This is a genomic window from Faecalicatena orotica, from assembly GCF_003149245.1.
GTDB classification, from domain to species: Bacteria; Bacillota; Clostridia; order Lachnospirales; family Lachnospiraceae; genus Faecalicatena_A; species Faecalicatena_A orotica.
On sequence record NZ_QGDL01000009.1, the window covers coordinates 173,015 to 230,685 of the forward strand.

General features: G+C 44.7%; 51 protein-coding genes, 1 other RNA gene, 2 pseudogenes and 1 other annotated feature (1 of these 55 cut by a window edge). Of the genes and pseudogenes, 41 read left to right on the forward strand and 13 right to left on the reverse strand.

Annotation, left to right across the window (positions count from 1 at the left end; all coding sequences use genetic code 11):
- Window positions 1-573: the 5' portion of a trehalose operon repressor gene (gene treR / locus A8806_RS15375; protein WP_109732088.1), read on the reverse strand. Its footprint begins 150 nt before the window's first position; 573 of the gene's 723 nt are visible here — the first part of the coding sequence; the start codon lies at window positions 571-573; the stop codon falls past the left edge of the window.
- Between the two features lie 282 nt (window positions 574-855).
- On the opposite strand from treR, the gene treP reads away from it, so the two are divergent.
- The 3 genes from treP to A8806_RS15390 all read left to right on the forward strand — a co-directional run bounded on the left by treP (window position 856) and on the right by A8806_RS15390 (window position 5,080).
- Window positions 856-2,766 (forward strand): PTS system trehalose-specific EIIBC component, encoded by a 1,911-nt coding sequence (gene treP, locus A8806_RS15380; RefSeq protein WP_109732089.1) that lies wholly within the window; start codon window positions 856-858, stop codon window positions 2,764-2,766.
- A gap of 16 nt (window positions 2,767-2,782) precedes the next feature.
- Window positions 2,783-4,435, forward strand: a complete 1,653-nt coding sequence (gene treC, locus A8806_RS15385; protein ID WP_109732090.1) for an alpha,alpha-phosphotrehalase — start codon at window positions 2,783-2,785, stop codon at window positions 4,433-4,435.
- Window positions 4,436-4,519: 84 nt separating this feature from the next.
- Window positions 4,520-5,080, forward strand: a complete 561-nt coding sequence (locus A8806_RS15390) for a glutathione peroxidase (protein WP_109732091.1) — start codon at window positions 4,520-4,522, stop codon at window positions 5,078-5,080.
- A 74-nt stretch (window positions 5,081-5,154) separates the two neighbouring features.
- Here the strand turns inward: A8806_RS15390 and A8806_RS15395 are convergent, their stop codons facing one another.
- From A8806_RS15395 to A8806_RS27045, 4 genes and pseudogenes are all read right to left on the reverse strand, one after another.
- The gene (locus A8806_RS15395) at window positions 5,155-6,591 is read right to left on the reverse strand and encodes a M20 family peptidase (RefSeq protein WP_109732092.1); all 1,437 of its coding nucleotides are present in this window, start codon (window positions 6,589-6,591) and stop codon (window positions 5,155-5,157) included.
- A gap of 34 nt (window positions 6,592-6,625) precedes the next feature.
- Window positions 6,626-7,288, reverse strand: coding sequence for a hypothetical protein (locus A8806_RS15400; protein WP_109732093.1), 663 nt, complete (start codon window positions 7,286-7,288; stop codon window positions 6,626-6,628).
- Window positions 7,289-7,293: 5 nt separating this feature from the next.
- Window positions 7,294-8,022, reverse strand: a complete 729-nt coding sequence (locus tag A8806_RS15405; protein ID WP_109732094.1) for a DUF5058 family protein — start codon at window positions 8,020-8,022, stop codon at window positions 7,294-7,296.
- Window positions 8,023-8,278: 256 nt separating this feature from the next.
- Window positions 8,279-8,395, reverse strand: a pseudogene (locus tag A8806_RS27045) (ABC transporter permease); the annotation flags it as partial.
- A gap of 91 nt (window positions 8,396-8,486) precedes the next feature.
- Between A8806_RS27045 and A8806_RS15415 the strand changes: the two are divergent.
- The 4 genes from A8806_RS15415 to A8806_RS15430 all read left to right on the forward strand — a co-directional run bounded on the left by A8806_RS15415 (window position 8,487) and on the right by A8806_RS15430 (window position 12,582).
- Window positions 8,487-8,966 (forward strand): MarR family winged helix-turn-helix transcriptional regulator, encoded by a 480-nt coding sequence (locus A8806_RS15415; RefSeq protein WP_109732095.1) that lies wholly within the window; start codon window positions 8,487-8,489, stop codon window positions 8,964-8,966.
- A 27-nt stretch (window positions 8,967-8,993) separates the two neighbouring features.
- A complete protein-coding gene (locus A8806_RS15420) occupies window positions 8,994-9,542 on the forward strand; it encodes a flavodoxin domain-containing protein (RefSeq protein ID WP_109732096.1) in 549 nt (182 codons plus the stop codon).
- A 205-nt stretch (window positions 9,543-9,747) separates the two neighbouring features.
- On the forward strand, window positions 9,748-11,562 hold the full coding sequence (locus A8806_RS15425) for a recombinase family protein (RefSeq protein WP_109732097.1): 1,815 nt from the start codon (window positions 9,748-9,750) through the stop codon (window positions 11,560-11,562).
- A 147-nt stretch (window positions 11,563-11,709) separates the two neighbouring features.
- Complete coding sequence (locus tag A8806_RS15430) at window positions 11,710-12,582, forward strand: GDSL-type esterase/lipase family protein (RefSeq protein ID WP_109732098.1); 873 nt, start codon at window positions 11,710-11,712, stop codon at window positions 12,580-12,582.
- A gap of 171 nt (window positions 12,583-12,753) precedes the next feature.
- Here A8806_RS15430 and A8806_RS15435 read toward each other — a convergent pair whose 3' ends face one another.
- Both A8806_RS15435 and A8806_RS15440 read right to left on the reverse strand, forming a co-directional pair.
- Window positions 12,754-13,461: an ABC transporter permease gene (locus A8806_RS15435; RefSeq protein ID WP_242996121.1), complete on the reverse strand. Its 708-nt coding sequence runs from the start codon at window positions 13,459-13,461 to the stop codon at window positions 12,754-12,756.
- Window positions 13,454-14,221, reverse strand: coding sequence for an ABC transporter ATP-binding protein (locus tag A8806_RS15440; protein ID WP_109732099.1), 768 nt, complete (start codon window positions 14,219-14,221; stop codon window positions 13,454-13,456). Before A8806_RS15440 ends, A8806_RS15435 begins: the two co-directional genes overlap by 8 nt.
- A 183-nt stretch (window positions 14,222-14,404) precedes the next feature.
- Here A8806_RS15440 and A8806_RS15445 point away from each other — a divergent pair, with 183 nt between their 5' ends.
- From A8806_RS15445 to A8806_RS15500, 12 genes are all read left to right on the forward strand, one after another.
- Window positions 14,405-15,016, forward strand: a complete 612-nt coding sequence (locus tag A8806_RS15445) for an epoxyqueuosine reductase QueH (protein ID WP_109732100.1) — start codon at window positions 14,405-14,407, stop codon at window positions 15,014-15,016.
- Window positions 15,017-15,144: 128 nt separating this feature from the next.
- The gene (argH, locus tag A8806_RS15450; protein ID WP_109732101.1) at window positions 15,145-16,524 is read left to right on the forward strand and encodes an argininosuccinate lyase; all 1,380 of its coding nucleotides are present in this window, start codon (window positions 15,145-15,147) and stop codon (window positions 16,522-16,524) included.
- Between the two features lie 39 nt (window positions 16,525-16,563).
- Window positions 16,564-17,649, forward strand: a complete 1,086-nt coding sequence (asd, locus tag A8806_RS15455) for an aspartate-semialdehyde dehydrogenase (RefSeq protein ID WP_109732102.1) — start codon at window positions 16,564-16,566, stop codon at window positions 17,647-17,649.
- 38 nt (window positions 17,650-17,687) lie between these two features.
- Complete coding sequence (gene leuC, locus A8806_RS15460; protein WP_109732189.1) at window positions 17,688-18,962, forward strand: 3-isopropylmalate dehydratase large subunit; 1,275 nt, start codon at window positions 17,688-17,690, stop codon at window positions 18,960-18,962.
- Complete coding sequence (gene leuD, locus A8806_RS15465; RefSeq protein WP_109732103.1) at window positions 18,962-19,450, forward strand: 3-isopropylmalate dehydratase small subunit; 489 nt, start codon at window positions 18,962-18,964, stop codon at window positions 19,448-19,450. Before leuC ends, leuD begins: the two co-directional genes overlap by 1 nt.
- Window positions 19,451-19,940: 490 nt before the next feature.
- Complete coding sequence (locus A8806_RS15470; RefSeq protein WP_109732104.1) at window positions 19,941-20,927, forward strand: ornithine cyclodeaminase family protein; 987 nt, start codon at window positions 19,941-19,943, stop codon at window positions 20,925-20,927.
- Window positions 20,928-20,968: 41 nt separating this feature from the next.
- On the forward strand, window positions 20,969-22,612 hold the full coding sequence (gene ilvD, locus A8806_RS15475; RefSeq protein WP_109732105.1) for a dihydroxy-acid dehydratase: 1,644 nt from the start codon (window positions 20,969-20,971) through the stop codon (window positions 22,610-22,612).
- A gap of 41 nt (window positions 22,613-22,653) precedes the next feature.
- Window positions 22,654-23,457: a TrmB family transcriptional regulator gene (locus A8806_RS15480; RefSeq protein ID WP_242996122.1), complete on the forward strand. Its 804-nt coding sequence runs from the start codon at window positions 22,654-22,656 to the stop codon at window positions 23,455-23,457.
- Window positions 23,458-23,474: 17 nt separating this feature from the next.
- Entirely contained in the window at window positions 23,475-24,773 is a 1,299-nt protein-coding gene (locus A8806_RS15485) for a Na+/H+ antiporter NhaC family protein (RefSeq protein ID WP_109732106.1), read from the forward strand.
- A 177-nt stretch (window positions 24,774-24,950) separates the two neighbouring features.
- Complete coding sequence (thrC, locus tag A8806_RS15490; RefSeq protein ID WP_109732107.1) at window positions 24,951-26,444, forward strand: threonine synthase; 1,494 nt, start codon at window positions 24,951-24,953, stop codon at window positions 26,442-26,444.
- A 3-nt stretch (window positions 26,445-26,447) separates the two neighbouring features.
- Window positions 26,448-26,792, forward strand: a complete 345-nt coding sequence (locus A8806_RS15495; RefSeq protein ID WP_109732108.1) for a hypothetical protein — start codon at window positions 26,448-26,450, stop codon at window positions 26,790-26,792.
- A gap of 278 nt (window positions 26,793-27,070) precedes the next feature.
- Complete coding sequence (locus tag A8806_RS15500) at window positions 27,071-28,762, forward strand: phosphoenolpyruvate carboxykinase (ATP) (RefSeq protein ID WP_109732109.1); 1,692 nt, start codon at window positions 27,071-27,073, stop codon at window positions 28,760-28,762.
- A 143-nt stretch (window positions 28,763-28,905) separates the two neighbouring features.
- Here A8806_RS15500 and A8806_RS15505 read toward each other — a convergent pair whose 3' ends face one another.
- The gene (locus tag A8806_RS15505; protein WP_109732110.1) at window positions 28,906-29,688 is read right to left on the reverse strand and encodes an EFR1 family ferrodoxin; all 783 of its coding nucleotides are present in this window, start codon (window positions 29,686-29,688) and stop codon (window positions 28,906-28,908) included.
- Between the two features lie 176 nt (window positions 29,689-29,864).
- Here A8806_RS15505 and ssrS point away from each other — a divergent pair.
- The 9 genes from ssrS to A8806_RS15550 all read left to right on the forward strand — a co-directional run bounded on the left by ssrS (window position 29,865) and on the right by A8806_RS15550 (window position 41,677).
- Window positions 29,865-30,043: non-coding RNA, 6S RNA (gene ssrS, locus A8806_RS15510), on the forward strand.
- A gap of 259 nt (window positions 30,044-30,302) precedes the next feature.
- A complete protein-coding gene (locus tag A8806_RS15515; protein ID WP_181368750.1) occupies window positions 30,303-31,130 on the forward strand; it encodes a YihY/virulence factor BrkB family protein in 828 nt (275 codons plus the stop codon).
- A gap of 67 nt (window positions 31,131-31,197) precedes the next feature.
- The gene (locus A8806_RS15520) at window positions 31,198-32,220 is read left to right on the forward strand and encodes a helix-turn-helix domain-containing protein (protein WP_181368751.1); all 1,023 of its coding nucleotides are present in this window, start codon (window positions 31,198-31,200) and stop codon (window positions 32,218-32,220) included.
- 111 nt (window positions 32,221-32,331) lie between these two features.
- Window positions 32,332-33,333, forward strand: a complete 1,002-nt coding sequence (locus tag A8806_RS15525; protein ID WP_109732113.1) for a phosphotransferase family protein — start codon at window positions 32,332-32,334, stop codon at window positions 33,331-33,333.
- A gap of 7 nt (window positions 33,334-33,340) precedes the next feature.
- On the forward strand, window positions 33,341-34,699 hold the full coding sequence (locus A8806_RS15530; RefSeq protein WP_109732114.1) for an MATE family efflux transporter: 1,359 nt from the start codon (window positions 33,341-33,343) through the stop codon (window positions 34,697-34,699).
- A gap of 41 nt (window positions 34,700-34,740) precedes the next feature.
- Window positions 34,741-34,973 (forward strand) — a binding site (T-box leader).
- Between the two features lie 41 nt (window positions 34,974-35,014).
- Window positions 35,015-36,034 (forward strand): phenylalanine--tRNA ligase subunit alpha, encoded by a 1,020-nt coding sequence (pheS, locus tag A8806_RS15535; RefSeq protein ID WP_109732115.1) that lies wholly within the window; start codon window positions 35,015-35,017, stop codon window positions 36,032-36,034.
- 45 nt (window positions 36,035-36,079) lie between these two features.
- A complete protein-coding gene (gene pheT / locus A8806_RS15540; protein ID WP_109732116.1) occupies window positions 36,080-38,497 on the forward strand; it encodes a phenylalanine--tRNA ligase subunit beta in 2,418 nt (805 codons plus the stop codon).
- A 31-nt stretch (window positions 38,498-38,528) separates the two neighbouring features.
- Window positions 38,529-39,554, forward strand: coding sequence for a tRNA preQ1(34) S-adenosylmethionine ribosyltransferase-isomerase QueA (gene queA, locus A8806_RS15545; protein ID WP_109732117.1), 1,026 nt, complete (start codon window positions 38,529-38,531; stop codon window positions 39,552-39,554).
- Between the two features lie 839 nt (window positions 39,555-40,393).
- Window positions 40,394-41,677, forward strand: a complete 1,284-nt coding sequence (locus A8806_RS15550; protein WP_109732118.1) for an MFS transporter — start codon at window positions 40,394-40,396, stop codon at window positions 41,675-41,677.
- Between the two features lie 60 nt (window positions 41,678-41,737).
- On the opposite strand, the gene A8806_RS15555 is transcribed toward A8806_RS15550, so the two are convergent.
- Window positions 41,738-42,634 (reverse strand): LysR family transcriptional regulator, encoded by an 897-nt coding sequence (locus A8806_RS15555; RefSeq protein ID WP_109732119.1) that lies wholly within the window; start codon window positions 42,632-42,634, stop codon window positions 41,738-41,740.
- Window positions 42,635-42,830: 196 nt separating this feature from the next.
- Between A8806_RS15555 and A8806_RS15560 the strand changes: the two genes are divergently transcribed.
- The 3 genes from A8806_RS15560 to A8806_RS15570 all read left to right on the forward strand — a co-directional run bounded on the left by A8806_RS15560 (window position 42,831) and on the right by A8806_RS15570 (window position 44,964).
- Window positions 42,831-43,082 (forward strand): DUF5058 family protein, encoded by a 252-nt coding sequence (locus A8806_RS15560; protein WP_109732120.1) that lies wholly within the window; start codon window positions 42,831-42,833, stop codon window positions 43,080-43,082.
- A 254-nt stretch (window positions 43,083-43,336) separates the two neighbouring features.
- On the forward strand, window positions 43,337-43,804 hold the full coding sequence (locus A8806_RS15565) for a hypothetical protein (protein ID WP_146203299.1): 468 nt from the start codon (window positions 43,337-43,339) through the stop codon (window positions 43,802-43,804).
- The gene (locus A8806_RS15570; protein WP_109732122.1) at window positions 43,786-44,964 is read left to right on the forward strand and encodes a M20 metallopeptidase family protein; all 1,179 of its coding nucleotides are present in this window, start codon (window positions 43,786-43,788) and stop codon (window positions 44,962-44,964) included. The genes A8806_RS15565 and A8806_RS15570 overlap by 19 nt, the downstream gene beginning before the upstream one ends.
- 189 nt (window positions 44,965-45,153) lie before the next feature.
- Here A8806_RS15570 and A8806_RS15575 read toward each other — a convergent pair.
- Window positions 45,154-45,344 (reverse strand): annotated as a pseudogene (locus tag A8806_RS15575) (transposase); the annotation flags it as partial.
- 5 nt (window positions 45,345-45,349) lie between these two features.
- Window positions 45,350-46,042: a HipA domain-containing protein gene (locus A8806_RS15580; RefSeq protein ID WP_109732123.1), complete on the reverse strand. Its 693-nt coding sequence runs from the start codon at window positions 46,040-46,042 to the stop codon at window positions 45,350-45,352.
- A gap of 125 nt (window positions 46,043-46,167) precedes the next feature.
- Between A8806_RS15580 and A8806_RS15585 the strand changes: the two genes are divergently transcribed.
- The 4 genes from A8806_RS15585 to A8806_RS15605 all read left to right on the forward strand — a co-directional run bounded on the left by A8806_RS15585 (window position 46,168) and on the right by A8806_RS15605 (window position 48,442).
- Window positions 46,168-46,434, forward strand: a complete 267-nt coding sequence (locus A8806_RS15585) for a type II toxin-antitoxin system Phd/YefM family antitoxin (RefSeq protein ID WP_109732124.1) — start codon at window positions 46,168-46,170, stop codon at window positions 46,432-46,434.
- Window positions 46,424-46,729 (forward strand): type II toxin-antitoxin system RelE/ParE family toxin, encoded by a 306-nt coding sequence (locus A8806_RS15590; RefSeq protein WP_109732125.1) that lies wholly within the window; start codon window positions 46,424-46,426, stop codon window positions 46,727-46,729. The genes A8806_RS15585 and A8806_RS15590 overlap by 11 nt, the downstream gene beginning before the upstream one ends.
- A gap of 232 nt (window positions 46,730-46,961) precedes the next feature.
- A complete protein-coding gene (locus A8806_RS15600; RefSeq protein ID WP_109732126.1) occupies window positions 46,962-47,717 on the forward strand; it encodes a class I SAM-dependent methyltransferase in 756 nt (251 codons plus the stop codon).
- Window positions 47,718-47,815: 98 nt separating this feature from the next.
- On the forward strand, window positions 47,816-48,442 hold the full coding sequence (locus tag A8806_RS15605; protein WP_109732127.1) for a CatA-like O-acetyltransferase, family 2: 627 nt from the start codon (window positions 47,816-47,818) through the stop codon (window positions 48,440-48,442).
- A 17-nt stretch (window positions 48,443-48,459) separates the two neighbouring features.
- Here A8806_RS15605 and A8806_RS15610 read toward each other — a convergent pair whose 3' ends face one another.
- Window positions 48,460-49,302 (reverse strand): AraC family transcriptional regulator, encoded by an 843-nt coding sequence (locus tag A8806_RS15610; protein ID WP_109732128.1) that lies wholly within the window; start codon window positions 49,300-49,302, stop codon window positions 48,460-48,462.
- Between the two features lie 181 nt (window positions 49,303-49,483).
- Here A8806_RS15610 and A8806_RS15615 point away from each other — a divergent pair, with 181 nt between their 5' ends.
- The 3 genes from A8806_RS15615 to A8806_RS15625 are packed head-to-tail and all read left to right on the forward strand — an operon-like array spanning window position 49,484 to window position 53,512.
- Entirely contained in the window at window positions 49,484-51,883 is a 2,400-nt protein-coding gene (locus tag A8806_RS15615) for a beta-glucosidase (RefSeq protein ID WP_109732129.1), read from the forward strand.
- On the forward strand, window positions 51,858-53,192 hold the full coding sequence (locus tag A8806_RS15620) for an MFS transporter (protein WP_109732130.1): 1,335 nt from the start codon (window positions 51,858-51,860) through the stop codon (window positions 53,190-53,192). Before A8806_RS15615 ends, A8806_RS15620 begins: the two co-directional genes overlap by 26 nt.
- Window positions 53,189-53,512: an NIPSNAP family protein gene (locus tag A8806_RS15625; protein ID WP_109732131.1), complete on the forward strand. Its 324-nt coding sequence runs from the start codon at window positions 53,189-53,191 to the stop codon at window positions 53,510-53,512. Before A8806_RS15620 ends, A8806_RS15625 begins: the two co-directional genes overlap by 4 nt.
- Before the next feature lie 113 nt (window positions 53,513-53,625).
- Here A8806_RS15625 and A8806_RS15630 read toward each other — a convergent pair whose 3' ends face one another.
- Window positions 53,626-54,546 carry a LysR family transcriptional regulator gene (locus A8806_RS15630; RefSeq protein ID WP_109732132.1) on the reverse strand — a complete coding sequence of 307 codons (921 nt, stop codon included), beginning with the start codon at window positions 54,544-54,546 and terminating at the stop codon, window positions 53,626-53,628.
- 121 nt (window positions 54,547-54,667) lie between these two features.
- Between A8806_RS15630 and A8806_RS15635 the strand changes: the two genes are divergently transcribed.
- The 3 genes from A8806_RS15635 to A8806_RS15645 are packed head-to-tail and all read left to right on the forward strand — an operon-like array spanning window position 54,668 to window position 57,650.
- Window positions 54,668-55,672, forward strand: a complete 1,005-nt coding sequence (locus A8806_RS15635) for an asparaginase (protein WP_109732133.1) — start codon at window positions 54,668-54,670, stop codon at window positions 55,670-55,672.
- 49 nt (window positions 55,673-55,721) lie between these two features.
- Window positions 55,722-56,912: a M20 metallopeptidase family protein gene (locus A8806_RS15640; RefSeq protein ID WP_109732134.1), complete on the forward strand. Its 1,191-nt coding sequence runs from the start codon at window positions 55,722-55,724 to the stop codon at window positions 56,910-56,912.
- Window positions 56,913-56,945: 33 nt separating this feature from the next.
- On the forward strand, window positions 56,946-57,650 hold the full coding sequence (locus A8806_RS15645; RefSeq protein WP_109732135.1) for a DUF5058 family protein: 705 nt from the start codon (window positions 56,946-56,948) through the stop codon (window positions 57,648-57,650).
- Window positions 57,651-57,671 lie beyond the last annotated feature (21 nt).

Here is a 57,671-nt window from a genome sequence, read left to right on the forward strand (position 1 = left end):
ATCAATCTCTGTTGCGCGCTCCACCGTCATTTTTCGTTTACTTGTAACGATAGCCATTCCCAATTCATTTTCAATATATTCATAAATGGAATTCCCGGCAATTTCTTTTGTCAGTCCGGGAACCTCGGATTTCAGAAACATATTGATATCCAGAATCAGCGCCTTATCTTCCAGATAACGGACACGCTGAATATAGTACAGCTCACTCATGACCGGAAATCCCGTATTGGCGGCAACCCGTTCATCGGCCGTGATTTCGGCAAAACGGACAACGTCCGTGCGGGTCCTTTTATGATTTCTGACAGCAGATTCTTTAAAGGATTCGATCCCACCGATAGTAAAGGAAGCCTGATCGACCGGCTGGTAAATCACGCGCACCCCTTTCCCGTGCAGAGACTGGACATACCCCTGTTCAGCCAGCTCGGACACGGCCCTGCGGATTGTATTCCGGGAACAGTCATAGATCGTTACCATCGTGTTCTCCGAAGGAAGCAGTTCCTGATAAGGATATTCCTGAGATTCAATTTTCTTTTTTAAATCTTTATATATCGTTTCAAATTTGGCCTTTGGCATAAATATCACCTTTCTAAAGCGTTTTGCTTGTTTAAACATCTGATTTTATTATAGCTGATAAAAAAAAGAAGTCAAGAAAGCCGTGGGGATTAAAGTATCTATCGCTAATGCATTTATAGAAAAAACTAAGAAATTTCTAAATATAGGTTGACTTGTTTAAACAAGTGTGGTATAAAAGAATTACAGAACTTGTTTAAACAAGATGATGGTAGAAAATAAGACACCTAGAGTAAACAAGATACTGAGCGAATAGTCTGATTGAAAAGTTTGGGAGGAAAAGTCATGGGCAAATATGCAGAGGACGCAAAAGAGCTTCTGGAACTGGTAGGAGGAAGGCAGAACATAGCGGCTGTCTCACATTGTATGACGAGAATGCGGTTTGTGCTTAGCGACCCGTCAATAGCGGATGTGAAAAAGATTGAGGCGATGAAGGCAGTGAAAGGCAGCTTTACCCAGTCCGGCCAGTTCCAGGTCATTATCGGGAATTCAGTGGCAGATTTTTATAATGATTTCGTGGCAGCCGCGGGGATTGAAGGGGTATCAAAGGACGCTGTAAAGCAGGCGGCAAAGAAGAATCAGAATCTGCTGCAGCGAGCGGTCACGGCGATCGCCGAAATCTTCGCACCATTGATTCCGGCAATCATTGTCGGAGGTCTGATCTTAGGTTTCCGTAATTGTATTGACAGCTTGTATTTATTCGAGAACGGAACAAAGACACTCTGCGATATCAGCCAGTTCTGGTCCGGTATCGACAGCTTTCTCTGGCTGATCGGCGAAGCGGTATTCCACATGCTTCCGGTCGGAATCTGCTGGTCTGTTACGAAAAAAATGGGAACGACCCAGATGCTTGGAATCGTCCTTGGACTGACACTCGTGTCAGGACAGCTTCTGAACGCATATGCAGTGGCTTCCACGGCGGCAGCAGATATCCCATTCTGGGACTTCGGATATTTTAAAATCAACATGATCGGGTATCAGGCACAGGTCATTCCGGCCATACTTGCAGCATTTACACTCGTATATCTGGAAAAGTTTTTCCGGAAGATTACACCCCAGGTAGTCTCTATGATTGTTGTCCCATTCTGCAGCCTCGTACTGGCAGTTATCGCGGCACATTTTATCCTCGGGCCGGTGGGGTGGAAGATCGGTTCTGCCATTTCCAGTGTCGTATATGCAGGAATCACGGGCTCCTTTAAAGTTATTTTCGGCGCAGTCTTCGGATTCGTGTATGCCCCTCTCGTCATTACCGGGCTGCACCATATGACCAATGCCATCGACCTTCAGCTGATTGCGGATTACAGCGGGACGATGCTGTGGCCGATGATCGCGCTGTCAAACATTGCACAGGGCTCTGCTGTTCTTGGAATGATTACGCTGCAGAGGAAAAATGCTGCGGCACAGGAGGTGAACGTCCCGGCCTGCATCTCCTGTTACCTCGGGGTCACAGAACCGGCCATCTTCGGCGTCAACCTGAAACATCTCTACCCGTTTGTGTGCGGGATGATCGGCTCGGCTTGTGCGGCAGTCATCTGTGTGGCAACAGGCACAACGGCAAATGCAATCGGCGTCGGAGGACTTCCCGGAATCCTTTCCATCCAGCCGAAATATATGCTCTCCTTTGCAATATGCATGGCAGTGGCAATCGCAGTTCCGTTCCTGCTTACCGTAATTGTAGGAAAGAAAAAAAGTATGAAAAGATCAGAAACTGAAATGATTCCAGAGGATACAGAAGAACCCGTAAAAGAATTAAAGGCTTTTCTGGACGGCAGAGTCATTCCGTTAAAAGAAGTGGGAGACGGTGTGTTTTCCGAAGGAGTCATGGGAGACGGACTGGCAGTGATCCCGGAAAATGAAACACTGTGCGCCCCGGCAGACGGGACCGTGACGGTGCTGATGGAGGAGTCCAGACACGCCTGCGGCCTGACGCTTTCCAATGGCATGGAACTGCTTCTCCATGTTGGGATCGATACGGTCGACATGAAAGGAGACGGGTTTGAGTATCTCGTGAAAGAGGGGGATAAAGTCCGTACGGGAGATCCGCTCATCTGTTTCGACAGAAAAAAAATCAAACAGGCAGGCCATCCAGATACAACGGTGTGCATTATTACGGATGAAGGAGAGGCGCGCGGTATCCAGTTCCATACGGGTATCCGTGCAGAGGCAAATGATACGGCGGTGATTACATTTGAATAAGCAGGAGGAACGGAGCATGGCCGGTTTTAAAGATAAAGTAGTATATCAGATTTACCCGAAATCATTCAAAGACTCAAATGGGGACGGATTCGGGGATTTAAGAGGAATCACGGAAAAGTTGGATTATCTGGAATCACTGGGTGTAGATTACCTGTGGCTGACCCCGTTTTTCATTTCCCCCCAGCATGATAACGGATACGATGTGGCAGATTACTTAAAGATCGATCCGCGGTTCGGTACGATGGAGGATTTGGAGGAGCTGATCAAAAAGGCGGACGAAAGAGGAATCGGCCTGATGCTGGATATGGTATTCAATCATACTTCGACGGAGCATGAATGGTTTCAGAAGGCACTGGCGGGCAGTGAGGAATACATGGACTATTATATCTTCCGGGATGGAGAGAAAGACCGGCTGCCAACAAACTGGATTTCGAAATTCGGCGGGCCGGCATGGGAGTATGTCCCCCAACTGAAAAAATGGTATCTCCATCTGTTTGACGTGACGCAGGCAGACCTCAATTGGGAGAACCCGAAGGTCCGGGGGGCATTAAAGGATGTGATCCGGTTCTGGAAGGAAAAAGGAATCAAAGGGTTCCGGTTTGACGTCGTGAACCTGATATCGAAGCCGGAAGTATTCGAAGATGATTACGAGGGCGACGGGAGAAGGTTTTATACAGATGGGCGGCATGTACACGAATTTTTAAAGGAACTGGTGCGTGATACCGGGATTGAAGACATGGTGACGGTGGGCGAGATGTCATCCACATCGTTGGAAAACTGTATCCGGTATTCCAATCCTAAGGAAAAAGAACTGTCTATGTGTTTTAACTTCCACCACTTAAAGGTGGATTATAAAAATGGAAACAAATGGGAACTGGCAGAACCGGATTTCGCAGCCCTGAAGGAACTGTTCAGGCAGTGGCAGACCGGGATGCAGAATGCGGACGGCTGGAATGCAGTCTTCTGGTGTAATCACGATCAGCCGCGTGTCGTATCCCGCTTCGGGGATGACAGGAAGTACTGGAAGGAATCGGCGAAAATGCTGGCCGCGGCAATCCACCTGATGCGGGGGACCCCCTATATTTATCAGGGTGAAGAACTCGGGATGACGAATGCCGGGTACCGGTCCATCGGACAGTACAGGGACGTAGAGAGCCTGAATTATTATGAAATCCTGTTAAAAGAAGGAAAAACCACGGACGAGGCACTGGACATTCTGGCAGGGCGTTCCAGAGACAATGGCCGCACGCCGATGCAGTGGAGCGGGGAAGACCATGCAGGGTTTTCGGACGCAGAGCCGTGGATCGGACTGCCTGAAAATTACCGGGTAATCAATGTCCGGGAGGAAGAAAAAGATGAAGACTCGATTCTGGCGTTTTATAAAAAACTAATCAGGCTCAGGAAAGAAAAACCTGTAATTGCAGAAGGAAATATTGAGTTTATCGATGAGGAAGATCCCGGCCTGATGGTATACCAAAGAAGTCTGGGAACCGAGAAACTTCTTGTGCTGTGCAATTTCCGGCCGGAAGCTGTCAGGGTAAAATCAAAAGAGGCATTGGCGGCACTCACGGGTGGATATGATAAAATACTCGGCAATTATGGGGACGGGCCGGAAGATGGCACCTTACGTTCTTATGAGGCAGTTGTTTTATATTCTGTTTCCGTATAAAATTCATGCATACGATATATAATACTTTCCAGAGCAGGCGTATAGGAAGAACGCTTTAAAAGCCGGGAAAGGAAGTAGTAACAGATGGAATTAAAAGAAATCGAACTGACGCGGATCGACGGTACGAAGGAGAAAATGGAGGACTATTCAGGGAAAGTGCTCCTGATCGTAAATACAGCAAGCAAGTGTGGATTTACCCCGCAGTATGCCCAATTAGAGGCGCTCTACAAAAAATACCAGGACAAAGGCGTAGAAATACTGGCGTTTCCCTGCAACCAGTTTAAGGAGCAGGAACCGGGGGATGACAAGGAGATTGATACCTTCTGCCGGAAAAATTACGGAGTGACATTTCCGGTATTCTCGAAAACAGAAGTAAAGGGAGAACATATACACCCCCTGTTCCGGTATTTGACAGAGAAAAAGGGATTCGAAGGTTTTGACAAGGATCATCCGCTAAGCGGCAAGCTTCATGAAATCCTCTCAGAGGAAAATCCGGAATATGAAAAAAGCAATGATATAAAATGGAATTTCACCAAGTTTCTGCTGAACCGGGATGGAACGGTCATTAAACGGTTTGAGCCGACGGCCCCTGTGGAAGAAATCGAGAAAGATATTGAAGAACTCGTGGGTTATGAGGGTAGATAAAAGCAGACGGGAACAAAAAGATAACAACGATAAGGGAGCGGCTGCCAAAGCCGCTCCCTTATGTGGTGATGATGCTAACATTTCTTTAAAAGCCGTACATAGAATTCCACGGTTTTTACGAGTGTATCGACCGGGACACGCTCATTATTCCCGTGGATCATACCCCGCTCCTCTTTGGAAAGCTTCATGGCCGAGAACTTATACACTCTGTCGGTGATCCGGCAGTAATGCCAGGAATCACTGCATGCCATCATCAGATAGGGAGAGACAATGGCATCCTGCCAAGTATCCACAACGGCCTGACAGAGGCGTTTGTATTCCTCGCAGCCGGTGTCTGATTCTGCGGAAGGATTCCTTCCTTCATAGACCGTCACATCAATGTTCGGATTGTGAATGGTCTTTTCCAGATAATCTCTTGCGGATTCCACCGTATCACTGCCGAGCAGGCGCAGGTTCATTCCCACAGATGCTTTCGGAGGAATGACATTGAAGGCTTTTCCACCTTCCATTTTCGTGACGGCACATGTGGTGCGCATCATGGCATTGAGCTCCCCGCCGGATGCCCTGCATATCCTGTCAAACAGTCCCTCGAAACACCAGAGGTTTGCAAAAATGAGTTTGTATGTAAAGGTAGAATAACGGCCCAGTGTATCCAGCATTTCCCGGACCGGTTTTGTAAGCTGCCGCGGGAACGGGTGGTTTTCTACTTCCGTGACGGCCTGTGCCAGTTCCCCGACAATCGTATGTACAGGGGGCATGGAGGCGTGGCCGCCGCCGCTCTTTGCATGGAATTCGATGTTGGTCAGTCCCTTTTCGGCGATGCCGATTAGTGCACACTCCTTATCAACGCCCGGGAAAACATTTTCCACAACAGCGCCGCCCTCATCGACGACAAGCGCAGGGCGGATGCCGCGCTGTTCGAATAAATCCACGATGGCGGGGCAGGTCGGCCCGTTGATCTCTTCCTGTCCGGAAAATGCAAAATAAATATCATGCTCCGGCACAAAACCTTCCTGTATCAGTTTTTCAGCGGCTTCCATAATTCCGCACAGAGTCCCCTTTGTATCCAGCGTACCCCTCCCCCAGAGAACGCCATCCTCCACGATTCCATCGAATGCCGGTTTATCCCACTGGGACTCCTCGACAGGGACGACATCATAGTGGGACATTAGCACGACGGGACTGTCAGGGCTTTTTCCCTTCCAACAGTAAAGCATTCCGTTTTCACCTACAAATTCCCGGGAACATGCTTCATGGATATGTGGGAACAATGCAGGGAGCAGTTCCTGAAACTTACGGAATTCTTCCTTGTCAATCAGATCGGGATCATTATAAGAAATCGTCCTGCAACGGATCATTTCTGCCATATCTTTTACAATCTTATCGCTGTCCAGGGCAAGGGCATCACCGGACGGCATGTATCTTTCTTTTGGCTTGTAGCCGAGTGCACGTACAATCAGCACTGCAAGAAAAAGTACAATTAAAATGAGAATAACCCATAGAACTATCATAATAAAACCTCCTTCGTAACTGCCCAGTGGCAGATTACAGTTTTCCTTTTTTATAAAGAATCCGGGCGCCGCCGATGGCGATCAGTGCACCGACCGGAACAAGGACACCGACAGAGCCGGAGAGTGACGGCACCAGCAGGAACAGCACAATCATGAAAATGAGCGGTGCAATCGAAATCTTCCAGTTTTTACTTACATATACGACCGCAAGTCCTCCAAACAGGGAGGGAAGTATATTATCGAAAGCCGGTTTCAAGAGCGGTGAATTTAAGATCGGGGTCAAAGGCACAAGGAGCGCAACGCCCACGGCGATGATCAGGGTTGTAACGATGGATGAGGTGGCAATGGCAATCGTGGACACCACTTCGCCTTCTTCACTTCCTGGTTTCACCTTCATATTCTCCATTGCTGTCAGTGCCGCAGGTACCTTTAAGTTTGTCAGGTTGCCCGTAACAAAAGCGAGATACGATCCGGCCGTTCCGAGCATGGGGACAAACGTGAGCACTTCGATCAGCCCGACTGTCCAGAAGATCGGGGCAACGCCGAGCAGTCCTTTGAGCACAGGCGTCCATCCCGGCCATGCATCATAGTAGATACAGGCGGCAACAGGGAAGGAAAAGATCATGATAAGAGCCGTGAGTATCCAGATCCGCCCGTAAAGGTGTGTTTTGTCTTCGTAAGTACGATTCGTCTTCATTGATATCAGCCTCCTATCAGTGGTGTAATAAACGCTGCAAATATCATGGCTCCCAGCATACTGACAGGGAGGGCATAGTTTTCCAGCCATTTCATGCTGCATTTTTTAATAAGCAGTCCGCAGATTCCCATGATCAGGGCCGAGAATAAGAGGACGAAGATCGGGATCCAGCCCTTTAATCCCGAGCGGATATCAGCGAATACCATCCCGAGGAATGCGGAAATCATTCCAAGAAACAGGGCCGTCATCAGGATATCCCCCCATTTGCTGTCCTTGTTCTTGATCTTCATCAGCCCTCCCTGAATCTTGCGGATGAACAGCGGTACCCAGAGAAGTCCCGGAAAGATTCCGAGGGTCATAACCCATGCAATTGCGGTGTACACCTTCGGGTCCGTGATCGTCTCAGATAGCGCAGAGATGCCGAGCGCATTTGCTGTCGTGGTCGCTGCGGGAAGTTCATATGTAATGGCGCCGATCACACTTAAGCGCAGCCACGGAAGCGGAAGCCCCAGAAATTTCGAGAGCGTGATGACTCCAAGCAGTATGGAAAGTGCCGGAGCAAAGGTAAAAATGGCAGTAGAAATCATCGTTTTTTTGATCTTGCCCATGTCCATACCGAGCGATTTCCCCCTCCGGTATGCCCGTACAAGGAAAAATACAGACTGGCAGATAACGAACAGGATGATCATGCCTGCGAGTAAAAATAAAAAAGTGCTGCTGGGATTAAAATTCATGTCTCTCCTCCTTTGATAGTAAGTACAGGCGGGAACGCAGACTGCACCGTAAGTAAGATGCCGTAATATGGCCCGTACAGGGAAAACTGTTCCACCTGATATAGTCTTTATTATATCACGTGAAGTCTGAAAATAATACAAAATACACTATGAAAAGCAAAAAAATAATTGCAAAAATAAGCAATATATACAAAAAGCAGAGGCGCGGTTCAGCACCTCTGCTTTATTCCCTTTATCATCCCGAAAAGGGATGAGGTCAGAATTTTTCTAGATAAATTTTTTCAATCAGGTTAATGACTGCATACAGCCCCATCGCCATAATACAAAGAAGTACGATAGACATCAGGAGCCAATCCATTTTAAACAGGCGGGACGGCAAAATGACAAAATGTCAGCCTCTTTGTTGACAAGAAGGTAACTTGTTGCTATAATAAAGTAACAAGTTACCAAACGAGGAGGGGCTCATGGAAATAAAAGATTTGATAGAAAGATTTTCAGATTCGCCGGAAAATCAGGGGAAAGCTATTTTCAGCACACTTTTTATTGCGGGGAACAGGCTTCAGACAGTTTTTGATAACAATATTCCGGAGGTGTCGCTAAAGCAGTTCATGCTTTTAACGATGATCAGACAGTCGAAGGAACAACTGACATTCACTCAATTAGGCAGGCTTCTTGGCTGTTCCAGACAGAATATCAAAAAATTGGCACAAGCTTTAGAAAAAAAAGGATTTGTCATCATAAAACAAAGCGAAAATGATTTGCGTGCTGCGGGTATTTATCCGACAGAAAAATTAACCGAATACTTTAATACCGTATTTGCAACATACGAAAAGCAGTTAAATTATCTATTTGAAGTCTATACTATTGAAGAAATCGGACAGTTATTTACTTTGATGATGAAACTGTATGCCGGCATAGACAATCTGGAAAAGAAGCTGCGATAACGAATGGAGACGAAAAGGAGAATAAATATGTGTAAAATTCTGGTACTGTACAAATCGAAATACGGCGCTTCAAAAAAATATGCCAAAATGCTGAAGGAGGAGTTTTCCTGCGATGTTTTTGAAATCGGGAGCTATAACTTCAGTGGGATAAAGAAGTATGATTTGATTGTGGCCATCGGCGGCATGTACGCAGGCGGCGTGTCGGTTATGAAATACATACGGAAGAATATCAGGCTTCTTGAAGATAGGAATATCATTATTTTTGCTGTTGGTGCAAGCCCGTTTCATGAAAAAGAATTCGAAGCGGTTAAGGAACATAACCTGAAAAACCTTCCCTTTGAAATTCCAATGTTCTATGGCAGAGGTGCATACGATGAGACGGTTATGGACTTTAAAGACAGAACCTTATGCAGGATGCTGAAAAAATCGTTGAGCAAAAAAGATCCGAATACACTGGAACCGTGGATGAAAGCATTTTTCGAAGCAGATGGCGGAAGCTATGACTGGACAGAAAGATCCTATTTGGAACCACTCATCGGTTATGTGAAAAAATATGCAGATTCTATCAAAAAATGATTCATAAGTACAAGGCGTTTTCTCATACGCTAAAGTGACAATGGTAAAAGCCGTGACAGACAATGAAAAATGAGAACGCGAAACAGAAAGATGCCGCAGAGATGAGGATTCTCCTTAAAACGGTCGAAATACTGTGCCGTGAGAAATTGATATCCGTGGCCGGGCGAATCCGGGCAGAAAACCAGATATACCGGAGGTACAGGCTTTGACCAGGGCCGTCATATACTGCCGCTGCAGTACTGAGGAAGAGAGCCAGCAGGATGCCCTTTTTAAGCAGACCGCCGAATCACGGCTTAGCGTGGCACGGCAGGGATGGCTGCTCGTAGACGAATATATAGAAGCAAAAAGCGGGACAACGACGGCAGGGCGGGACGAATATAACCGCTTATACGAAGAATTACAGACGGATAAATTTGACATTGTAGTCATCAAGAGTCAGGACCGGCTCATGCGCAACACAAAAGACTGGTACTTATTCATAGACCGTCTGGTTACAAACGGTAAAAAACTGTTTATGTATCTGGAAGGCAAGTTTTATTCGGCGGATGATGCCCTGATTACCGGGATCAAGGCGATTCTGGCCGAGGAGTACAGCAGGGAGCTTTCGAAAAAGATAAACAATGCCCATTACTACAGACAGCGGGACGGCAGGAAATTCATTCTCCCGTCCCGGACCTACGGATTAAAAAGAAACCCGGATGGGTCGGTTGAGCTTCAAAAGGAGGAGGCAGAAGCAATCCGGATTATGTTTTTCCTATGTAAAAGCATGGGGTGTACTTCAATCGGGCGTTATCTGGAGGAAAACGGAATCCGTGACAGGAACGGAAAAGTATTTCAGGCAGAAACCATCCGAAGGATTATCCGTAATCCGATCAGGTGCGGAACGGTCATTCAAAATAAAAGACATTTCGACTTCCAGACCGGAAGGACCATGCAGGTCCCAAAAGACCAGTGGATGATCCATAAAAATGCCGTTCCGGCCATTGTCCCTGAGCAGGAATGGCAGGAGGCAAACGAGGCAATGGACCGGAGAAAAAGGGCATACAGCCTAAATGAGGACCAGCCAAGGGGGAAAAATCCCGGGAAATACCGGCTTTCCGGGAAAATCCGCTGTGGTGAATGCGGCAGTCCTTACTACCGCCGGTACAGAAAGAAACAGAAAAAAACGGCCGCAGTGTGGCAGTGCCGGAATTACATTCATAATGGCAGGAACCTGGCAAAGCAGGGCTGTAAAAACAGCCGGGAAACAGAGCCGGAAGAAGGGCGGGGCTGTGACAATATCCATCTGGATGAAGAACGGCTGTCTGCCATACTGGAAAAGGCAGCAGGGCAATATAGTGACGTGGCAATAGCAGATGTTTCAGAAATCACAGGTATCATCATGCAGATTCTTACAGAAACGCTGGAGCAGGATGACCCGGCCGGACAGGTGAAACACCTGAAAAAAGAGGCAGAACGCTATGCAGGACAAAAACAAAGGCTTTTGGAGAAACTGCTCGAGGATGTGATCACGGATGAAGACTATAAAGAAAAAAGAACGCAAATTGAACAGAAGATAGAAAACATTAATCACCAGTTGGAAAAATTAAACGATGCAGGGAGCACACAGAACATACCGGAACAAAGACTGGAGAAAATACAGAAGCGTTTGGCAGACGGTGCAGTCCGGCAGGCAGAAATCGAGGTAATGCTGGATTACATCGAAGAAATTGAAGTATTTCCGTCCAGACTCGTTCTTACCTGTAAACCTGAAATGCACGGGGCAGAAAAGAATCCCCGTATAGAAATCCCATTGGATGCCGATTTCCAGTATGCATCAAGAAAAGAATCCGAAAATCAGAGGATTCTGGATTACATGCATGATAATCCCCGGATTACTGCAAAGATGATTGCAGAAAAAGAGGGAATCAGCCTGTCCGCGGCAAATGCAAGAATCCGCAGGCTAAAGCGGCAGGGGAGGATCCATTATAACGGGAAGGGCGGACATGGCGAGTGGAAGGTACGCTTCATAGAAAAATGACCGGGGAACGGAAGGGACGGGATAAGTGATTGTGAAATGGCGGAATATGAAGTATAATAAAATATATATGATAATGAATAGGGACGCGTCTGAAAACGTGTCCTTGTATTATATAAAGAGGAATTATTTGAAAGGGATATTGGGAATATGAGTAAGATGGTTAAAAGGGTGCTTGCCATCATCGTTTTGATAGTTGTGGCAGCCGGGGCCGGGGGTGTGGTTTATGCGCGTATGATACAAAGGCCAGCGGCACCGGTGCCAGCGGATGAGGAAGAAGTAAAGGAGCCTGCGGTGAAGACGGATGAGGAAGAACAGGAGGAGCCGAAGCGCGTGACTGAAAAGATAAGGGTGGCGTGTGTCGGAGACAGTATTACCTATGGTGCAGGTGTGATGACATCCCGGGAGCGGGATTCTTATCCGGCAAAGCTGGCGGGACTGCTCGGGGATGGGTATACGGTCCTTAATTTCGGGGTAAGTGGTTCCACACTGCTGAGTGAAACGAATAAATCATACAGAAATCAGGATGCATTTAAAGAATCACAGGAAGCAGATCCGGATATCGTCCTGATTATGCTGGGTACAAATGATTCGAAGGCATACAACTGGAATGCAGGGGAATATGAAAGACAGCTTCGGGATTTTGTTAACGGATACAAAGAACTGCCGGGCAGTCCGAGGGTATATCTGATGACATGCTGTGCCGCTTTCGGCGCAGACGGCAAAGACGTGGTTGCGTTTCAGGTGAACAAGTCGGTGCTGGCAACGGAGATTGTGGCAATTATTAAAAGAGCCGCAGAAGCATGTGATGTTCCGGTCATAGATATCTATAACACGACAAAGGAACACCCCGGCTACTTTGTGGATGGGGTTCATCCAAATGCAGAAGGTAACGAAGTGATCGCGGAGACGGTATATAAATTTCTTAAGCTGACAGAGAATCAAGAGGATAAAAAGCAGGAAGTACCAAGTGGGAGCATCAGAAAAGATGGGGAGAAAGAAATGTTATGCAGTTACTATTAAAAGATCAGCTATTAATGGAGATAGAAGAGAATGGGCTGTTAACCGCGCCCTGCTTTCCTGAGTGACAGACAATGGGGGCAGGTGTTAGATAGGGTGGCAGCATTAAAATCTTTTTGATGTGCGTGTTGAGGCGGCCTCAGTGTATCGCACCGGTGTCTGACATTGTGTCACTTACACAACACAGCTGAATACCTGGCTTGAGTAGATAATCAGATATCCCAGTCCGTCCCGTGCGGCCAGAAATTCGCCGATGATCACACCGACAAGGCACAGTCCGATGTTGACCTTCATATTGCTGATGATGGCGGGGATGGAACTCGGCAGAACTACTTTAGAAAGGGCGTGCCATTTGTTCCCCCGCAGCGTATAGATGAGTTTGATTTTTTCTTCATCTACAGTCGTGAAGCTGGTATATAGATTTAAAATACTTCCGAAGATGGCGACGGACATTCCTGCAACGATGATGGTTGTTTTAGTAGCGCCCAGCCATACGATGAGCAGTGGTGCAAGGGCAGATTTCGGCAGACTGTTCAGTACGACCAGGTAGGGGTCCAGAATTTCCGACAGCTTTTTACTGCACCATAAGATCACAGCAATCAAAACGCTGATGACGGTGACGAGCAGAAAGCTGGCAATTGTTTCGTACAATGTGACCCATAGATGGACAAAGATACTTTTATCCAGAACCATCCCCCAGAAACATAAGGCTATTTTGGACGGGCTGCTGAAGATAAAGGAATCAATGATCCCCACATTAGCCGTAAATTCCCACAGAAATAAAAAACTCAAAAGGATTGCCACGCGTGAGACACGCACAATCCTTTTGTGCTTTTTGCGCATATTCAGGTAACTTTGCTGTCCAACAGAGATTTCACTCATTTTGATTCAACTCCCCCCATATAATATTGAAATAGTTTTTAAATTCGGGAGCATTCCTCCGAAGAAGAGGAGTGTCTTTTTCAAGAGTAAATGTGACCGGCACGATTTTGGAAATGTGGGCCGGCCGGTTTGTGAGAATAATTACCCGGTCGGCAAGGCTGACGGCCTCGGATAAGTCGTGCGTTACTAAAAGTGCTGTCTTATGTGCATTGCGTATGATCTGCCCGATGTCATCCCCGACAGATAAACGGGTCTGATAATCCAGTGCGGAAAACGGCTCATCCAGAAGCAGAAGGTCCGGTTCCAATACCAGAGTTCTGATTAATGCGGCACGCTGCCTCATTCCGCCTGATAATTCAGAAGGTTTTGAATTGGCAAATTGTTTTAGTCCATACAATTCCAGCAATTCATTAGCTTTTGCCCGTGTTTTTGCAGAGAGCATATGCTGGATTTCCAACCCGAGAAGAATGTTGCTGTATACAGTCCTCCATTCAAACAGGTGGTCATGCTGCAGCATATATCCGATATTCATCGTACTTTCTTTCCAGTCTTTTCCATTCATTTTTATCAGCCCTTCTTCCGGTTCCAGCAGTCCTGAAATAATGGACAGGAGGGTGGACTTCCCACACCCGGATGGGCCGACCAGAGCGACAAATTCGCCGGCGGCAATAGAAAAAGAGATATCTGTCAGTGCCTTGGTTTCTCCTTCTAAAGTGTGGTACGCATAATTTATGTTTTTTAATTCAAGTATTGGTTCCATGCAGACACTCCATTCGACAAGTATATAGTTAGTTTATGAGAAAACAGAAGATAGGTGACAAACACTTAATGTAAGAGAACCAAAGGCTGTAAAGTGATTTTAAAGGAAGATTCAAATCTTTAGAAAAGTATGGTATTATTATAAAAAGCATGGCTTTTTTAAGAAGAAAGGTGCAGAATCAAGATGAACTATCGAAATATAAACTACCAGAAGGAACTGGACAAACTGATCGATGTAATCCAGAAGGAGGGGCGTGTGCCGACACTTCTGCTTCACAGCTGCTGTGCTCCCTGCAGCAGTTATGTGCTGGAATATTTGTCGGAGTATTTTGAAATTACCGTGTTTTATTATAATCCGAATATTTTTCCAGAAAGTGAATATACGAAACGCCTGTTAGAGCAGCAGACACTGATTGGTGATATGCACTTTAAAAACCCGGTATCTTTTCTGGCAGGGAATTATGATAAAGAGAAATTTTATGAAATGGCGGCAGGAATGGAGCATTTGAAAGAGGGAGGTGCACGGTGCTTCAAATGCTATGAGCTCCGTCTTACAGAGGCGGCCGAGATGGCAGTGAAGGGCGGCTTTGACTATTTTACGACAACGCTGAGCATCAGTCCTTTAAAGAATGCAGAAAAATTAAATTCGATCGGAACCAAGATTGCATCCCGCTATGGGGTAAAGTATCTGCAGTCGGATTTTAAAAAGAAGAACGGGTACAAGCGTTCCATTGAACTGTCAAAGGAATACGGCCTTTACAGGCAGGATTACTGCGGCTGCGAGTTTTCAAGATAATGAATGTAAAAAAGTTCTAAAGAAAGTACTGGAAAAGAGAGCAAAACCGTAAACTTTCATGTGGACATTAACACGTTACTATGATAAACTAATGAGAAAATCACAAAAAGAGAAGAGAGGATAAAGAAATGGCACAGTTATGGGGCGGTCGTTTCACGAAGGAAACAGACCAGTTAGTGTACAATTTCAATGCATCAATATCTTTTGACAAGAAATTTTATGAGCAGGATATCCGCGGCAGTATCGCGCATGTTACGATGCTGGCGAAGCAGAAGATTCTGACAGAGGATGAGAAGAATCAGATTATAGAAGGTCTGGAGGGCATCCGTTCAGATGTGGAGCGAGGTGTGCTTGAGATTACAGATAAGTATGAAGATATTCACAGCTTCGTGGAGGCAAATCTGATTGACCGGATCGGGGACGCGGGCAAGAAGTTACATACAGGAAGAAGCCGTAATGACCAGGTGGCTCTGGATATGAAGCTCTATACCCGCGATGAGATTCTGGAACTGGACAGACTTCTGAAGGAGCTTCTGGAAGTTCTGCTGAGGCTGATGAAGGAAAACACAGAGACCTACATGCCCGGGTTCACACATTTACAGAAGGCACAGCCTATTACACTGGCACACCATCTTGGCGCTTATTTTGAAATGTTTAAACGTGACCGCTCACGCATGAAGGATATTTATAATAGAATGAATTACTGCCCGCTCGGGTCCGGTGCACTGGCCGGTACGACCTATCCTCTTGACCGAGAGTATACGGCAGAACTGATGGAGTTTGCGGGTCCGACGATGAACAGCATGGATTCCGTATCCGACAGAGACTACCTGATCGAGCTTTTGTCGGCAATGTCAACGGTGATGATGCATCTGAGCCGTTTCTCAGAAGAAGTGATCATCTGGAATTCCAACGAGTATCAATTTGTGGAGATTGATGATGCCTACAGTACAGGGAGCAGCATCATGCCGCAGAAGAAGAATCCGGATATCGCCGAACTCGTCAGAGGGAAGACAGGACGTGTCTATGGGGCGCTGATGTCTCTGCTGACAACCATGAAGGGAATCCCCCTTGCATATAATAAAGATATGCAGGAAGATAAAGAACTGGTATTTGATGCCATCGATACGACGAAAGGATGTCTTGCCCTGTTTACAGGCATGATTAATACCATACGTTTCCAGAAAAAACGTATGGAAGACAGCGCGAAGAACGGTTTTACAAATGCAACCGACGCGGCTGACTATCTCGTGAATCATGGCGTACCATTCCGGGATGCACACGGCATTGTCGGACAGCTGGTACTTCACTGCATCGAGAAGAACATTGCTCTTGATGATATGACACTGGAAGAATACAAGGCAATTTCTCCGGTATTTGAAGAAGATATCTATGATGCAATCAGTATGAAAACCTGTGTAGAGATGCGTAATACAACCGGTGCCCCGGGCAAATCAGCTATGGGGGACGTTATCATGGCGTATGATATGTATCTGAATGTAGAATAAGGATTATCAAATTTTGTGAAAGATAAAGGAGAGGGAAAGATGGAACAGAAATTAAGAGTTGGTATTTTAGGTGCAACAGGAATGGTTGGTCAGAGATTCATCTCCCTGCTTGAGAACCATCCGTGGTTTGAAGTAGTAACAGTGGCTGCAAGCCCACGTTCAGCAGGAAAGTCCTATGAAGAGGCAGTAGGGGACAGATGGAAAATGGATACCCCGATGCCAGAGGCAGTCAAGAAACTGACTGTACTGAATGTAAACGAAGTAGAAAAAGTGGCATCTACAGTAGATTTCGTATTCAGCGCCGTGGATATGACAAAAGAAGAAATCAAAGCGATCGAGGAAGAATATGCGAAGACAGAGACACCGGTTGTATCCAACAACAGCGCGCACCGCTGGACACCGGATGTACCGATGGTAATCCCGGAAATCAATGTGGAGCATTTTGACGTAATAGAAGCTCAGAAAAAGCGTCTCGGAACTACCCGCGGGTTCATCGCAGTGAAGCCGAACTGTTCGATCCAGAGTTACGCACCGTGTCTTGCAGCATGGAAAGAATTCGGCCCGAAGGAAGTAGTTGCAACCACGTATCAGGCAATTTCAGGAGCCGGCAAGACATTCAAAGACTGGCCGGAAATGGTAGAGAACATCATTCCATATATCGGCGGGGAAGAAGAAAAGAGCGAACAGGAGCCGTTGAGAGTACTCGGCAAAGTGGAAAACGGAGAGATTGTAAAAGCACAGCTCCCGAAGATTACTTGCCAGTGCATCCGGGTGCCTGTCTTAAACGGCCATACGGCAGCGGTATTCATCAACTTTGAGAAGAAACCGACCAAAGAAGAATTAATAGAAAAACTGGTAAGCTACAAAGGGTTCCCGCAGGAGGCCGAACTTCCGAGCGCACCAAAGCAGTTCATCCAGTATCTGGAAGAAGATAACCGCCCGCAGGTAAAAGCAGACGTAGATTATGAAAACGGAATGGGCATATCCATCGGACGTTTAAGAGAAGACAGCATGTTCGACTATAAATTTGTCGGCCTGTCACACAATACCGTGCGCGGCGCTGCAGGCGGGGCCGTATTATGTGCAGAAACACTTACAGCCAAGAAATATATTCAGGCAAAGTAAATCAGAATTCAAATGAAATGAAAGAGGAGGTTGTCGCAATGGGAATGACAATGACGCAGAAGATTCTGGCGGCTCATGCAGGGCTTGATTCTGTAGAGGCCGGACAGTTGATTGAAGCGAAATTAGACGTGGTGATGGCAAATGACATTACAGGGCCTATGGCTCTGCCGATTTTCAGACAGATGGCAGAACAGGTTTATGATAAAGATAAAGTAGTACTGGTACCGGATCATTTTACACCGAATAAGGATATCAAGTCGGCTGAAAACTCCAAGTCCATCCGCGAGTTTGCAAAGAAGCAGGGACTGAAGTGGTATTTTGAACAGGGAAAATCGGGGGTTGAGCACGCAATCCTTCCGGAGGCTGGAGTGGTTGCTGCCGGGGAATGCATCATTGGTGCGGATTCTCATACTTGTACATATGGCGCTCTGGGAGCATTTTCTACAGGCGTGGGAACGACGGATATTGCAACAGGCATGGCGACAGGGGAACTCTGGTTCAAGGTGCCAAGTGCCATGAAGTTTGTATTGACTGGAAAACCGGGACCGTATGTAAGCGGAAAAGATGTGATCATCCATATTATCGGTAAGATCGGTGTGGATGGTGCACTTTATAAATCTATGGAATTTGCAGGAGAGGGACTTAAGAACCTTTCTATGGATGACCGTTTTACAATTGCAAACATGGCGATTGAAGCAGGCGCGAAGAATGGGATATTCCCTGTAGACGAGCAGACAGAAGCTTACCTGAAGGAGCATTCTGTTAAGGAATATCAGGTATACGAGGCGGATGAGGATGCCGTGTATGACGAAGTGATCGAGATTGATCTGTCACAGGTACGTCCTACCGTGGCTTTCCCACACCTTCCGGGGAATGCGAAGACGATTGATGAGATCGAAGCAATGGAACCTGTCAAGATCGACCAGGTGGTAATCGGTTCCTGTACAAACGGCAGAATGGAGGATATGCGCAAGGCGGCAGCCATCCTGAAAGGACGTCAGGTCCATCCGGATGTGCGTGTCATGGTAATACCTGCAACGCAGAAGATTTATAAGCAGTGTATTGCAGAGGGACTTCTGGATATCTTTGTAGACGCAGGATGTGCAGTCAATACGCCGAGCTGCGGCCCTTGCATGGGCGGGCATATGGGCGTTATGGCAGCAGGGGAAAAGTGTGTTTCCACGACAAACCGTAACTTCGTTGGACGAATGGGACACGTAGATTCTCTTATTTATCTGGCTTCCCCAGAGGTGGCGGCTGCGAGTGCAATTGCAGGATGCATTGCGAATCCGGAGAAAGTAGGTGACAAATAATGAAAGCATTGGGACACGTTTTTAAATATGGAGACAACGTAGATACAGACGTTATCATACCGGCAAGATACCTGAACTCTTTTGATGCGCAGGAGCTTGCAAGCCATGCAATGGCAGACATTGATCCGGACTTTGTAAAGAAAGTAAAACAGGGCGACCTGATTGTGGCAAATAAGAACTTTGGCTGTGGTTCTTCCAGAGAACATGCTCCGTTGTGCTTAAAGACCGCAGGGGTCAGCTGTGTAATCGCGGAGACGTTTGCAAGGATTTTCTACCGCAATGCAATTAATATCGGTCTTCCGATCATTGAATGTCCGGAGGCGGCAAAAGGGATCGATGCCGGGGATGAGGTAGAAGTTGATTTTGACAGCGGAAAGATCTATAACCGCACGAAAGGAACGGAATATCAGGGGCAGGCTTTCCCAGAGTTCATGCAGAAACTGATAGCGGCCGGAGGATTAGTGAACTACACCAATAGTAAGAAGTAGGTGATGGGATTTTTTGGGCGGAGGATGAAGGGGGACGCTTGCCGCGGAACAGGAATGGCCTTGCACGGATGCGGGTTTTCAGTATAACTGCCCCTAAATCAAAATAGAAGCCAACACGATGAACACCGCCGACAAACGCAAGAATGCTTGGATGCATTCTCGCTAAGTCGGCTGAATCGCAGGACTTGATGTCCTGCGATTCGTTCATGTGTTGGCTTCTATTTTGATGAAGGGGCAGTAATTCTGAAAAGACGCATCCGTGCAAGGCCATTCCTGTTCCACGGCAAGCTGGTTCATCCGGCCGGCAGAAAAAATTCTATCACGGGGGGACTTCTACGGCTTAAGTTGGAGGGGGAGGTTACTGGCTATTAAGGGGGAGGAGGGGGATTTTGGTGTTGACTTTTTGAGGGGGATTGGTATAATGGGATTAATAGTTACCAAAGGGGTATACTAATATGGAAATGTGCTTTCAGGTTAAGGAGGTAGAAGGATGCTGTTGTTGTCAAAGAGGGATATTAAAGAGGTTTTTTCGATGAAGGAGGCGGTTGAGGCTGATAAGGAGGCGTTCCGGCTTTTTTCGGAGGGGAAGAGTGAGGTGCCGCTGCGTACGAATATTCAGGTGCCGAAGCATGACGGGTCGTTGTTGTTTATGCCGTCTTTTGTGGAGGAGCTGGATGCGGCGTGTCTGAAGGTGGTGAATGTGTTCCCGAAGAATATTGAGCAGGGGCTTCCGACGACACCGGCACAGGTGCTGCTGATAGATGCGTCGAACGGGCTTGTTGTTTCTGTTCTGGACGGGACTTATGTGACACAGCTGCGGACAGGGGCTGCTTCAGGGGCGGCGTTTGACGTGCTGGCGAAGAAGGACTGTAAGAAAGGGGCGCTGATCGGGACCGGCGGGCAGGCGGCGACGCAGCTTGAGGCAATGGTGGCTGTCCGGGATCTGGACGAGGTGAAGGTATTTGACCTGAATGCAGAAAGATTAGGTGCATTTGTCGATCAGATGAATGAGGAACTGGCGAAGTTTGGAACAAGAATTGTGGCTGCATCAAGCTCTGATGATGCGGTGGAGGATGCAGACCTGCTTGTCTGTGTGACACCATCTTCCCGGCCGGTATTCGATGGCAGGAAGGTAAAGGCAGGGGCTACAGTGAGCTGCGTCGGCTCTTATCAGCCGCATATGCAGGAGATGGATCCGGAAATACTTGTACGTGCATCCAAAATCTATTTTGATTCTGTGGATGCGGTTCTGTCAGAGGCAGGTGATATTCTAATACCGCTGGAGAGCGGGCAGATTACACGCGATGATTTTACCGGGGACCTTGGAGATGTACTTCTGGGGAAAGTACAGGGCAGGGAAAATGATGAGGAAATCATTGTCTTTAAGACGGTCGGTATCGGCACACAGGACCTGATGGCGGCAAAGCGTATCTATGATAAGGCAAAACAGGCAGGAGTCGGCACGATCTGGGAATAGCCGGGATGAAATTGGTATTGATGATTTAGGAGGATTAGAAGATGGAATCATATTGGAACGGAGCAGAGGCGGCACACCGCCGTGTTATGATGAAAGCAGCAGGATATTCTGATTCAGATATCCGCAAAAAACCACATATCGGGGTACCTAATTCCTATATGGAAGGGTCACCGGGAAGCGCGCACCTCAGGCAGATTGCAGAAGCCGTGAAGCAGGGAATCTGGGCGGCAGGCGGCGTGCCGGTCGAGTTTGGGATACCGGCCACATGCGGGAATATTGCAAATGGGGCCGAGGAACTGAAATATGAACAGGTGGGCCGTGATATCGTGGCGATGTCTGTTGAGTTTGTCTCAAGAGTACATAACTTTGACGGCCTTGTCATGGTGGCATCCTGTGACAATATCATTGCCGGGTGTTATCTTGCTGCCGCGAGAGTCAACATCCCGTCAATGGTTGTGACAGGCGGTTCTATGCAGCCGGGTCACCACTGCGGCAAGACCGTAGTAGAAGCGGATCTGGATGTGGCAAGATTTTCCGGATCTGCAGAAGAAGACCTGATGGAGCTGGAAGAGGCGGTGTGCCCGTCTTTCGGGGCGTGTCCTTCGATGGGAACGGCCAATACCATGCAGATGCTGGGCGAGGTGATGAATCTGGTCATGCCGGGAACGGCTACCATTCCTGCATCTGACAACAGGAAACTGCGCCAGGCGCGGGAGGCCGGCAAGTTTGCGGTAAAACTTGTGAAATCAGGACTGAAACCGTCGGATCTGATTACAAAGGAGATTCTGCTGAATTCGATTATGTTCGATATGGCAGTGGCTGGCTCTACAAACGCGGTGCTCCATATTCTGACGATGGCGTATGAGCTCGGGATTGATATTACACTGGAAGATTTTGAAACATATGCAAAAGAAATACCGTGTATCAATGCGGTTATTCCAAGCGGCCCATATACGGTTGTAGATTTCCATTACGCAGGCGGTGTGCCGAACGTGATGAAAATGCTGGAGAGCCGTCTGTTTACTGATGCCCCGATGATGAATGGCCGGACATGGGGAGAATATCTTTCCGGTGTGAAGGCGCAGCCAAACGAGGTGATTCATACCCTCGAAAAGCCGCTTTTCCATGAACCGGGCCTGAAGATACTGCGTGGAAATCTTTCACCGAATGGGGCGATTGTGCGTCCGACAGCGGTACCGGATTCCGTGAAATACATGAAAGGCAAAGCAAAGGTATTTGACGGGGACAGAAGCGCGTTCGAAGCCATCGAGGCCGGAGAAATCGTACCGGGTGATATCATTGTGATCCGCTATGAGGGCTGTAAAGGCGCTCCGGGAATGAAAGAACTGATGCTGAGCATTGATGCCCTGATCGGACGTGGGCTTCATACAAGTGTCGGCCTTGTGTCAGATGCGAGATTTTCAGGATTTAATTTCGGGGCCATTATAGGACATGTATCTCCGGAAGCATATGACGGCGGTACAATCGCACTTGTGGAAAACGGGGATGAGATTATCATTGATATTCCAAATGGACAGGTATCACTGGAAGTGACGGAAGAAGAACTGGAAAAAAGAAAAGCAGACTGGGTATGCCCGCCGCTGAAGGAAGAAAAAGGATGCCTGAATCTGTTTGCACGCAACTGCAGGCCTGCGGAACAGGGAGGCGCGATGCAGCCCTGGTAGAAAGTCTGGAAATCATAGGATTGCGTAAGGAGAGATAAGGTATGCTGCTGGAAGATAAAATTTTTTTGCTCAATAAAATCGGGCTGACAGACGCTGAGGCGAAAGTATACCTGACACTGCTGAAAAACGGCAGTGCATCGGGGTATGAGGCCAGCAAATTTTCGGCCGTTCCACGTTCCAAAATTTACAATGTGCTGGAATCCCTTGTCATGAAAGGTTTTATATTGTATTCTGGGGAGGAGAATACCAACCGATATGCCGCTGTACCGATCGAGGAGATATCAGGAAGGGTGAAGCATGAGACCGATGCGACACTTGAAGAGCTTACTGTTCAGCTGAAGGATTACAGGGCACAGACGGATATGGATGAGTTCTGGCATATTAAAGAATACGAGAATGTATTTGCAAAATGCCGCAGTATCTTAAAGGGAACGCAGTCAGAGCTGCTTTTGCAGATCTGGGAGGAGGACCTTCCAAAACTTCTTCCGCAGTTACAGCAATTAGAAGAAAGAGGTGTCCGGCTTGGAATTGTCTACTTCGGGGAGGCAGAAGAAAACGGGATACCCCTGAAACACGTCTGTTTTCATGGGATGCTTCAGGAAAAGAGGGAAGAGATGGGAGGCAGATTCCTGACACTTGTCTCTGACAAACAGGAAGTTGTATTCGGACAGATTATCAGTGACGCGTCGTCCGAAGTAATCTGGACCCGGTCGAAGCCGATGGTTGCAATGGCCGCAGAGTGTGTCCGGCATGACATGTACTTTTATAAGAGTGCGGAACTGTTTACGGACCAGATGCAGAAAGAGCTCGGTGAGGATTTCCATAAGATACGGGAAATATTTTAACAAAGAGAGGATATGGAATGAGACAGGAGAGTACAACAACAGAAAACGTAAAGGGCAGGGCCATTGCCCTGCTTCCTATTGCAGTGTTCCTTGTGATTTTTCTTGGAGCAGGAATCGTAACAAAGGATTTCTATGCAATGCCGGCGATTGTAGGCTTCTTAATCGCCCTTTTCGTAGCATTTTTACAGAACAGAAAGTTAAGTTTCGGGGAAAAATTGAAGGTGATAGCAGGAGGTGCGGGGGAGGAGAATATCATTACGATGAGCCTCATTTTCCTGTGCGCGGGAGGATTTTCCGGTGCGGTGACTGCGGCAGGTGGTGTAGAGAGTACAGTTAACTTTGGGCTCTCGATCCTCCCGGCTCGCGTTGCCATTGTCGGCCTGTTCGTGATCGGGTGCTTTATCTCCATTTCAATGGGAACTTCAATGGGAACGATTGCGGCACTTGCCCCGATTGCCGTAGAGATATCGAAACAGACCGGATTTGCGCTTGCCATCTGCATCGGTGCAGTCGTATGCGGTGCGATGTTCGGCGACAATTTGTCTATGATTTCGGATACCACAATCGCCGCAGTCAAGACTCAGGGGTGTGAGATGAAGGACAAGTTCAAGGCGAATTTCCTGATCGTGCTGCCGGCGGCAGTTATTACTATACTGATATTCTGGCTGATCACGCGGAATGTACAGCTTGAGGTTACATCAACGATGGATTACAATCTTTGGAAGGTACTGCCCTATATCCTTGTTCTGGTCGGGGCACTGCTGGGAATCAATGTCTTTTTAGTCCTGATCGGAGGGACTGTGGTTTCCCTGATTGTAGGAGTAGCGACAGGCAGTATAGCCCTGCCTGAAATCTTTACCGTGGTAGGCAGCGGGGTAACGTCGATGTACGATATTACGGTGATATCCATTATCGTTGCCTGCATTGTTTCACTCGTGAAAGAATACGGAGGGATCCAGTTTATCCTGAATCTCATAAAAAGCCGCATCAGGGGAAAACGCGGCGGAGAACTCGGAATCGCCCTTCTGGCTTTGTTTGTAGATTTGTGTACTGCGAACAATACCGTGGCGATCGTGATGGCAGGCCCTATCGCTAAAGAAATCAGCGATGAGTTCGAAATCACCCCCAAACGCTCGGCATCTCTTCTGGATATCTTTACATCGGTAGGACAGGGGATGATTCCTTACGGGGCACAGCTGTTGTCAGCAGCCAGCCTGACAGGGCTGACGCCGTTCCACATCATGCCGTACCTGTTTTATCCAATGCTGATGGCGGCCAGCGGAGTTTTATTCATCTTTCTGCGGAAACAGAATTAAGAAAAATTCCTGTACATGCCCGGGTGTGTACAGGAATTTTTTTTGTGGCATCCGGTCTATGCGTCAGCGGTATGCAGAGCGGATGCACCGGCCTTTGTTTTTCTTGAATATAGAGGCAACTTGTGTTATAATGCAGTGCAGTAACAAAGTGAAGAAAAGAATAAAGAGGGTAGAAGAATGAATCTATTATACAAAAGTACAAGGGATGCCAGTAAGACAGTAACAGCTTCCGAAGCCGTATTAAAAGGTCTGGCTGAAGACGGCGGGCTGTTTGTACCGACAAGCATTCCAAAACTGGATGTAACAATGGACGACCTGAAAGACATGAGCTATCAGGACACAGCATATGCGGTCATGAAACAGTTCCTGACGGATTACACGGAAGAAGAACTCAGACATTGTATTAACAGCGCATATGATGAGAAGTTTGATACAGAAGTGATCGCTCCGCTTGTAAAAGTGGGAGATACCTATCATCTGGAATTATTCCACGGGGCTACGATTGCATTCAAGGATATGGCTCTGTCTATTCTCCCGCATCTGCTCACGACGGCCGCAAAGAAGAATCATGTGACGAAGGATATCGTGATCCTTACCGCTACGTCCGGTGATACGGGAAAAGCGGCGCTTGCAGGATTCGCAGATGTACCGGGTACGAAGATTATTGTGTTTTACCCGAAGGACGGCGTAAGCAGGGTGCAGGAACTCCAGATGGTAACACAGAAGGGAAAGAATACTTCTGTAGTGGCTATCCACGGAAACTTCGACAACGCCCAGAGCGGTGTGAAGGCTCTCTTTGAAGATAAAGAACTGGAAAAAGAACTGTGTCAGGCGGGATACCAGTTTTCATCCGCTAATTCAATCAATATCGGACGGCTCGTTCCACAGGTGGTTTATTATGTGTATGCATACGCGAAACTCCTGCTAAACGAGGAGATCGAGGCGGGAGAACAGATCAATGTGACTGTCCCGACAGGAAACTTCGGTAATATTCTTGCGGCATATTATGCAAAGCAGATGGGGGTACCGATCGCAAAGCTGATCTGTGCATCCAACGAAAACAAAGTACTGTTTGATTTCTTCCGCACAGGAACCTATGACAGGAACCGTGAGTTCGTCCTCACTTCTTCTCCATCAATGGATATTCTGATTTCCAGCAATCTGGAGCGTCTGATTTATGCAATTGCAGGAAATGATGCTGTGAAGAATGCAGAATTTATGAATAAGCTGAAGACAGAAGGCGTGTATGAGATTACTCCTGAGATGAAAGAAAAACTGAAGGATTTTGAAGGCGGCTATGCAACAGAAGAGGAGACGAAAGAGACAATCTCTGGAACTTACCGTTCCACGGGCTATGTGATGGATACCCACACGGCAGTGGCTGCGCATGTATGCAGGGCTTACAGGGAAAGCAGCGGCGATCAGCGTAAGCAGCTGGTTGCGTCTACGGCAAGCCCGTACAAGTTTGCAAGAAGTGTGATGACTGCGATTGACAGCTCTTATGACGAGCTGGATGAATTTGCACTGATTGATGAACTGGAGAAGGTATCTGGGGTCGAAGTTCCGGCAGCCATCGAGGAAATCCGCAATGCAGAGATTCTCCACACTAGGGAATGTGACGCTGATAAGATGAAAGAAACCGTGAAGGAAATTCTGGGAGTAGAGGTGTAATCTATGGACAGCATGTTTGGTGCAATTAGTATTCTGATATTATGCTGTGGCGTATATAGTCTTTACGCGTGGGCGAAGATGAAAAAAGACGGCCATATCAACGAAGTGCTCCTGCTTGGCAAGAATTTCACCGAGCGGGACTGCAAGGATAAGAGTGCGTATATGCAGAAGGCAGTACCGGCCGTATTGGTTTTAGGGGTTATCACAACCTTGTATGGAGCGATTGACGCAATTCATTTTTATGTTACACCAGTCAGGATACTCGATTTGATTGCTATGGCGGTATTTTTCGTCGTACTGATCTGGTTTATGGTATACACGACGAAGCTGAAAAATAAATATTTTTAGTCCGCGTTGAAAAAGTGTATTAGTGAAACATTTAACAAGGAAGTTGCAGAATAATCTCTGAAAAGTAATAAAATATCAAGAAAAAGATAAATAAACAACGTGAAAATGCAGGAATAAAAAATAGAACTTGCATTTTCGCGTTCTTTTTTACTCTTTTTCAAGTATTAGCACGCATAAATGAAACTATGGGCAATATAACTTTCAGTAAAAGTATTGACTTTTCAATATAAACATGAGATAATTGAACAAATTTCGATTTGAAGGAGGAAATTAACACTATGTCAACTAAAGCATATTATCCAATTAGTGAAATTGGAAAAGGCAAACCAGGATTTTCAAAGACAAGATCTATTATTGAAGCAGCATTTTACGGAAACAACGTAGTTCCAGTTAACACATTAAAAGAGGCTTATAACCTTGCAAAGAATTCTCCGGGAACAATCGTAACAGATATGCCTGTATACAGAGGCGAAGAATTTGGCCTTGATGCAGACGCTAAAGTTCTTTTATTCAACGATGGTGCCATCACAGGACGCTACGCAGCAGCACGCCGCATCGCAGGTGAGCCGGGAGTAGACTGTGAGAAATTGGACAAAGTGGCTATGGATGCAATCTACAGCGCACGTTACAAAAAGCTGTATCATGCAACTGTATATGCAGGACTTGATCCTGAATTCATGGTAAAAGTACACCTCCTGATTCCGGAAGGCGAAGAGAACATCATGTATTCCTGGATGCTGAACTTCCAGTACATGTCAGATGACTATGTAAAGATGTACAGAGATTCTGTAGCTGTCGGCGAAGGAAAAGAACCAGACATCTACATCTTCTCAGACCCGCAGTGGGCACCTGTTTCTCATCCGGGAGTTGACTACAGCTGCTTAAGCGATCCGCAGACCCTTTGCTACTTCAACACAGATACAAACTGTGCATGCATCCTTGGTATGAGATACTTCGGAGAGCATAAAAAAGGTACACTTACAATGGTATGGGCAATTGCTAACCGTAACGGGTATGCTTCATGCCACGGCGGACAGAAAGAATATACACTTGCTGACGGAAGCAAATATGTTGCATCTGTATATGGTCTGTCAGGATCAGGTAAGTCTACAATTACACATGCTAAGCATGATGGAAAGTATGAGATCAAAGTTCTTCATGATGATGCTTTCATCATCAACACAGATACATGTGCATCTATCGCGATTGAGCCGACATATTTTGATAAGACTCAGGATTACCCGACAGGATGCGAAGACAACAAGTACTTACTGACAGCCCAGAACTGCTCAGCAACACTTGATGAAGACGGAAAGATCCAGTTAGTAACAGAAGATATCAGAAATGGTAACGGACGTGCTATCAAGTCTAAATTATGGTCACCTAACCGTGTAGATAAGATTGACGCTCCTGTAAATGCAATCTTCTGGATCATGAAAGACCCGACAATCCCGCCGGTAGTTAAGTTAAAAGGATCTTCCCTTGCATCAGTCATGGGTGCTACACTTGCTACTAAGAGATCTACAGCAGAGAGACTTGCTCCTGGCGTAGACCCGAACAAGCTGGTAGTTGTACCTTACGCTAACCCATTCAGAACCTATCCTCTGGTTAATGACTATGAGAAGTTCAAAAAACTGGTTGAAGAGAAGAATGTAGACTGCTACATCATCAACACAGGAGACTTCATGGGCAAGAAAGTACAGCCAAAGGATACACTTGGAATTTTGGAAGCAATCGTTGAGAAGAAGGCTGAGTTCCACCAGTGGGGACCAATTTCAGACATCGAGATCATGGATTGGGAAGGATTCGTTCCGGATATGAACGACCCAGAGTATGTTGGACAGCTGAAAGCCCGCATGAATGACCGTGTAAACGAGATCAAAGCATTCGAGACAGCAAAAGAAGGATATGACAAGCTTCCTGAGGATGCACTTGCAGCAATCCAGAAAGTTGTTGACGAATTAAACTAATAAACAAATTGGCTGCGTGACCAAACATTCTCCATTCACGCAGCCAGATAAAAGACCGGCCCGGCTTTATGGACGAATCATTCCATTAGCCGGGCCGGTCTTTTGCTTATTCCCGCGGGCAGAGAGTCTGGCGGAAATTCTTTTTACAGGAAGATGTCTGCTGCTTTATCATTCTGGCAGACTTTTGTGAGCTTTCTCTGAGCCATTTTCAGTTTAAATTTATTGACATATCTTGCTTTTTGTTTGCAGCCGCGCACACATTTCAGACATGAGATACATTTCTTGTTATTAGTCTTCTTCGGGTCTGCTGAGGAAATCGCACCGGATGGACAGGACTTTGCACAGGCTCCGCATTCAGTACAACGGCTCACATCTGTCTTCGGATAAAGGGGAGTACGGCTGTACTTTCTGTAAGGAGAGTTTCCGGGCACCTGAATGTTGAAGCCGTCAAAAGATTCCTCCTGTTTCAGGCGTCTGTTCAGCTGGATGCCAAAGTCGGCTATGATCTTCATATCGGATTTGTTTGGACGGCTAAGACCGATCGAACGTACGATAGAGTGCTCCACAGGGAAAGCACCGGCCCCAATTACCTTGAATCCACGGTTCTCCACCTCAGTCTTTAACTCCAGAAGTGCGTCCTCGTATTCCCGGCATCCGTATGTAGCCATCAATGCGGCCGGGGTGTTATCACCTTTGAGTGTGTCAAAGTATTCCAGAAACGTCTGGGGGACACGACCACCATATACCGGAATACCGAAAATTACGAAATCATTTTTTTTGAACTGCAGCACAGGTTTCTTTTCCTTGTGCACCGTGAGATCGAAGGAGACGGACTTTAAATCGATATTTCTGGCAGCCTCCATGATGACCTTGCGAGTAGTGCCTGTCGGGCTGAAATAGACTAGTTTTAACTCATTCATTTTCATAAACTAAGACTCCTTTATCAGATAAGTATACGCGCCTGACAGTATGCCCGGCACGTTTTGGGTATAAAAATAACTATACCATATAATAGTAGAAAATGCACGCGGCATGTGAGAAATAAAATTAGGATTCAATACCAGTTGTAAAATTTATTTAAATGGGGTATAATACATTTAGAGAAAACCTGGAATGTTCGATAACCCTGTTATTTTGAACCTACAATACTTTAAACGGGATTCTTATATTTCTGTAATATGTCAGGCCTCCGACTAGCAGTGGAAGACAGAAAAGCAGATGCGGTTGCCCACCTAGCTGCGGCTAGGAGTCAAAATACAGGACCGGCATTTTGGGGAAACTTACTAAAGATAAAGACAGCTGTCAGCGTGCAGCTGTCTTTTCTTTTTATCCAATTTACAGCTTTTTGAGGCTTTTGCTCATATACAGGGAAAACCGCGGTTATACTTGTAAGAGAGCAGTAACATTATGGCACGGTTTGAACAGACCAGAATGCGGTCAGACTTGAATAAATTTCCTCTTTATGGTATGATTTGAAATATTTCTTTTATAAATGTGTAAGACATGTTAAAAGGTCAAAAAGAGCGGGGTGAAGGGAAGAATGAAGAAGACTTTTGGAAAAGTGAGTTCACTGGCACGTATAGTAGGTTCACACCATACAGGGGCGTATGCGGCACAGGCGGCTTATTTTTTTGTACTTTCCTTAATCCCTACTATATTATTGCTGCTGACGCTCGTCCAGTTTACCCCTGTGACCCGGCCGGATGTGATGGAGGCGGTGACACAAGTGTTTCCAAGCTCGGTGGAAGGGCTTATCGTATCCATTGTGGATCAGGTTTACGCACAGTCCGGCAGTGTGATCCCGATAACGATCATCGTGGCCCTGTGGTCTGCGGGGAAGGGAGTACTTTCCATGACGTCAGGACTGAACCTGATTTATGAAAATACAGAGACTAGAAATTATATATATCTCCGGTTCAGGGCATCTTTTTACACTGTTATATTTATTCTTGCAATTGTACTCTCCCTGACGCTGTCTGTATTTGGCAACAGCATCAGTTTATTTGTCTATAAACATGCGCCGGTGCTGACAAAGATCATGGATCTTATCATACGGATCAGGACACTGCTGACGCTGGTCGTCCTGACACTTTTCTGGGATCTGGTGTATAAGTTCCTGCCGAACAGGACGAACCTTTCGAAGACGACGATGAAGCAGCAGCTTCCGGGAGCTGTGTTTACTTCGTGTGGCTGGCTGCTGATATCTTTCGTGTTTTCTGTATATCTGGATATATTTACAGGTTTTTCCAGCATGTATGGGAGCCTCACAACGATTATACTGATTATGCTGTGGCTGTATTTCTGTATGTATGTCATCCTTCTGGGAGGGGAACTGAATGCACTGCTGGAAGGATACGGGAGCAGGTAAAGGCGCCAGTGGCAGATCATAAGATATGCGAAAAAGTGTGCACGAAAGGAAAGGGGTTTGTGATCTTATGGATAAAAGGCTCATAGCAGAGTTTGCAAGGCAGGAAACGGAAGACCTGTACAGGATGACAGAGAGTCTTGAGAATTCAGTGAGTGAAGAATTTGGCAATGCAAAACAGCTGATCCCGATGATTCAGAATCACATACCATATACACAGGCGGAACTGTTAGAGTTTTCAATTAACGAGTCACTGGTCAGGATTTCAGCGGAATTCAGCATGAGAAAGCATACATCCTGTCTTCTTCCCTATTACCACAGCCATGATTTTTATGAAATAATCTATGTGTGGCAGGGGGCAGGCGGGCAGATGCTGCCAGGCAGTCCGCGGCGGATAGAACTTCATGAGGGAGACTTGTGCATCCTGACTCCGGGTATGGTCCATACCATGCTTCCCTGCGGGGCTGGGGATATTGTTTTGAAAATTATTGTACCGGTTCCTATGATGAAAACGTTTCTTCATAATCTGCAGGCGGAGAATGGTGAACTTGCAGATGAGGAAACCGGACTGCCGGAAATGCTTCTGAAAAAAAATGAATTCTATATATTTTATAATAGCACTGAGACAAGTCATGTAATCAAACGGCTGGTGGATGATCTTTTGCATGAAACCTATTGGGGAACCTCTTACAGGATTCCGGCAATCAAGAATCTCCTCCAGCTTTTGCTTATTGCACTTGGCCGGAGCAGTCTTGAAAAAGCAGAGGACAGTATTTTCCATGAGGTTTGTTCTTATATCCGGCAGAATATACGTACTGCGAATTTTGAGGATCTGGCCCGTCACGTTGGATACAGCGGGAGACAGCTGCGCCGAAAGATCGCGGATTCAACAGGCGGGACTTTTTCAGATATTCTCTGGCGGATCCGCATTGAGGAGGCGGCATCGCTTTTAAACGGGTCGGACATTCCGGTAGAGGAGGTTGCGGGAGTGATCGGATATAAGAGTACTTCCGGTTTTTATAAAAGATTTGTGCATGTATTTCATATGACTCCTGCGGCGTATCGAAAGTTATACCGGGGACCGGTGAGCTAACATGTCCTTTCAGGAAAAAAAGGTGTCCTCCGGGAAAATTGTTTTTACATACCTTCCGTGATATTGTCTATGCATACTGCATTTAGATAAGCATAAGGAGGTCACGCGTGAATGAAGAGTAAAACAAAGAATCTGTTAACCGAGGATGAAATCAAATATCTTGTTAAGGTGAATTTTGGCAGTTCCTGTGAAGTGGGCGGCATTGAGGAATTAAAAGGCGGTATGTTCAATTCTATCTACCTGATCCACCGTCTCCATGAAAAGGATAGTATTGTATTAAAGGTCGGAGTCATCCCCGGAACAACTCTGCTGACCTATGAGCAGGACGTCATGCCTACAGAAGTCGAATGTTACCGGATGATCAGGGAGAAGACTACAGTGCCTGTACCGTCAGTACTGGCCTGTGATTTTAGTAAAGAACATATAAAGAGCAATTATTTCTTCATGAGTACATTAACCGGTGTGACTCTGCAAAAAGCAAAAAAGAAAATGACAAAGGAGAATCTGAATAAGATTCAGGCTGAACTTGCAGGATATCTGGCACAGCTCCATGAGATCAAGGGGCCTTATTTTGGTTATTTCAGCGAAGATACCAAAAAGCAGTATCCTACATGGAGGAAAGCATTTTTTCGGATGTTTCAGCAGATTTTGGAAGATGCAAGGGAACATCAGGTCAGGATTCCATATGGGAAAATAGAAGCGGCTTTAAGAAACAATGCCGGATATCTGGACGAACTTCTGACTCCGGCGCTTGTGGAGTATGACTGCCATGAAGGAAATGTTTTCGTGAAAAAATGCGGGGACGAATATGTAATCGAAGGGATTCTCGACTTCGAGCGAGCGTTCTGGGGAGACCCCATCGCCGATTTTCCGACGGCATTTGTATTTACCGATGATATTCGTAAAGAAAAAGCATTTCTGGAAGGGTATCTGAAGGCAGCCGGAAAGGATGCCTATAGCGAAGCAGATGCAGTAAGATATCAGCTCTACCGTCTGTATATCACAGTGATTATGGCTGCTGAGACATTCCGCTATGATTTCCCGTATTCCAGAATACAGGGGATGTGGGCCAAATACCAGATCAGGAAGTGCCTGAAAGCACTCGGACAGTGAGGCACCTATGGAGACGAATGATAATCAGGCTCTTTTGGAAAATGCCCCGGTTAGTACGTTAATAAGAAAAATGTCTGTCCCTTCCATCATCGGGGTTATGGCGTATAACCTTTATAATCTGTTTGATACCATTTTTATTTCAAGAGGTGCGGGGAGCAGTGCCGTAGGTGGTGTGGCTGTCTCGTTCCCCCTTTTCCTCTTTCTGTCAGCAGTTTCCTCGACGCTGGGCAGCGGGGCGGCATCTGTGATGTCACGGGCATTTGGCCGGAAGGATTACGAAAAAGCCACTAAAACGGCGGCAAATACCTTTTTACTGTTTTATATAACTGCAATTCTGGTGACCATCCTTGGCCTTTGCTTTCTGGAACAGTTTTTGTATGCTATGGGTGTGACGGATACCCTGCTTCCTTATGCCAAAAGCTATACCCGGATCATACTGGCGGGAGCCGTGACCAGCACCGGTTTTTCCAGTCTGATCCGTGCGGAGGGGAGCAGCAGATATGCAATGTATATCTGGGTGATACCTATGTCTGCTAATATTTTACTGGATATACTGTTTATCTTTGGACTTCGCATGGGGGTTATTGGAGCGGCGGCCGGAACCGTAATGGCACAGGCAATTTCCATGTTCATGAGCATTTATTACTTTTTTCTGTCTGGCAAAAGCTGTCTGAAGTTTTCAGTGAAAGATTTTATACCGGATAAAGGCATCATCAGGGAAGTCATATTGATTGGAATACCATCCTTTCTGCAGATGTCAGGATACAGCATATCTATCATCATCGTGAACCAGTTTTTGAGAAAATATGGCGGTGATCTGCCGATCAGTACATATGGAATTGTAAGCAGGGTTAATACCCTTTTTCTTTTTCCTGTCATGGGACTTGTTCAGGGGATACAGCCCATTATAGGTTACAGTAATGGTGCCGGAAAACCGGTAAGGACAGCCGAAACGCTGAAAAAATCTTCGATGCTTGCAGTCCTGTACGGGGCCTTTGGATATCTTGTGATCCTGCTGTTTTCCAGTCAGATCCTTCGTCTCTTCACAACAGATGAAGGCATCCTGAAGTTGGGAAGTACTGTTTTAAAACTCACGAATGCAGGAATAATACTGAATGGTCTTTTAAATATCCAGTCAGCATATTTTCAGGCGGTTGGGAAGAAACTGCTTTCTCTGTTTCTAGTGCTGTGTAATCAGGTGATCTGTTTTATTCCGATTACATTTTTACTTGGCAGTATATTTGGATTATCAGGAATCTGGTACTCATTCCCTGTATCAGCCCTGCTGGCATCCGTGGTTTCCGGCCCTATTACCGTATATTCGGTGAGAAAATCCTTGACATTCAAAAACCGTATGTTACAATAATAACGTGAATTCGATATATTTCGAAGAATATAATAGACCAGAAAAAAGCGATAACCGTGTACAGTAGAGCCCCATTTCCTATCAGAGAGAGAAAATCACTGGCTGAAAGTTTTCTTTAGTTCAGATGGCAATCGAAATTCCCACGATAGCTGCATTCTTGAAATGAGTGAAGAGTAGAGAATGACGTATGTTGTACGTTACACAAGACTAAGCGTCCATAGCTTATGCTGTGGGAATTAGGGTGGTACCGCGAATATCTGACTTCGTCCCTTTTGGGGATGGAGTCTTTTTTAGTGTGAAGGAGGAGAATGATTCATGAAAGAAAAATTGGAGCAAATCAAAGCGGAAGCGATTGCACAGATTCAGTCATCTGATGTTCCGGAGAAGCTGAATGATGTGCGTGTAAAGTTTCTTGGGAAGAAAGGTGAGCTGACGGCAGTCCTGAAGGGAATGAAAGACGTGCCGGCTGAGGAGAGGCCGAAAGTCGGACAGCTTGTGAATGAGACGAGGGCTGCGATAGAGGCTGTGCTGGAAGAATCCAGAACGAAAATGGAGAAGATTATCAGGGAAGAGAAGCTGAAAGCAGAAGTAATTGATGTGACACTGCCATCCAGAAAAAATACAGTCGGACACAGACATCCGAACACGATCGCGCTGGAAGAGGTAGAGCGTATCTTCGTGGGTATGGGATATGAAGTCGTGGAAGGGCCGGAAGTCGAGTATGACATGTACAACTTCGAGAAGCTCAATATCCCGGCTGACCATCCGGCCAAAGATGAGCAGGATACATTCTATGTAAACAAAGATATTGTGCTGCGTACCCAGACATCACCGGTTCAGGCGCGTGTGATGGAGCAGGGGAAACTTCCGATCCGCATGATTGCGCCGGGAAGGGTATTCCGTTCAGACGAAGTGGATGCGACACATTCTCCTTCTTTCCACCAGATAGAGGGACTCGTTATTGATAAGAATATCTCATTCGCAGACTTAAAAGGAACGCTTGAGGTATTTGCAAAGGAGCTGTTCGGGCCGGAGACAAAGACAAAATTCCGTCCACATCATTTCCCGTTCACAGAGCCGAGTGCCGAGGTGGACGTAAGCTGCTTCAAATGCGGCGGGAAAGGATGTCGTTTCTGTAAGGGATCAGGCTGGATTGAGATTCTGGGCTGTGGAATGGTGCACCCCCATGTATTGGAAATGTGCGGCATTGACCCGGAAGTATATTCAGGATTTGCATTCGGGGTAGGGCTGGAACGTATCGCTCTTTTGAAATATGAGATTGATGATATGAGACTGCTGTACGAGAATGATATCCGTTTCCTGAAACAGTTCTAAACTTATTATAGAAAGATCAGAATCAGAAAGTGAGGAAAATTATAGATGAATACTTCATTATCATGGATTAAAGCGTATGTTCCGGATTTAAATGTGACTGCGCAGGAGTATACAGATGCAATGACGCTGTCAGGAACTAAGGTGGAAGGGTTCGAAGAACTGGATGCCGATCTTGACAAGATCGTGATCGGACAGATAGATAAGATTGAGAAACACCCGGATGCGGATAAACTGATTATCTGTCAGGTGAATGTCGGTAAAGAGAGTGTACAGATCGTGACAGGCGCAAGCAATGTACACGAAGGTGACAAGGTTCCGGTCGTGCTGGACGGCGGACGTGTCGCCGGAGGACATGACGGGTCTAAGACACCGGGCGGGATTAAGATTAAAAAAGGAAAACTGCGCGGGATTGAAAGTTTTGGAATGATGTGCTCTATCGAAGAACTGGGCTCCACAAAGGAGATGTATCCGGATGCGCCGGAAAATGGAATTTATATCATGCCGGAGGATGCCGAAATCGGGGCAAGCGCTATAGAGGCACTCGGACTGAACGATGTCGTTTTTGAATATGAAGTGACGTCCAACCGTGTAGACTGCTACAGTGTGATAGGAATCGCACGGGAAGCAGCAGCTACTTTCCGCAAAGAGTTCATTCCCCCGGTCGTAACAGAGACGGGAAACAGTGAGGACGTGAACGACTACATCAAGGTGTCCGTAGAAAACACGGACCTCTGCCCGCGTTACTGTGCAAGAGTCGTAAAGAATGTCAAAATCGCACCTTCACCGGAATGGATGCAGAGAAGGCTGGCTTCTGTAGGAATTCGCCCGATCAATAACCTGGTTGATATTACAAACTATGTAATGGAAGAGTACGGACAGCCGATGCATGCGTACGACCTTGAGACCATCGCGGATCATCAGATCATTGTAAAGACTGCTCAGGACGGCGATAAATTTACAACACTGGACGGACAGGAAAGAAACGTGGATAAAGATGTCCTCATGATCTGCGACGGTGAGAAAGCCATTGGTCTTGCGGGAATCATGGGCGGTGAAAATTCGATGATTACTGATGATGTGCAGACAATGCTGTTCGAGGCGGCATGCTTTGACGGTGTAAATATCCGCAAATCCAGTAAAAGGGTCGGACTTCGCACCGATGCATCCGGTAAGTTCGAAAAAGGGCTTGATCCCAATAATGCAAAGGCTGCCATTGACCGCGCCTGCCAGCTGGTAGAAGAACTGGGAGCAGGAGAAGTGGTAGGCGGAACCGTCGATGTATACGGTAAAGTAAAAGAACCGGTACGTGTACCGTTCGATGCAGATAAGATAAATATCCTGCTCGGAACAGAGATCCCCGAGGCGGAGATGCTGGGATATTTTGAGAAGATAGGTCTGGAATATGATGCAGAAGCAAAAGAAGTGATTGCACCGACGTTCCGTCACGATTTATTCAGACTTGCAGACCTTGCTGAGGAAGTTGCAAGATTCTACGGATACGATAATATTCCGACAACCCTTCCGACAGGGGAGGCTACAACAGGAAAGCTTTCCTACAAGCTCAGGGTTGAGGAAGTTGCGAGGGATATCGCCGAGTTCTGTGGCTTCAGCCAGGGAATGAGTTATTCCTTCGAAAGCCCGAAGGTATTTGATAAATTACTGCTTCCGGCAGACTCTCCGCTTCGCAGTACTGTTGAGATAATGAATCCGCTGGGAGAAGATTACAGTATTATGAGAACGACCTCCTTAAATGGAATGCTGACTTCACTGGCGACAAACTATAACCGCAGGAATAAAGACGTGCGTCTGTATGAACTGGGAAATATTTACCTCCCGAAGACACTTCCGCTGACAGAACTTCCAGAAGAACGCATGCAGTTTACGCTGGGTATGTACGGGGACGGCGATTTCTTCAGCATGAAGGGTGTAGTGGAAGAGTTCTTCGAGAAGATTGGTATGAAGAAGAAAGAAACTTACGATCCGAATGCAGGTAAACCATATCTGCACCCGGGACGTCAGGCAAATATTATATATGAAGGTAAAGTAGTTGGATACCTCGGAGAAGTACATCCGGAGGTAGCGGATAATTATGGTATTGGTGAGCGCGCTTATGTGGCGGTGATCGATATGCCGGAAATCATGGAATTTGCCACATTTGACAGAAAATATACCGGAATCGCAAAATACCCGGCAGTAACCCGTGATATCAGTATGGTGGTGCCGAAGAGCATTCTTGCGGGACAGATTGAAGAAATTATCGAGAAAATGGGCGGAGCTTATCTGGAAAGCTATAAGCTGTTCGATTTATATGAAGGTGCACAGATCAAGGCAGGCTTCAAATCCATTGCATACTCCATTGTGTTCAGGGCAAAGGACAGGACGCTGGAAGAGGCAGATGTTGCAGCGGCAATGAAGAAAATCCTGAAAGCACTGGAAGAGATGGGAATCGAGCTGAGACAGTAAGGAAACCTGACGATGAAAGAAGGAAAAGAGATTGAAGACAAGTGATTTTTATTATGACCTTCCAGAGGAACTGATTGCCCAGGACCCTCTGGAGGACAGGTCAGGTTCAAGGCTCCTTGTGCTGGACAAGGAGACCGGGGAAATAAAGCACCGGATGTTCCGCGACATTACAGAATACCTCAGGGCGGGAGACTGCATGGTTATCAACGATACAAAGGTGATTCCGGCAAGGCTGATAGGCTCTAAAATAGGAACAGATGCAAAGATAGAAGTACTTCTTCTGAAAAGGAAGGAGAATGATGTCTGGGAGACTCTGGTAAAACCCGGCCGCAAAGCAAAACCCGGTACAAGGATCAGTTTCGGGGACGGCCTGCTTGTAGGAGAAGTCATCGATGTAGTGGAAGAAGGCAACCGGCTCATTCATTTTGAATATGAAGGTATTTTCGAGGAAATACTCGACCGGCTTGGACAGATGCCGCTTCCACCCTATATCACTCACCAGCTTCAGGACAGAGACAGATATAATACAGTATACGCGGTCCATGAAGGATCAGCTGCGGCACCCACGGCCGGCTTACATTTTACGCCGGAGCTGCTGGAGGAGATCCAGGAAAAGGGGATTGAGATTGCACGTGTTACGCTCCATGTCGGACTCGGGACTTTCCGTCCAGTCAAGGTAGATGACGTGACGGAGCACCATATGCATTCGGAATTCTATCAGATCGATGAGGAGGCGGCCGGAAAGATCAACCGTGCCAAGGATAACGGCGGCCGGGTAGTCTGCGTAGGCACGACAAGCTGCCGTACAATCGAATCAGCAGCCGATGAGAACGGCCGTCTGAAAGCTTGCAGCGGGTGGACAGAGATCTTTATCTATCCGGGATATCAGTTTAAGATACTGGACTGCCTGATCACAAACTTTCACCTGCCAGAATCTACGCTGATCATGCTCGTATCCGCTCTGGCTGGGAAAGAGCCGGTGCTGGCCGCTTATGAAGAGGCGGTAAAAGAACGTTACAGGTTCTTCAGCTTCGGGGATGCTATGCTGATTGTATAAAACCCGTTAGTATGTTATTTAAATAAGAGAAAATTAGTAATTATCAACAATAATACAATACATGTATTGTTAACTGTTACTAATTTATTTTATAAAAAAAGGCTGCTGATAATATGATTTGAGACCGAAATTTATCAAAAGTCTGTTTATGAAATCAGCCTCAAAGGAGTCAATTAAAAAAACGGTAGTGGCATCGTGTTGGATGCTGCTGCCGTTTTTCTTCCTCAATCTACTGGGTGTCAAAGAGTTCTGTCAATATTTTCTGTAACATACGCGAATAAGCTGGTCTGCGTATGTTAGTACCGCTAAATCCTGCATCGGTAAAAACCTCGTAGGAGTCAGTATTCAATGTATGTATGGCGTATTTTTTTAATGATTGCCAATGTCTAATATACTATAAAATGTCGTCTTATTCATCTGTAGTAGTAGCCAATCATTTTATTGAACTACTTTTATTTAGAAGAGTTAAGGTCATATTGATGAAAGGGAAGTGTTGACTTGTTTTTAGCATGTTATCTCCCTGGCGATTCTATGACCGTTATGAAAGATGTCATTCTATACGCACAGTGGAACCCCGCACCCCGGGAAGCAGAAAGATAATTTAAAATAAATCTGCAGCTTTGTACAGACGAAAAAGCGGTTCCTTAAGTATTAGAAACCGCTTTCAAATTTTTTTGGAGGGGAATAATGCGAAGTTTTCGTTTATTTATAAGTAATTACTTATGACGAATAAAATATTGATAATAACTCCTTTCCCTCCCCTTATGTTAAAATGATTTTCACAACTATATACTACGAAACTATTTTTACAGTACATAACTTTATGAGGAGGAAATTGAATGGAAAAAACGAAAAAAAGTATGTATCATTGGGTGATACTGGTCTGCTGTGTGCTGACTTTAATGTTTGCTTATTCTACACGCTTTGGGCTGGCCCAATTGTTTACGACTGAAATTATTAAGGAAACTGGATTTGCCACCAGCGCGTATTTCTTATGTACAACAATTGCCAGCGTAATCTGTATCTTTACCAGCCCCATTGCCGGGAAGCTTCTGCGGGGAAAATATATGCGTCCTACTTTTCTGATCTGCTGTATCGGAACGATGGGGTTCTATTCCTGTTACGGCTTCTGCCATTCGCTCTGGCAGTTCTATCTCGTGGGTGCACTTCAAGGCTTCTTTGCAATGGGTGCCTGTACCATTCCTGTCACTGTTCTCATTACAAACTGGTTTGAAAAGAAACGCGGTCTTATGATCAGCATTGCAATGATGGGGGTCAGTATCGGAGGTACGGTTCTCAGCCCGTTTCTGGCATGGACAATCAGTTCTTATGGATGGCGGAAATCTTATTTTATTCTCGGTACAGTAAGTCTTCTTGTACTGGTTCCGATTTCCGGGTTCATTGTACGCCGTTCCCCGGAAGATCTTGGACTGCTTCCCTATGGACATGGAGAAGAGCCCGTTTCTTCCAAAAAGAAGGGGAATCCTGTCCCAGCAAATAACTGGAATGCCACTCTGCAAGAAGCGAAAAAAACACCGATTCTCTGGATGTTTGCAATTGGTGCTTTTTTCATCTACTTTACTTCCTGTATTATCGGGCATATGAGCTACTACCTGCAGACTACCGGATTTGATGCCGCAGCCATTGCATCTTATATCTCCCTGTACTCCACTGTTGCGATTGCTGGAAAGATCGTTCTTGGATATATTTTTGACCGCTTTGGTCCGAAAGGTGGAATTCTCTTTGGATGTGGACTTTTCTTCCTTTTCCTTCTTTCCTTTCTCATGGTACAGGGAAGCCCGCTTATGCTTTATGCAGCTGCGGTTCTGTATGGTTTTGGGACATGTACTGCAACCATCGCTGTTCCTTTTATGACAACCAGCGTATTCGGCGCAAAGCATTACAGTGAGCTGTACGGTTTTATCTCAGCATTCACTATGACCGGCAGTGCGGTTGGAAGTTCAGGGATCGGCCTTATTTATGATCTTACAGGCTCCTATCGGCTGGCATTAGTTATTCTGGCGATATTCACTGCATTGACCATTGTGATTATGTTCATCTGTATAGATATGGGGAGAAAACACACTGCCGCAAAAGCAGTTCCTGCAATACAAGAAGCCTGAAAAACAGAAAAACAGAAAAAAAAGAAAAAAAGAAAAAAAGGATGACAGGCCTTGTTTGTTTTACAGGCGGCTGCCATCCTTTTTTCCCCCTCCTGATATAAAATCCAGAAACTCCTTCTCTCTTCTTGTAAGACAGTAATTTCTGGTTGTCACATAACAAGAATTCAGATACAGTTTTTTATCCTTAAGCGGCACCAGTACTACATCACTCTTTTCAGGAATCCTTTTAAATCCCATCATCGTGACATATTCTCCACTCATGATAGCATCGTAAAAACTGCCTCTGTCTGAAACTTCAAGTAACTGGTCATGATCCTCCATCCCTAACAAGCTCAGAAACATCTTGGAACCAGCATCATCATAGGTCACATAAGGTTCCTTACGAAGCTCTTTTAACTCTATCTGGGCGGCACCGGCCAGTCTGTGTGTCCTTGCCACCATAGCATACATTGGCATCGGAGCAAAAAGTTCCTCCATCTGCAACCCGGATTTTTCAGCCATTTTCTTATATTTTTCTCTTTTCTCTTCTGCGAAAAACACGATCCCAAGCGTACTGTCCCCAGCCAATACTGCTTCCATCACTTCTTTGTTTCCCATCTCTCTAATCTTATCCGGCAGCTTTACGTCTGAATTATTTTTAAATTTCAAAAACAGCTCCATAATGTAAACTGCATAATAGCAGGATATTTTCAGGGGCCGTTCCTCCACTGCATTTAGTTCTTTGATTTTCCTCTGTTCCTGCAAAATCAGCTTTGCACTTTTCATAAACTGCTCTCCCTGAACCGTCAATGCGATGCCGGATTTACTCCGGTGGTATATTTTATATCCCAGCTCCTCTTCCAGCCCTTTTATCATCCCACTCAAATAAGGCTGCGAAAGATAGAGTTCTCCCGCTGCCTTACTGATAGAGCCATATTTTGCTACTGCTACAGCGTATTCTAAATGGTTAAAATTCATAGTCCTGTCCTTCTGTCTTCTTAAATATAACTAATTGCTTATATTTATTAAAATTTTAGAGATTACCAATTTTATACAATATATAGTATATTATTCCTATCACAATTATGCAGATTTGCTATGGTTGTAATTACTATTATTTATTATATATAAGTATTCCAGCAATTGCAAGAATGTTATTTCAAAGGAGAACCTTATGAAAGATTACCTGTCACTTGCCAACTCGCCCGTCATATTCATTGTCTGTTCCATTGTAATTCTTTATGTTTTTATCCAGTCCTTTGTCTTTATGAGACGCGCCTGGAAACGCGGAAAAGAAATCGGCATATCAGGCTGGGCCATGAAAAGTACGATGATTGGAAGTGCACTTTTTTCCATTGTCCCAAGCATTCCGATCCTTATTATTCACGTAATGCTCATGTCTGTATTAGGCAGTTATTTTCCATGACTGCGCCTGTCTGTCATTGGCTCAAGTTCTAAAGAGCCTGGACCGCGGTATGTCCAGCTTAAGAAAACGAAGGTCCGTAATTTATTCTCTTCTGATTGACGGGGTCTTTATTGCCATGATGAGCTGGTTCTGTGCGCCCTATCTGACCTACTGGACAGAAAAGCCGGAACAGATTCTTTCTCTTACTGCCCTTGTTACAGCCGGAATCTTTGCTCTTTTCTTGAACTGGCATGTCCTTTATTACCGGAAATATTATGAATATGAAACTTCCTGCTGCCACCAATGCATTGAGAGTCAACGATGTCGAGCGCGGCAGTGATGAAGCCGAAGTATTTACAACCCTTGCTATCGGCGCATCCTCTATAGTCACGACATTGATTCTTTTTCTTGGGATGCTGTTCCTTGGCAATCTGCTTGTTCCGATCATTACCGGGCCAGCTCTTGCACCAGCTTTCAATCATGTGACGCCTGCCCTGACCGGAGCACTGGCTGCCCCTTATTTTCTTAAGAATAAAAAACTGTCTCTGCCTACCATCATCGCTGCTGCCATGCTTTATCTTGTTCTTGGCTACAACTTTATGTTAGAAAATTACAGCTACTTTATGCTGGGATTTATAGTAATCAGTTTCTTGTGTTATGTGGGCATGTACAAGACCGGATTTATAAAAGAAACAAAAATCAGCAATGAAGAGAGGTACCAATTATGGAAAATCAATTATTAAAAGAAGCACAGGAAATGCAGACTGAGTTAAGCAGATGGCGTCAGGCTCTTCACCAGATCCCAGAGCTTGGCTTGCACCTGCCCAAAACATCTGCATTTGTAACGGAAAAACTGGATGAATTCGGTATTGCTTATGAAATATACGAAGACTGCTCCTGTATCACCGCATGTATCGGCCAGGGAAAACATTGTTTTCTGCTGAGAAGTGATATGGATGCTCTCCCTATGCAGGAAGAATCCGGCATCCCCTTCCAATCTGAAAATGGATGTATGCACTCCTGCGGACATGACCTTCATACTTCGATACTCCTTGGAGCAGCCAAATTATTAAAGGCTCACGAGCAGGAACTGTCCGGGACTGTAAAACTGCTCTTTCAGTCCGGCGAAGAGACATTTAGCGGGGCGGATGCAGCTATAAAAAGAGGGATTCTTGAGACACCGAAAGTAGAAGCAGCCTTTGCCATGCATGTTGCCTCTACTCTGGAGAACAATACGATTATCTATGGTCCTCATCCTATGGCGGCAGTGTATGGTTTCCAAATCAGCCTGACCGGAAAAGGTGCCCATGGTTCCACGCCAAATCTTGGTATTGATCCAATCAACACCGGAGTCCATATTTATCTTGGCCTGCAGGAACTGATTGCCCGCGAGGCTTCCTCATCAGACGAAGCTGTGCTGACAATCGGCAGCTTTGATGCCGGCACTGCATCAAACATTATTCCTGAACGGGCTGTTCTTAAAGGAACTTTACGTACCTTCAAGCCGGAAGTGCAAAAATATCTGATACAGAGAATAAATGAAATTGTGGATGCTGTCTGCAAAGCATACCGAACAGATTATAAAATCGAAGTATTAAGCAATGTTCCAGCGGTTTCCTGCGATTCTGAAATGGTAAATTCCTGTCTGGAAAGCATCCGAAACCTGAGCAGCTCTATCAAAACCTATCCGCTCTATCATGTGATGGGTTCAGAGGATTTTGCATTTATCAGCGAGAAAGTCCCCTCTGCTTATTTCTGTATCGGAGCCGGAGCAGAAAATAAAAGCCAGTGGGTAGGACAGCACAATCCGAAAGTGCTATTCAATGAAAAGTGTCTTCCTCTTGGTGCGGCAGTTTATGCAAAGACTGCTATAGACTGGCTTGCCGGACAGGCCGAAGAATAAATTTCTGTTTTATGCAGCCGTTAGGAGCCTGTTCTTTATAATAGAAGCTTTGTCTGATGGTTCCCTGTACGGCTGCAGATGTTTTTTTCTAATTCTGCGGGTTTGTCAAGTAAAATGTGTAAATTTTAATTTTTTATAATACCGGTGGGATCCCACCGGTATTTTTCTTGGTCTAAAGACCTGTTTCGTCAAATTCTTCATCATACCAAGCCAGAACTTCCTGCTTTCATTTGCACTAACGGTAATGCTCAGGATATCTTTATATCCCTCCACTGCCACTCCTTGACTTCGGGAAGTATCTTATCTGTAATCTCGCTGACCATCTCTGCTGATATTTCAATGCCATAGAGGTCTTGAAGCTGGTCGTGGATATCCCTTGTTAAAGTTACCGGGTTATTTTTGAAGAATAGTCCTGTGCAATGTCTTTATCCACATCATCTTCAGTGGAATCTGTTTGTACAGGTGTCTGTATCATAGATAGCTGCAACAGGTTTTGTATACGACGATTAACCGTTTCCACTATGGCTTGGATTCGGCTTTCGTCTATATATTCCTTTGCCCCGTCTGCGGACAGCGTCTGCTTAATCAGGTCATCCACGTCGGCAAGGCTGTCAAAATCAATCCAGTTAAAGTCTGATACCAGCTTGAGCTGTTCTACATGATGCTTCTTGAAGGGCTTGCATACTATATCGCGCTCTGAGCGGATTTGACCGGCGACCTTATCGTAGCCGAGGGAGGCGCCGCTGTCATAAATCGGAGCGAAGCCATACCATTCCAAAGTTTCTGCATTGCGCAGCAGACCGAAGTTATTCAGGTGGCGGTCTTCGTTGGCAATGATATAATCTAGTACAATCATGCGGTCAAGAAAATGTACAACATTTTTTTCACCGAGCGATTCACAGCAGTTAACAAAATGTTGATACACAGAGATGCTGTTGACTTTTTTTTGTGTCTGTATGATGCGCCACGCGGGCACAAGCTCCGTATCTTTTGTGACAAAGTCTTCGCAGATACAGTAAGGAGCACCTTGGTTCCATGTGAGCGTGTACGGCACATGAGAAATTCCGAGCCGTTCCATAATTCCGGTCGCAATTACCCCATTTTAACCCCCTTTGTCAATAAAGATATTGAATTACATCTTTACAATGTGGGAAAATAAAGATATAATTATATCAATAAAATGATATAAGAGGAGTGAGAGATATGATTATAAAAGCGTCAGCTGCTTTAAGAAATGATTATGCAAAGATTTCCAGTCTTGCGAAAGAATCAAAAGAGCCTATTTATATAACAAAAAACGGAGAAGGTGATATGGTTTTAATGAGTATTGATGCTTTTGAAAAACGGGAACAGATCCTTGAACTTCGGGAACGTGTTTTGCAGGCAGAGCAGGAACGTTTAAATGGAGAAAAAACAATGAATGTAGCAGAGGCAAGAAAAGCGCTAAGGGAACGGTTAAGTGAAATATAAGGTTGAAATTCTCCCATCTGCCTGGGAGGATTTGAAAAGGATAGAAGATTGTTATGCGATACAGTTTGATATAGAGACTGCAATTAAGGTAAGTGACCATATCCTTGATACAATCGAACGTTTAGAGGAGTTTCCAGATTCTGGTTCAAAAACACCAGATAAATGGCTGATTGATAAAGGGTACCGCATGGTGATCTGTAAGAAACATGTAGCAATTTATAAAGTTATCAAACAATCAGTTTTTATTTATCATATTGCAGATACACAGATGGAATATACAAAATTGTTCTATTAGTTGTGAATTACAATGCTTCGATTGCATTATCATCGCCAGTAAAGTTTTCATTCCATACACTTTCAAAGATGTTGTTCTTTGTGAGTATTTTTGATGGGGCGGCCGGCTCAGGAAAACCATACGCGCTGCTGCGTCATATACAATTTGGGTAGACACAGAGCCGGAAACCGCCCGGACCCGTGTTGTGCAGAGAGAGATTGCGATTTGTAAACGAAAAGAGGAATTGAACATTATGAATATAGAAAACAGTATTATGGCTACAAAGCAAGGATTTGAAGATAGTTTTTCTTCGGGGGATTATTACAATAAACAGACACAAGATGGATATCATTTGAAAAATATTCTTGACTTTTTGCCATTTAAAGCGGATATGAAAATTTTAGATTTAGGTACAGGAAGTGGCTATTTGTCTTTCCCTATTGCAAAAAAATATCCAAATATATCTATCATTGGACTGGATATTGTTGAAAAGGCATTAAAAGTCAATCGTTTTAAGGCAAAAGAAGAAAATGTCCAAAACATTAGTTTTATAACCTATGATGGTGTTAATTTTCCATTTTCTGATAATGAATTTGACATGGTTATTTCAAGATATGCATTACATCATTTTCCAGATATACAAAAAAGTATTTCTGAGGTTAGCCGTGTTATAAAATCAGATGGCTTCTTGTTTATTTCAGACCCTGCACCTAACACCAATGATACCAGCCGATTTGTTGACGAATATATGCAGCAAAAAAAAGATGGTCATATTAAGTTTTATACAAAAGACGAGTGGATACAAATATGCGGAAAGTATAGGCTGCGATTCAGGAAATCTTTCGACAGCACAATTCGGTTCCCCAAGAAAAAAGACACTGCCTATGGTTTTGATGAATTATTAAAGAAACATGATAAAGAGATTATTGAGAGTTATGAACTTGAAGTGGTGGGAAATGAAATATATATAACTGAACGGGTTAATAATATATTATTTTGTAAACAATAACAAATTTCAGTCTGTAGTGGGAAATTTGAATTTGCCCACTTATGGGGTACAGCATAATTTTACTTTATTGATTTGAAAAAAACGAAAGGGTTAACATAATGAGTGTAAGAGAAAAAAATCCTGAAGAAACAACAAGAGCTTCGGCATATAAGTTATGGATGAAAGCTCCGAATCCAATGGTCACATTTTTTAAGACCTACGACGTGATGCCGTTAATTAAAGCAAGCAAAAGTCGTGGCATGAAGTTTAATATGCTGCTTGATTTCTGTATTGGTAAAGCAGCAGTGTCTGTAAAAGAATTTTATCTGCTGCCTGTGGGTGATAAGCTGATGCAGTATGATAAAATAGCTGTCAATACCATTGTTGCAAATAAAGATGGAGAAGTCAGTTCCTGCGATATTGCATTTACGGATGACTTAGAAAAATTCAACGCTGATTATCTGCAATATACAAAAGAGGTACATGATACCTGTACCGACCATGACCTGTCTGGTGATTATATGATTATTGGCACATCTGCGATTGTGAATGTGGAGTTAGACGGTGCTGTGGGTATGAATAGTGGTATTTTCAATAATCCATTTATTATATGGGGAAAATACCGTATTGATGGCCATAAAGCACTTTTGTCTATCTCGTTTCAGTTCCACCATACACAAATGGACGGTGCACACGCAGGTAAATTCTTAAAAAACCTGCAGGATGAAATTAAGAATATGAGGTAAAGGAATATCATGCAAGATTATCTTCTACGATATTCACGTGGCATGCATTGATTCTTTTTATAAAATTTTTTTCGGAAAAGATCAATATTTGTAAAGCCATGCCGTTCTGCAATCGTGCCAATTGAATCTGTAGTCTGGAGCAAATCTTTTTCAATCTTAGAGATTCTAACTTCGTAAACATAACTTAAAAAGGACTGTCCCATATATTTTTTGAAAAAATGACAAAAATATTGTGGTTGTAAATTAACATAGGATGATATTTCATCTATCGTAATTACGCTTGTGTAATGATCCTGTACATAGGAAAGAATTTGCTGCAGACGTTCATAGTTTTTGTCAATTTGCGTTGCTGGCTTGTTGTAATGAGAATAATTGTGGTAGAGCTGATACATTAATTCAAAAAATGAACTTTGGAAACGGAGCAGGTATCCATGTTCCTGAAACGTAATTGCTACCAGCATTTGATACATTGTTTTTTGAAGAGTTTCCAGTTTCGTCCGCTCAATCTCAGAAGTAACAACTTTAGGAATCATAAATGTAATCTGATCCAAATCTGGGATATATTTACGCATAACTTCAGAGGGAATCATAGCAAGTATAAAGTGAGTATCCTTTGAGGCTGTAATATCATGGATCTGATATGGTGGGGTACAGATAACAGAGCCGCTTACATAAGTGGTTTTGGACACGGGTAATGTCTGTACAGTCATAGAACCGGACATGACATAGATAATTTCATAACTATCATGCCAGTGGTAGGGAGTGTATGGCCGAATCATTTCAGGGGTAACTTCTACGAAACCAATATCTAAATTTGGCTCAATAGTGATGCTTTCTCGTATGAAAGAAGACTTTCTCATAAATATATCCTCCCATTTTTCCGGTTAATCATAATCTTATGATAAAACAAATGATAGAAAAAGACAATATCACAGGTAAAAATTAGCATAAAATCTAATTATATTCGTCAAAAAACATAATTATAATAGGAAGCATGGAGTAAGTCAACACATATAAGTCAGAGCAGGGAGGTTATGTTTTATGGAGAAGTATTTAGATGCTGTTTATCAGCCAAAGGAACGTGCAGATGATCTTTTAAAACGAATGACGTTGGAAGAAAAGGTGGAGCAGTTATGTTGTTATCTGGTTACGGATCCAACGGCGGATAGGGATGTACATGTTGGGGCAGTGGGAGTAATCAATGGTGGTGAAAGTCCAAAAGAAATCTCAGATATGATAGAAAACTACCAAACAAAAATTATGGAGGCATCCAGACTCCATATTCCGGCAATTTTCCATACAGAATCTTTGGCAGGGCCTATACATAAAGGATGTGCGTCTTTTGGACTCCCGATAGGTTCGGCAGCTACATTTAACGAAGAAAATGTAACAGATATGGCTCGTGTAATCAGGAAGCAGCTGCGTGCTATGGGGATCTCACAGACATTATCGCCAGTGCTTGACCTTGCAAGAGATTTCCGCTATGGAAGAATTGCGGAGACGTACGGTGGGGACCCAACGCTGGTATCCAGAATGGGAACTGCATTTGTATGCGAATTACAGAGTGGAAAAGCAGGTGAACAGGTTGCAGCAACTGCAAAGCATTTTCTTGGCTGTGCACAGCCAGAAGCAGGAATCAATCAGACACGGGCAGTCGTTGATGAAAGAGAATTGGAAGAGGTGATAGCAAAACCGTTCGAGGCAGTAATCAACGATGCAAATTTGATGGCAGTTATGAATTCATATGGCGAAGTTAATGGTGAACCGTTTTGTGCATCTGAAAAATATCTACGAACACTTTTAAGAGATAAGATGGGGTTTCAAGGGGTAACAGTGAGTGATTATCACAGTCTTGACCGTATCATAGCTCCTTATAAGCTGGCAGAATCTAAAAAAGATGCTGCAGTTGCAGCACTGGAAGCTGGTATGGATATTGAATTTCCTTCGAAATTTTTATATCCAGAGCTGCAGGAAGCAGTTCATGAGGGGTTAATATCAGAGAAACTAGTAGATGAGGCTGTATATCGTATTTTGACATTGAAATTTAGATTAGGTCTTTTTGAACATCCGTATCCAGAATACAAGGAAGAGTGCTTCGACAATAAAGAAAGTATTCGTGTGGCGAAAAGATGTGCTTATCAGTCGATGACCCTCTTAAAGAATGATGGAATCCTGCCAATTAAAAGTAAAAAAATAAAGATCGGAATTATCGGCCAGCCGGCTGATAGCCTTCGCCATATGTTTGGTGCATATACAATGGCTGGTACACTGGAGATGCTTCTTGATATGGCATCAGACAGGGATGCGATCGGAATGGCCGGGGTCAGAACAGAGGTGAAGGGGGATGCAAAAAAAATAACGCTGGAAGATATGAATCAGATTCTTCAGAATCAGTATCCATATGCAAAAACGTTAGTTGAAGCATTAAAGGAACAATTTCATGATATTTCCTATGAAAAAGGTTTTTCGGTGGAAAATGGTGAATTGGTTAAGGCATATGAATGGAATCATGCACTTAAACTTGCAGATGAGTCAGAACTTGTTCTTGTGTGTGTCGGGGGCAAGAATGGTGTGGGAAGAACTTGCACTTCAGGAGAGGGAATTGACGCTGCACGTGTTGAGTTATCTGGAGATCAGGAGAAACTGGTTCAGGAATTGTACCAGCACAATTCAAATATGATTGTGGTTCATACAGATGGCCGCCCTCTCGTAAGTCCATTTATTTATGAAAATGCACGCGCAGTTATTGAGGCATGGCTTCCAGGCGAGTGGGGAGGTATTGCACTTGCAGATGTGATATCAGGAAACTATAATCCGTCGGGACGTCTACCAGTAGATATTCCAAGATCAACGGGACAGATGCCAATCTACTTTAGCCAGAGAAATGGTTCGAATATTGAATCAATACGGGAATGTACAGGAGATTTCATCGTTAATAAAGATGGATATATGGATGAAATCAGGAAAGCGCAGTGTCCATTTGGATATGGATTATCTTATACGAAGTTTGAGTATTCTCAGATGCGGCTTGCTGCAGGCCCCGATGGAAGTTATGAAATTCAGATTTCGATACAGAATAAAGGAAAAGTATTTGGAGCAGATGTTGTGCAGCTTTATGGAAAGGATGAATATGCATCAGTTGTAAGACCCAGAAAAGAGTTGCTTGGATTCTGCAGGGTGGAACTTGAACCAGAGGAAAAAGCTTTGATTATATTCAGGGGAAATTTAAGTCAGTTTGCGTTTGAAGATAGACAGGGTAAATGGGTGGTCGAAAAAGGAAAATTCTTATTCGAAATTGGACGTAACAGTGATGATACTGTATTAATGAAAGAATATGTCTTAGAAAATTCTATGAAGGCAGAACGGACAAAGAGATGTTTTTGCGCAGATGTGACACAGGAGAGGAGAAGCAGCTATGACACTTACGAAAGAACAATTTAAAAATCAAAAAATAGGTACCGGAGAAAAATTGGCATATGGAGTATCGAATGTTGGAGGGAACCTTGTATATGCCACGATTTCATCATTTGCGACAATTTACTATACAGACAGCGTTGGAATTGCAGCAGCGACGGTAGGAACCATGATGATATTGGCAAGGATATTTGATGCTTTTTCAGATATCGCAATGGGCACGATTATAGATCGGACACATAAAAAGTCAGGACAGGCAAAACCTTGGTTTGTCTGGAGCATTATACCACTTGTAATAAGTTTAATACTTGTCTTTATATTACCAGCATCCTGGGGAAATACGGCTAAAGTCGTTTATATGTACGTAACTTATATTTGGTCGGCAGTATTTTGCTTTACGGCGAATTCACTTTCAGCAGTATCAATGCAGTCTCTTATGACAGGATCAAAAAATGGACGAATGGGGTTGAATGCATCCTATCAGATATTTGGATTTATCACTATTATTTTAGTGAATATGATAACTTCAAATGTAGCAGCAAAAATTGGATGGGCAAAGCTTTCTGTCGTATATGCAATTCTGGCAACGATCTGTCTGGTTATAACAGCTGTTGTATGTAAGGAGAGAAAACATCTCATTATAGAGGAACAGAATGAGGAATGTAAACAAAGAACTATTTCTATAAAAGAAGGCGTTTCGTATCTATTAAAAAACAGGTATGTGATTATTGTATTGGTTTTATCCATTTTAAATTACATTACAATTGGTGGATTTAACTCTGGCGGGGTATATTATGCGACTTATATCTATAACAACCCGGCATTGTTCGGACTTATGACTCTGGCAGGAATGCTGCCGACAATTTTGTTGTCATCATTGATTCCGGCATTAGGGAAAAAATTCAGTAAGCGAAATGTCTTAGCTGCAGGATATTTGCTCCAGGGAGCAGGATATCTAATCATTCAATTTGAAGGAACCGTTCTTCCAGTCATGATTTTAGGACTAGTAATTAAGGGTGCAGGATTAGCTGCAGTTGCCGGATTATTAATTCCAATGATCGGAGATGTGATTGAATACGAGGAAAAGAAATCTGGAGTACGACTGGATGGAATGATGAATGCAATTGCTACGTGTGGAATTAAAGTCGGGACCGGTTTAGGTCTTGCAATGGTAGGCTGGCTTCTTCAGTTTGGCGGATACATCCAGAGGGCGGAAGTACAATCCGCATCAACGATTTCCATGATTAAATTAATGGTGGGAGGAATTCCGGCAATCTGCGGGTTTCTAGGGTTTTTGCTCGCTATAAAATTTGATATCGAGAGGGTTGAAAAATGATGATACAATTAAGAATTTATACATTAGCAAGTAAAGAGGCTGCACAGAAGTATGCAAATGTTCATTGGAAACGGCATATTGAGAGTTTGAAAAAATATGGGATTACAACTCATGAGGTTTATGTAGAAAGCAGCGGACAGGTGCCAACAAGGGTATTTGCCATTGTGAGCTATGAAGGAACTGATTTGAGGAGCCAGAATGAAAAATATATGGCAAGCGCAGATTTCAAAGCGGACATGAAAGGATTTCAGATGTCTGATATTCAGGGGGTTGAAGAGATATTAATAGAATCAATATCATTTGATAGTGACGTTTTATAACAATAATAATAGCCAGAAACATGAAATCTATATTGTTTCTGGCTATATCGCGCCGTACCGGAGAGAAACTTTCTCTTTGGTACGGCCTTCTTTATTTTTTTCTTTAATTCAGATCATTCTAAGAGGTTACCTTCCAACTCGTTTTTGACCTCTTCACAAAGCACCCCAAGAATCATTTTGACTGGATTCTCCAGTTTTTTGCGTTTCTTACAGACATAAGCATATTCCATACTCAGCGGGAGCTGCCGCAGTGGGATTGATATCAGATCGTTGCGCCGCAGGACACGCTGGTGGGTCTGGAAGGTTATCATGACACCATTTGGAAATGTATCCAGAAAATCCATATTGGAAGAACGGACATTGCGTTCCAGAATCCGGCATTCTTTGGGGAGGTAGGTGCCCAGTGATTCATCTTTTAATCTCATACTGTGCTGTGTGCTGCTTAGAATGCAGTGCTTCAGCTTGTTTAAATCAGGCTTTTCCCCTTCTCTAAAATAAGGGTTCTGGCGGTTTGTCAGCAGAAAATAGGGTGTTCTGCAGATTGGGAAATAGGCCAGGCCATGTCCGGAGAAATACTTCTCATAATTTTTCTGCTGTGAATAGGGAATGATGATCAGACCAAATTCTGCTTTCTCACTTTCAACCAGTTCTATGACCTCATCCAGATCATTTTCCGTGAATTCGATAGGCAGTTCAGGATATTGCTGCATCGCATCCAGAATATGGTTGATATACAGGGAAGATTCTATGGTTGCTATCGTTACATGCGAAAGCTGTTCACAGCGGCATGCTTTTTCCAGATTTGCAAGCTCCTCAAGAAGGCCCTCGGCCTGTGTCAGATATCGTTCTCCCTGGCTTGTGACAGTGAGTCCTTTTTTGCTTCTGGAAAAAAGAGCAAATCCCAATTCTTCTTCCAGTGCGGCCAGTGTCCTGCTCAGATTAGGCTGCGCCATAAACAGAACATCTGCGGCTTTTGATATTTTTCCATATTTTCTAATTGTCAGTGCACATCTGATTGCCTGAAATTTGTCCATGATATTCCCCTTTATTATATGTATATCAATTTTGATATGTCAATATGCACAAATAGAATTTTATTTTCTAAGTGATGAATGATATTATAAACAAAAATACAGAGAAAGTAAAGGAGGTCATATGAAAAAGAAGCTTCTTCTTATTGCGACCGGAGGGACGATTGCATCAAAATCTTCCGGAAAAGGGCTTTCCCCTTCCATATCTCCGGAGGAACTGCTGAACCAGCTTCCAGAAATACCGGAAGAATGTGAAATCGACACGTATTCCCTGCTGAATATCGACAGCACGAATATTCAGCCGGAACATTGGCTGCTGATTGCAGGAACGGTAGAAAAAAACTATCCATTCTATGACGGGTTTGTTATCACACATGGGACGGATACGATGGCGTATACCGCGGCAGCTCTTTCTTATTTGATTCAGGATCCAGATAAGCTGGTGATTCTGACCGGTTCACAGAAACCTATCATCGATGCAGTTACAGATGCGTGGAAAAATCTGCTTGATAGTTTCCTGTTTGCCTGTCATGAGAATGTGTACGGAGTATATGTGGTATTTTCCGGTCAGGCCATTCTGGGTACACATGCAAAGAAAATAAAATCAAAAAGTTTTGAGGCTTTTAACAGCATCAATTATCCTGCGGCCGCATTTATCAATGGACGCCATGTGATACAGTACACGCCTTCACAGAGTCCTGCAGAGAAGGTGAGATTTTACCATAAACTGAATCCACGGGTGTTTGTCCTGAAGCTGATACCGGGAGTGAACCCGGACATACTTGATTATATTGCCCTCCATTACGATGCTGTTTTAATAGAAAGTTATGGTGTGGGAGGCCTGCCCTTTGCAAGCCCGAGAAATTTTATTGACAAATTGGAGTATTTAAAGGAACAGGGCTGTATTGTGGTGGTTGCTACACAGGCGATGTATGAGGGCAGTGATATGTCTGTTTATGAAGTAGGAGTCAGGGCGCTGCAGGAATATGACGTGCTGCAGACTTACGATATGACCGTGGAGGCGGCAGTTACTAAGCTGATGTGGATTCTGGCAGAGGAAGAAGGGGGTGTAAGGATAAAAGAGATTTTTTATACTCCGATTAACAATGATATCCATACCTTCTTCTAATAAGCGGTAAAAAAGATAAGTGAAAATAACAGGAAAGGAATTGAAAACGATGAATATTCAGGAATATGCAGAGAAGATTCAGGGGGAAATTACAGACTGGAGGCGTGCCATGCACCAGTTTCCTGAACTCGGGGTGAGCCTGCCGAAGACGGCCCGGTACATAGCAGGGCAACTTGACAGGATGGGGATTTCATACAGCAAATGTGCCGATGGTTCCGGAATTGTTGCTCTGATTGGAAAACACAATACGGGAAAAACAGTTGGTCTCCGGGCAGATATGGATGGACTTCCAGTCAGTGAGAAGACCGGACTGGACTTCGCCTCATCGAACGGCAATATGCATGCATGCGGACACGATTCACACGCGGCAGCGGCTTTGGGGGCGGCGAAGATATTGAAGGCAATGGAAGATGAGCTTCCCGGGCGGGTAAAGATTTTATTTCAGCCGGGTGAGGAGACTCTGGACGGAGCAAAGGCAATGATTAAGGATGGGGCTCTTGAGAATCCTAAGGTCGATGTCCTTTTGGCGATGCATACGATGAACAAAGAAAATGTTAAAAACGGCAGTATTGAAATTGTGGAGAATGAGCGTCATGTGTATTCTGCGTCCAGTGATGCATATATCATCCGTATCTATGGCAAAGGAGGGCATGCGGCAATGCCGGAAAACTGTGTTGATCCGATCCTTCCGCTGTCTCAGCTTATTGCAGCTATTCAGCAGATTGTCAGCCGGGAGATTGCCCCGATTGAACCTGCGGTTATAACAATATCCGGAGTGCATGCCGGAAACGAATCTTTTAATGTTATTCCCGATTATGCGGAACTCAGGGGGACCTACCGTACCCAGAACCCCTTTGTCCGGACCTATATCACAAAACGTCTTAAGGAACTTGCATCAGCTGTCTGCACTGCATTTCGGGCGTCGTGTGACGTACAGATTGAGGAAGGGGTCCCATCCCTTGTAAATAGCCCGGAGGTTTTGGATACAATAGCAGATACTTATCAGACAATGAAGTGGAAACAGGATTTGATCCGCAGCAGCACGCCGCTCATGGGCGGGGAAGACGCGGCCTGTTTCTTTGAGAAAGTCCCAGGAGGATATTTCATGTTCCTTACAAATAAAACATGCAAAAATTCTTATTATCCCGTCCATAATGCCATGTATGATCTGGATGATGAGATATTATATCAGGCTTCCGGGCTGCTTGCAGAAACTATCGTAAATCTTATGAAAAAGTAAGAGCAATTCAACCGTGTTCAGGAGGTATTTTCAATGAAAGAATATTTAAAAGTGGCAAACAGCCCTATTTTCTATATTATTACTTTTATACTTTTTGCAATCATTATTGTTCAGGTCTTTGTTTTTATCCGGATGGCTCTTAAGAGGGCCAAACAGCTGAACATTACCCATTCACAGATAAAAAGTGTTGTGAAAACCGCATCTGTTACGACGGTGGTTCCCAGTATTGCGACGGTCATCGCGCTGTTGACACTGGTACCTATTATGGGGCTCCCATTTTCCTGGGCCCGCCTTTCCGTGATTGGTTCGCTTTCCTATGAACTGGCTGCCGCTAACATGGGGGCAGATGCTATGGGAGTGGCACTGGGGCAGAGTGGCTATACCATGCAGGCATTTTTGAATTCTGTCTGGACTATGACTATTGGTTCAAGCGTTATGATAACCTTTACACTTTTCTTCTTTAAGAAATACAAACAGCAGTTGTCAAAAAGCATGGAAAAGAACAGGAATTCAAATTGGAATAAAATATTTATATCCGCCGTTTTACTGGGGGTCTATGCCAAGTTTATTCTGGAACCGGTCGTTTCGGGGGGCTCCGCGTTGGCAGCTATGCTGACAAGTGCTGTATTTGCGCTGATTATCGAATGGTTTATCAAAAAAACAGGTTTCAGGTGGCTGCAGGATTTTTCCTTATCTATCAGTATGATTTGCGGAATGGCAGCAGCATGCCTGTTATAATTAAAAATTAGTAGAAAAGGA

Coding starts and splice junctions, on each gene's coding strand:
- treP (WP_109732089.1), top strand. CDS start 856: ATGGGCAAATATGCAGAGGACGCAAAAGAGCTTCTGGAACTGGTAGGA.
- treC (WP_109732090.1), top strand. CDS start 2,783: ATGGCCGGTTTTAAAGATAAAGTAGTATATCAGATTTACCCGAAATCA.
- A8806_RS15390 (WP_109732091.1), top strand. CDS start 4,520: ATGGAATTAAAAGAAATCGAACTGACGCGGATCGACGGTACGAAGGAG.
- A8806_RS15395 (WP_109732092.1), bottom strand. CDS start 6,591: ATGATAGTTCTATGGGTTATTCTCATTTTAATTGTACTTTTTCTTGCA.
- A8806_RS15400 (WP_109732093.1), bottom strand. CDS start 7,288: ATGAAGACGAATCGTACTTACGAAGACAAAACACACCTTTACGGGCGG.
- A8806_RS15405 (WP_109732094.1), bottom strand. CDS start 8,022: ATGAATTTTAATCCCAGCAGCACTTTTTTATTTTTACTCGCAGGCATG.
- A8806_RS15415 (WP_109732095.1), top strand. CDS start 8,487: ATGGAAATAAAAGATTTGATAGAAAGATTTTCAGATTCGCCGGAAAAT.
- A8806_RS15420 (WP_109732096.1), top strand. CDS start 8,994: ATGTGTAAAATTCTGGTACTGTACAAATCGAAATACGGCGCTTCAAAA.
- A8806_RS15430 (WP_109732098.1), top strand. CDS start 11,710: ATGAGTAAGATGGTTAAAAGGGTGCTTGCCATCATCGTTTTGATAGTT.
- A8806_RS15435 (WP_242996121.1), bottom strand. CDS start 13,461: ATGAGTGAAATCTCTGTTGGACAGCAAAGTTACCTGAATATGCGCAAA.
- A8806_RS15440 (WP_109732099.1), bottom strand. CDS start 14,221: ATGGAACCAATACTTGAATTAAAAAACATAAATTATGCGTACCACACT.
- A8806_RS15445 (WP_109732100.1), top strand. CDS start 14,405: ATGAACTATCGAAATATAAACTACCAGAAGGAACTGGACAAACTGATC.
- argH (WP_109732101.1), top strand. CDS start 15,145: ATGGCACAGTTATGGGGCGGTCGTTTCACGAAGGAAACAGACCAGTTA.
- asd (WP_109732102.1), top strand. CDS start 16,564: ATGGAACAGAAATTAAGAGTTGGTATTTTAGGTGCAACAGGAATGGTT.
- leuC (WP_109732189.1), top strand. CDS start 17,688: ATGGGAATGACAATGACGCAGAAGATTCTGGCGGCTCATGCAGGGCTT.
- leuD (WP_109732103.1), top strand. CDS start 18,962: ATGAAAGCATTGGGACACGTTTTTAAATATGGAGACAACGTAGATACA.
- A8806_RS15470 (WP_109732104.1), top strand. CDS start 19,941: ATGCTGTTGTTGTCAAAGAGGGATATTAAAGAGGTTTTTTCGATGAAG.
- ilvD (WP_109732105.1), top strand. CDS start 20,969: ATGGAATCATATTGGAACGGAGCAGAGGCGGCACACCGCCGTGTTATG.
- A8806_RS15480 (WP_242996122.1), top strand. CDS start 22,654: ATGCTGCTGGAAGATAAAATTTTTTTGCTCAATAAAATCGGGCTGACA.
- A8806_RS15485 (WP_109732106.1), top strand. CDS start 23,475: ATGAGACAGGAGAGTACAACAACAGAAAACGTAAAGGGCAGGGCCATT.
- thrC (WP_109732107.1), top strand. CDS start 24,951: ATGAATCTATTATACAAAAGTACAAGGGATGCCAGTAAGACAGTAACA.
- A8806_RS15495 (WP_109732108.1), top strand. CDS start 26,448: ATGGACAGCATGTTTGGTGCAATTAGTATTCTGATATTATGCTGTGGC.
- A8806_RS15500 (WP_109732109.1), top strand. CDS start 27,071: ATGTCAACTAAAGCATATTATCCAATTAGTGAAATTGGAAAAGGCAAA.
- A8806_RS15505 (WP_109732110.1), bottom strand. CDS start 29,688: ATGAAAATGAATGAGTTAAAACTAGTCTATTTCAGCCCGACAGGCACT.
- A8806_RS15515 (WP_181368750.1), top strand. CDS start 30,303: ATGAAGAAGACTTTTGGAAAAGTGAGTTCACTGGCACGTATAGTAGGT.
- A8806_RS15520 (WP_181368751.1), top strand. CDS start 31,198: ATGGATAAAAGGCTCATAGCAGAGTTTGCAAGGCAGGAAACGGAAGAC.
- A8806_RS15525 (WP_109732113.1), top strand. CDS start 32,332: ATGAAGAGTAAAACAAAGAATCTGTTAACCGAGGATGAAATCAAATAT.
- A8806_RS15530 (WP_109732114.1), top strand. CDS start 33,341: ATGGAGACGAATGATAATCAGGCTCTTTTGGAAAATGCCCCGGTTAGT.
- pheS (WP_109732115.1), top strand. CDS start 35,015: ATGAAAGAAAAATTGGAGCAAATCAAAGCGGAAGCGATTGCACAGATT.
- pheT (WP_109732116.1), top strand. CDS start 36,080: ATGAATACTTCATTATCATGGATTAAAGCGTATGTTCCGGATTTAAAT.
- A8806_RS15550 (WP_109732118.1), top strand. CDS start 40,394: ATGGAAAAAACGAAAAAAAGTATGTATCATTGGGTGATACTGGTCTGC.
- A8806_RS15555 (WP_109732119.1), bottom strand. CDS start 42,634: ATGAATTTTAACCATTTAGAATACGCTGTAGCAGTAGCAAAATATGGC.
- A8806_RS15560 (WP_109732120.1), top strand. CDS start 42,831: ATGAAAGATTACCTGTCACTTGCCAACTCGCCCGTCATATTCATTGTC.
- A8806_RS15565 (WP_146203299.1), top strand. CDS start 43,337: ATGAATATGAAACTTCCTGCTGCCACCAATGCATTGAGAGTCAACGAT.
- A8806_RS15570 (WP_109732122.1), top strand. CDS start 43,786: ATGGAAAATCAATTATTAAAAGAAGCACAGGAAATGCAGACTGAGTTA.
- A8806_RS15580 (WP_109732123.1), bottom strand. CDS start 46,042: ATGGAACGGCTCGGAATTTCTCATGTGCCGTACACGCTCACATGGAAC.
- A8806_RS15585 (WP_109732124.1), top strand. CDS start 46,168: ATGATTATAAAAGCGTCAGCTGCTTTAAGAAATGATTATGCAAAGATT.
- A8806_RS15600 (WP_109732126.1), top strand. CDS start 46,962: ATGAATATAGAAAACAGTATTATGGCTACAAAGCAAGGATTTGAAGAT.
- A8806_RS15605 (WP_109732127.1), top strand. CDS start 47,816: ATGAGTGTAAGAGAAAAAAATCCTGAAGAAACAACAAGAGCTTCGGCA.
- A8806_RS15610 (WP_109732128.1), bottom strand. CDS start 49,302: ATGAGAAAGTCTTCTTTCATACGAGAAAGCATCACTATTGAGCCAAAT.
- A8806_RS15615 (WP_109732129.1), top strand. CDS start 49,484: ATGGAGAAGTATTTAGATGCTGTTTATCAGCCAAAGGAACGTGCAGAT.
- A8806_RS15620 (WP_109732130.1), top strand. CDS start 51,858: ATGACACTTACGAAAGAACAATTTAAAAATCAAAAAATAGGTACCGGA.
- A8806_RS15625 (WP_109732131.1), top strand. CDS start 53,189: ATGATGATACAATTAAGAATTTATACATTAGCAAGTAAAGAGGCTGCA.
- A8806_RS15630 (WP_109732132.1), bottom strand. CDS start 54,546: ATGGACAAATTTCAGGCAATCAGATGTGCACTGACAATTAGAAAATAT.
- A8806_RS15635 (WP_109732133.1), top strand. CDS start 54,668: ATGAAAAAGAAGCTTCTTCTTATTGCGACCGGAGGGACGATTGCATCA.
- A8806_RS15640 (WP_109732134.1), top strand. CDS start 55,722: ATGAATATTCAGGAATATGCAGAGAAGATTCAGGGGGAAATTACAGAC.
- A8806_RS15645 (WP_109732135.1), top strand. CDS start 56,946: ATGAAAGAATATTTAAAAGTGGCAAACAGCCCTATTTTCTATATTATT.